General features: G+C 66.0%; 50 protein-coding genes and 1 pseudogene (2 of these 51 cut by a window edge). 24 read left to right on the forward strand and 27 right to left on the reverse strand.

Annotated elements, in window-relative coordinates:
• The 3 genes in view from SA190iCDA_RS10885 to SA190iCDA_RS10895 are tightly spaced (at most 8 nt apart) and all read right to left on the reverse strand, a layout consistent with a single transcriptional unit that may run on beyond the window.
• On the reverse strand, positions 1–206 hold the 5' portion of the coding sequence (locus SA190iCDA_RS10885; protein WP_070887052.1) for a hypothetical protein. Its footprint begins 43 nt before the window's first position; only the first 206 of its 249 coding nucleotides appear in the window; it begins with the start codon at positions 204–206; its stop codon lies beyond the left edge, outside the window.
• Positions 203–781, reverse strand: a complete 579-nt coding sequence (locus tag SA190iCDA_RS10890; RefSeq protein WP_070887051.1) for an NAD(P)H-binding protein — start codon at positions 779–781, stop codon at positions 203–205. Before SA190iCDA_RS10890 ends, SA190iCDA_RS10885 begins: the two co-directional genes overlap by 4 nt.
• Before the next feature lie 8 nt (positions 782–789).
• Positions 790–1008: a hypothetical protein gene (locus SA190iCDA_RS10895; RefSeq protein ID WP_070887050.1), complete on the reverse strand. Its 219-nt coding sequence runs from the start codon at positions 1006–1008 to the stop codon at positions 790–792.
• 210 nt (positions 1009–1218) lie between these two features.
• Here SA190iCDA_RS10895 and SA190iCDA_RS10900 point away from each other — a divergent pair, with 210 nt between their 5' ends.
• The 10 genes from SA190iCDA_RS10900 to SA190iCDA_RS10945 all read left to right on the forward strand — a co-directional run bounded on the left by SA190iCDA_RS10900 (position 1219) and on the right by SA190iCDA_RS10945 (position 16419).
• Positions 1219–1707, forward strand: a complete 489-nt coding sequence (locus SA190iCDA_RS10900; protein WP_419203859.1) for an MgtC/SapB family protein — start codon at positions 1219–1221, stop codon at positions 1705–1707.
• 66 nt (positions 1708–1773) lie between these two features.
• Positions 1774–2016: a hypothetical protein gene (locus tag SA190iCDA_RS10905; RefSeq protein ID WP_070887049.1), complete on the forward strand. Its 243-nt coding sequence runs from the start codon at positions 1774–1776 to the stop codon at positions 2014–2016.
• A 118-nt stretch (positions 2017–2134) separates the two neighbouring features.
• Positions 2135–2959 carry a Ku protein gene (locus SA190iCDA_RS10910; protein WP_070887048.1) on the forward strand — a complete coding sequence of 275 codons (825 nt, stop codon included), beginning with the start codon at positions 2135–2137 and terminating at the stop codon, positions 2957–2959.
• 11 nt (positions 2960–2970) lie between these two features.
• Entirely contained in the window at positions 2971–5550 is a 2580-nt protein-coding gene (gene ligD / locus SA190iCDA_RS10915; protein WP_070887047.1) for a DNA ligase D, read from the forward strand.
• Between the two features lie 267 nt (positions 5551–5817).
• A complete protein-coding gene (locus tag SA190iCDA_RS10920) occupies positions 5818–7827 on the forward strand; it encodes an alpha-1,4-glucan--maltose-1-phosphate maltosyltransferase (RefSeq protein WP_070887046.1) in 2010 nt (669 codons plus the stop codon).
• An 11-nt stretch (positions 7828–7838) separates the two neighbouring features.
• Positions 7839–11171 carry a maltose alpha-D-glucosyltransferase gene (gene treS, locus SA190iCDA_RS10925; RefSeq protein ID WP_070887045.1) on the forward strand — a complete coding sequence of 1111 codons (3333 nt, stop codon included), beginning with the start codon at positions 7839–7841 and terminating at the stop codon, positions 11169–11171.
• A complete protein-coding gene (gene glgB, locus SA190iCDA_RS10930) occupies positions 11168–13372 on the forward strand; it encodes a 1,4-alpha-glucan branching protein GlgB (protein WP_070887044.1) in 2205 nt (734 codons plus the stop codon). Before treS ends, glgB begins: the two co-directional genes overlap by 4 nt.
• Positions 13373–13757: 385 nt before the next feature.
• Complete coding sequence (locus SA190iCDA_RS10935) at positions 13758–14846, forward strand: DUF1615 domain-containing protein (protein ID WP_070887043.1); 1089 nt, start codon at positions 13758–13760, stop codon at positions 14844–14846.
• 80 nt (positions 14847–14926) lie between these two features.
• Positions 14927–15766: an AraC family transcriptional regulator gene (locus SA190iCDA_RS10940; RefSeq protein WP_070887042.1), complete on the forward strand. Its 840-nt coding sequence runs from the start codon at positions 14927–14929 to the stop codon at positions 15764–15766.
• Between the two features lie 47 nt (positions 15767–15813).
• Positions 15814–16419 (forward strand): LysE family translocator, encoded by a 606-nt coding sequence (locus SA190iCDA_RS10945; protein ID WP_070887041.1) that lies wholly within the window; start codon positions 15814–15816, stop codon positions 16417–16419.
• Positions 16420–16449: 30 nt separating this feature from the next.
• Here the strand turns inward: SA190iCDA_RS10945 and SA190iCDA_RS10950 are convergent, their stop codons facing one another.
• From SA190iCDA_RS10950 to SA190iCDA_RS10960, 3 genes are read right to left on the reverse strand one after another with little or no spacing between them, the layout of a single operon-like run.
• The gene (locus tag SA190iCDA_RS10950; protein ID WP_070887040.1) at positions 16450–17130 is read right to left on the reverse strand and encodes a GNAT family N-acetyltransferase; all 681 of its coding nucleotides are present in this window, start codon (positions 17128–17130) and stop codon (positions 16450–16452) included.
• A 13-nt stretch (positions 17131–17143) separates the two neighbouring features.
• A complete protein-coding gene (locus SA190iCDA_RS10955; RefSeq protein ID WP_070887039.1) occupies positions 17144–17581 on the reverse strand; it encodes a GNAT family N-acetyltransferase in 438 nt (145 codons plus the stop codon).
• A 14-nt stretch (positions 17582–17595) separates the two neighbouring features.
• Positions 17596–18225: an FMN-binding negative transcriptional regulator gene (locus SA190iCDA_RS10960; protein ID WP_070887038.1), complete on the reverse strand. Its 630-nt coding sequence runs from the start codon at positions 18223–18225 to the stop codon at positions 17596–17598.
• Between the two features lie 90 nt (positions 18226–18315).
• On the opposite strand from SA190iCDA_RS10960, the gene SA190iCDA_RS10965 reads away from it, so the two are divergent.
• On the forward strand, positions 18316–19788 hold the full coding sequence (locus SA190iCDA_RS10965) for a PLP-dependent aminotransferase family protein (RefSeq protein ID WP_070887037.1): 1473 nt from the start codon (positions 18316–18318) through the stop codon (positions 19786–19788).
• A 387-nt stretch (positions 19789–20175) separates the two neighbouring features.
• Here SA190iCDA_RS10965 and SA190iCDA_RS10970 read toward each other — a convergent pair whose 3' ends face one another.
• The 16 genes from SA190iCDA_RS10970 to SA190iCDA_RS11045 form a co-directional block, all read right to left on the reverse strand.
• Positions 20176–21165 (reverse strand): lysylphosphatidylglycerol synthase domain-containing protein, encoded by a 990-nt coding sequence (locus SA190iCDA_RS10970; protein ID WP_070887036.1) that lies wholly within the window; start codon positions 21163–21165, stop codon positions 20176–20178.
• The gene (gene clsB, locus SA190iCDA_RS10975) at positions 21162–22394 is read right to left on the reverse strand and encodes a cardiolipin synthase ClsB (RefSeq protein WP_070887035.1); all 1233 of its coding nucleotides are present in this window, start codon (positions 22392–22394) and stop codon (positions 21162–21164) included. The genes SA190iCDA_RS10970 and clsB overlap by 4 nt, the downstream gene beginning before the upstream one ends.
• Positions 22391–23170, reverse strand: a complete 780-nt coding sequence (locus tag SA190iCDA_RS10980; protein WP_070887034.1) for an endonuclease/exonuclease/phosphatase family protein — start codon at positions 23168–23170, stop codon at positions 22391–22393. The genes clsB and SA190iCDA_RS10980 overlap by 4 nt, the downstream gene beginning before the upstream one ends.
• Positions 23167–24078 carry a DUF72 domain-containing protein gene (locus tag SA190iCDA_RS10985; protein ID WP_070887033.1) on the reverse strand — a complete coding sequence of 304 codons (912 nt, stop codon included), beginning with the start codon at positions 24076–24078 and terminating at the stop codon, positions 23167–23169. Before SA190iCDA_RS10985 ends, SA190iCDA_RS10980 begins: the two co-directional genes overlap by 4 nt.
• Positions 24079–24140: 62 nt before the next feature.
• Complete coding sequence (locus SA190iCDA_RS10990; protein ID WP_070887110.1) at positions 24141–24554, reverse strand: CBS domain-containing protein; 414 nt, start codon at positions 24552–24554, stop codon at positions 24141–24143.
• Between the two features lie 230 nt (positions 24555–24784).
• A complete protein-coding gene (locus SA190iCDA_RS10995; RefSeq protein WP_205881607.1) occupies positions 24785–24922 on the reverse strand; it encodes a hypothetical protein in 138 nt (45 codons plus the stop codon).
• A gap of 75 nt (positions 24923–24997) precedes the next feature.
• Complete coding sequence (locus tag SA190iCDA_RS11000; RefSeq protein ID WP_070887032.1) at positions 24998–25624, reverse strand: class I SAM-dependent DNA methyltransferase; 627 nt, start codon at positions 25622–25624, stop codon at positions 24998–25000.
• On the reverse strand, positions 25621–26379 hold the full coding sequence (locus SA190iCDA_RS11005) for a PIG-L deacetylase family protein (RefSeq protein ID WP_070887031.1): 759 nt from the start codon (positions 26377–26379) through the stop codon (positions 25621–25623). The genes SA190iCDA_RS11000 and SA190iCDA_RS11005 overlap by 4 nt, the downstream gene beginning before the upstream one ends.
• Positions 26376–26600: a hypothetical protein gene (locus tag SA190iCDA_RS11010; protein ID WP_070887030.1), complete on the reverse strand. Its 225-nt coding sequence runs from the start codon at positions 26598–26600 to the stop codon at positions 26376–26378. The genes SA190iCDA_RS11005 and SA190iCDA_RS11010 overlap by 4 nt, the downstream gene beginning before the upstream one ends.
• Entirely contained in the window at positions 26597–28729 is a 2133-nt protein-coding gene (glgX, locus tag SA190iCDA_RS11015; RefSeq protein ID WP_070887029.1) for a glycogen debranching protein GlgX, read from the reverse strand. The genes SA190iCDA_RS11010 and glgX overlap by 4 nt, the downstream gene beginning before the upstream one ends.
• Positions 28730–28747: 18 nt before the next feature.
• Positions 28748–29080 carry a DUF2934 domain-containing protein gene (locus SA190iCDA_RS11020; protein WP_070887028.1) on the reverse strand — a complete coding sequence of 111 codons (333 nt, stop codon included), beginning with the start codon at positions 29078–29080 and terminating at the stop codon, positions 28748–28750.
• The gene (locus SA190iCDA_RS11025) at positions 29077–31881 is read right to left on the reverse strand and encodes a malto-oligosyltrehalose synthase (RefSeq protein ID WP_070887027.1); all 2805 of its coding nucleotides are present in this window, start codon (positions 31879–31881) and stop codon (positions 29077–29079) included. The genes SA190iCDA_RS11020 and SA190iCDA_RS11025 overlap by 4 nt, the downstream gene beginning before the upstream one ends.
• Entirely contained in the window at positions 31874–33952 is a 2079-nt protein-coding gene (gene malQ / locus SA190iCDA_RS11030; protein WP_070887026.1) for a 4-alpha-glucanotransferase, read from the reverse strand. Before malQ ends, SA190iCDA_RS11025 begins: the two co-directional genes overlap by 8 nt.
• Entirely contained in the window at positions 33949–35685 is a 1737-nt protein-coding gene (treZ, locus tag SA190iCDA_RS11035; RefSeq protein WP_070887025.1) for a malto-oligosyltrehalose trehalohydrolase, read from the reverse strand. Before treZ ends, malQ begins: the two co-directional genes overlap by 4 nt.
• Positions 35685–37223 carry a glycogen synthase GlgA gene (gene glgA / locus SA190iCDA_RS11040; protein WP_070887024.1) on the reverse strand — a complete coding sequence of 513 codons (1539 nt, stop codon included), beginning with the start codon at positions 37221–37223 and terminating at the stop codon, positions 35685–35687. Before glgA ends, treZ begins: the two co-directional genes overlap by 1 nt.
• Positions 37175–37615 (reverse strand): hypothetical protein, encoded by a 441-nt coding sequence (locus tag SA190iCDA_RS11045; protein ID WP_139159537.1) that lies wholly within the window; start codon positions 37613–37615, stop codon positions 37175–37177. The genes glgA and SA190iCDA_RS11045 overlap by 49 nt, the downstream gene beginning before the upstream one ends.
• A gap of 355 nt (positions 37616–37970) precedes the next feature.
• Here SA190iCDA_RS11045 and pcaQ point away from each other — a divergent pair, with 355 nt between their 5' ends.
• From pcaQ to SA190iCDA_RS11070, 5 genes are all read left to right on the forward strand, one after another.
• The gene (gene pcaQ, locus SA190iCDA_RS11050) at positions 37971–38909 is read left to right on the forward strand and encodes a pca operon transcription factor PcaQ (protein ID WP_070887109.1); all 939 of its coding nucleotides are present in this window, start codon (positions 37971–37973) and stop codon (positions 38907–38909) included.
• Between the two features lie 459 nt (positions 38910–39368).
• Positions 39369–40082 (forward strand): protocatechuate 3,4-dioxygenase subunit beta, encoded by a 714-nt coding sequence (gene pcaH / locus SA190iCDA_RS11055; protein ID WP_070887023.1) that lies wholly within the window; start codon positions 39369–39371, stop codon positions 40080–40082.
• A gap of 10 nt (positions 40083–40092) precedes the next feature.
• On the forward strand, positions 40093–40701 hold the full coding sequence (gene pcaG / locus SA190iCDA_RS11060; RefSeq protein ID WP_070887022.1) for a protocatechuate 3,4-dioxygenase subunit alpha: 609 nt from the start codon (positions 40093–40095) through the stop codon (positions 40699–40701).
• Complete coding sequence (gene zapE / locus SA190iCDA_RS11065; protein WP_070887021.1) at positions 40691–41776, forward strand: cell division protein ZapE; 1086 nt, start codon at positions 40691–40693, stop codon at positions 41774–41776. Before pcaG ends, zapE begins: the two co-directional genes overlap by 11 nt.
• 49 nt (positions 41777–41825) lie before the next feature.
• Complete coding sequence (locus SA190iCDA_RS11070; protein ID WP_070887020.1) at positions 41826–42767, forward strand: AEC family transporter; 942 nt, start codon at positions 41826–41828, stop codon at positions 42765–42767.
• Positions 42768–43010: 243 nt separating this feature from the next.
• Here SA190iCDA_RS11070 and SA190iCDA_RS11075 read toward each other — a convergent pair whose 3' ends face one another.
• Genes SA190iCDA_RS11075 through SA190iCDA_RS11085 form a run of 3 tightly spaced genes read right to left on the reverse strand, consistent with a single transcriptional unit; the run spans position 43011 to position 46089 of the window.
• Complete coding sequence (locus SA190iCDA_RS11075) at positions 43011–43631, reverse strand: NAD(P)H-dependent oxidoreductase (protein WP_070887019.1); 621 nt, start codon at positions 43629–43631, stop codon at positions 43011–43013.
• Positions 43624–45018: a class II fumarate hydratase gene (locus SA190iCDA_RS11080; RefSeq protein ID WP_070887018.1), complete on the reverse strand. Its 1395-nt coding sequence runs from the start codon at positions 45016–45018 to the stop codon at positions 43624–43626. The genes SA190iCDA_RS11075 and SA190iCDA_RS11080 overlap by 8 nt, the downstream gene beginning before the upstream one ends.
• A 60-nt stretch (positions 45019–45078) precedes the next feature.
• Positions 45079–46089: a DUF2804 domain-containing protein gene (locus SA190iCDA_RS11085; RefSeq protein ID WP_070887017.1), complete on the reverse strand. Its 1011-nt coding sequence runs from the start codon at positions 46087–46089 to the stop codon at positions 45079–45081.
• 248 nt (positions 46090–46337) lie between these two features.
• On the opposite strand from SA190iCDA_RS11085, the gene SA190iCDA_RS11090 reads away from it, so the two are divergent.
• Both SA190iCDA_RS11090 and SA190iCDA_RS11095 read left to right on the forward strand, forming a co-directional pair.
• Positions 46338–46838 (forward strand): DUF2059 domain-containing protein, encoded by a 501-nt coding sequence (locus SA190iCDA_RS11090; RefSeq protein ID WP_070887016.1) that lies wholly within the window; start codon positions 46338–46340, stop codon positions 46836–46838.
• A gap of 51 nt (positions 46839–46889) precedes the next feature.
• Positions 46890–47195, forward strand: coding sequence for a BolA family protein (locus SA190iCDA_RS11095; protein ID WP_070887015.1), 306 nt, complete (start codon positions 46890–46892; stop codon positions 47193–47195).
• 307 nt (positions 47196–47502) lie between these two features.
• On the opposite strand, the pseudogene SA190iCDA_RS11100 reads toward SA190iCDA_RS11095, so the two are convergent.
• Positions 47503–48518: pseudogene (locus tag SA190iCDA_RS11100) on the reverse strand (zinc-dependent alcohol dehydrogenase family protein).
• 269 nt (positions 48519–48787) lie between these two features.
• Here SA190iCDA_RS11100 and SA190iCDA_RS11105 point away from each other — a divergent pair.
• The 3 genes from SA190iCDA_RS11105 to SA190iCDA_RS11115 are packed head-to-tail and all read left to right on the forward strand — an operon-like array spanning position 48788 to position 52139.
• The gene (locus SA190iCDA_RS11105) at positions 48788–49732 is read left to right on the forward strand and encodes a rhodanese-related sulfurtransferase (RefSeq protein ID WP_070887014.1); all 945 of its coding nucleotides are present in this window, start codon (positions 48788–48790) and stop codon (positions 49730–49732) included.
• Between the two features lie 3 nt (positions 49733–49735).
• Entirely contained in the window at positions 49736–50368 is a 633-nt protein-coding gene (locus SA190iCDA_RS11110) for a DsbA family protein (RefSeq protein WP_070887013.1), read from the forward strand.
• Positions 50361–52139, forward strand: a complete 1779-nt coding sequence (locus SA190iCDA_RS11115; protein ID WP_070887012.1) for an ABC transporter ATP-binding protein — start codon at positions 50361–50363, stop codon at positions 52137–52139. The genes SA190iCDA_RS11110 and SA190iCDA_RS11115 overlap by 8 nt, the downstream gene beginning before the upstream one ends.
• A gap of 41 nt (positions 52140–52180) precedes the next feature.
• Here SA190iCDA_RS11115 and SA190iCDA_RS11120 read toward each other — a convergent pair whose 3' ends face one another.
• On the reverse strand, positions 52181–52789 hold the full coding sequence (locus SA190iCDA_RS11120; protein WP_070887011.1) for a hypothetical protein: 609 nt from the start codon (positions 52787–52789) through the stop codon (positions 52181–52183).
• Between the two features lie 296 nt (positions 52790–53085).
• On the opposite strand from SA190iCDA_RS11120, the gene hppD reads away from it, so the two are divergent.
• The 3 genes in view from hppD to SA190iCDA_RS11135 are tightly spaced (at most 4 nt apart) and all read left to right on the forward strand, a layout consistent with a single transcriptional unit that may run on beyond the window.
• Entirely contained in the window at positions 53086–54180 is a 1095-nt protein-coding gene (gene hppD / locus SA190iCDA_RS11125) for a 4-hydroxyphenylpyruvate dioxygenase (protein WP_070887010.1), read from the forward strand.
• Between the two features lie 4 nt (positions 54181–54184).
• Complete coding sequence (locus SA190iCDA_RS11130) at positions 54185–55324, forward strand: homogentisate 1,2-dioxygenase (protein ID WP_070887009.1); 1140 nt, start codon at positions 54185–54187, stop codon at positions 55322–55324.
• Positions 55324–56210 carry the 5' portion of a fumarylacetoacetate hydrolase family protein gene (locus SA190iCDA_RS11135; RefSeq protein ID WP_070887008.1) on the forward strand. It continues 100 nt past the right edge of the window, so only the first 887 of its 987 coding nucleotides appear in the window; its start codon is at positions 55324–55326; the stop codon falls past the right edge of the window. The genes SA190iCDA_RS11130 and SA190iCDA_RS11135 overlap by 1 nt, the downstream gene beginning before the upstream one ends.

Here is a 56210-nt window from a genome sequence, read left to right on the forward strand (position 1 = left end):
GCACGGGCGCGCAATTTCGCACGGCGCGGCGCATGCTGGCGGCGCCAGGCTGGATCCCGTGGCGAGGCGGGCAGGGGCGGGAACTCCTCGGCCAGCTGGGCCTCGAGCTGATAGCGGTTGAGCAGGCGCAACATGCCCCACAGCATGGCCGCCGATACCAGCAGCCAGCCGGAGATCATCAACAGAATGTAGCTTTCAGGATTCATGGTGCCTCCTCGGCCTGCGGGCGAGGGTCGACGTGCAGACGCTGCTTGACGCTCGTCCCCTGCAGGCATTGGTCCATCACGCTGCAGGCATACTGTTGCAGCGTGATGATTGCATTCGGCTCGGTGCCCGGCGCATCGACGAGCGTCCAGGCCAGTGGCGACTTGTGCAGGCTATGCTGAAGGTGTGCGAGCTTCTCGGCCGGCAGTCCGTCGTCGCAGTCCAGCCAACGGTGGTCGCCGATCAGCAGCAGACGCTCCACCCCTGCGGTGGGCAGGCCCTCGAGCAGGGCGATGATGGCGTCGTAGGTCCGCTCGAACCCCTCCACGCGCAGCTGGCGGCTGCTGAGCACGACGATCACCACATCCATGCCGGCGACGCTGCGCGCCACGCTGTCGGCCTGAAACGGCGTGCCGCTCTTGGCCGCCAGGCCTGGGCGCGCAGCGATGTCGGTCGGGTCATCGACGATCACCACCACTTGCAGGCCGCGCTCCAGCAGCGCGTCCTGCAGGGCGTCGGTGACGCGGTCCGGCGCACCGTACAGGGCGATTTTGTCGATGGGGCGTGGGTCGTTCATGATCTGGCTCAGGTCTGCCGTTGTTGACCGGGTTCCTGCTCGTTCGAATCACCCAGGGGCTTGACTTCGATATCGGTGATCTCACTGGGCAGTTCACTGCTGTGCAGGGATTCGATGTGGTAACGGGCCTGCTCGGGCGTCAGCACCGAGGCACCAGCCTGCACCTCGGTGGATTTCTTCTGCTTGCCAAGCCGGTAGCTGACGAGAAAGTAGTGATTTCTGGACATCCCAACCTCTTTTCGTCTGGCGCTTGTGGCGCGGGGCGGCGTGCTTGCCTGTCATCACAGCTGACCGGCTGGCGTTGCGCGACGTTCAGGTTTTTCGCCCAGCGGTACGCTGCTAAAAAAAGCCAAACCTCTGCCTGCCTACGGGGTCGATTGCAGCAGCGCGGCAAGCGCTGCGCTTACTTCCTGATCGAGCAGGCTGGAGCAATCGACTTGAGTTTCTGGGACGCTGTATTGGCCACCCTGGCCAACGAATTTTCCGATCTGAGTACCCCCGAGCAGTTCACCCAGGTCACCTTGCGCCTGCTGCTGGCGGCGCTGCTGGGCGGTCTGCTGGGGCTCGAGCGCGAGACCAGCGGCAAGGCTGCCGGCGTGCGCACCCATATGCTGGTGGCCATCGGCTCGGCGATGTTCGTGCTGGTGCCGGCGCAGATGGGCGCCGAGCACGACGCCATGAGCCGGGTCATCCAGGGCCTGGTGGCCGGTATCGGCTTCCTGTGCGCGGGCACCATCATCAAGGGCGATACCATGACCGAAGTGAAGGGCCTGACCACCGCCGCCGGTATCTGGTTGACCGCCGCCATCGGCATCACCATCGGCATGGGCCGCGAGGCCACCGCGGTGCTGGCCACGCTGATGGCGCTGTTCATCTTCAATACCGTGCCGCACCTGATCGCCTGGCTGGAGAAGCGTGCGCGCTGAATACGGGAACGTCTTCGCTCCAGTCACGCTCTCATGCAGTACCTGGTGAATGAAAGGGAGCCCCGTATGTTCCGCGACTTCAAGGGATGCATTGCCTGGACGGACGCCATGAAGGATGGCCAGCACTACGTTGGCCTGATCGAGTACCAGCCCAAATGCGCTGGCGCTGCCGTGCAGCTGCTCTGGGTGCCGGCCTTGGGCTCGGTGTGCGAGAGCGAGGCGGAAACCGCCGCCGACAATATGCTGCGCCAGATCCGTGACATCACCATCGACGGCGACGTGATCTACCGCGACGGCGTCGCCCTGTAGATCCCCCTTCCTTGTGGCGCGATCCTGCGCCGCCGCCGGGCCCTCCGGCGGATCACTGAAACTTTTGTTTTCGCCGTCCAGTCACCCGTAAAGATTCCACTGACGGGAGATTCGCCACATGGCGCGTGCAATCTGGAAAGGGGCGATCAGTTTCGGGCTGGTCCATATTCCCGTGTCGCTGGTCTCGGCGACCGAATCCAAGGGTATCGATTTCGACTGGCTGGATTCACGCAGCATGGAGCCGGTGGGCTACAAGCGCGTCAACAAGGCCACCGGCAAGGAGGTCGACAAGGAGCACATCGCCAAGGGCGTGCAGGTGGAGAAGGGCCGCTACGTGATCATCAGCGAGGACGAGATCCGCGCCGCCCATCCGGAGTCGACCCAGACCATCGATATCTTCGGCTTTCTCGATGCCAAGGACATTCCCCTGCAGAATATCGAGCGGCCGTACTACCTGGCGCCGGACAAGCGCGGCGAAAAGGTCTATGCACTGCTGCAGCAGACCCTCAAGGATTCCGGCAAGGTGGCGCTCGCCAACGTGGTGCTGCACGTCAAGCAGCACCTGGCGGCGGTGATGGTCGACGGCGACGCGCTGCTGCTGGTGATGCTGCGCTGGCCCGATGAGGTGCGCGGCCTGGAGACCCTGGAGCTGAGCTCCGCGGTGACCGGCGCCAAGCTCAGCAAGGGCGAGCGCGACATGGCCAAGCGCCTGGTGCGCGACATGACTGTCGAGTGGTCGCCCGAGGAGTACCAGGACACCTTCCGCGACGAGATCATGAAACTGGTCGAGAAGAAGGCCAAGGCCGGCAAGATCGAAGACGTGGAGGGCAGCGAGCGCAAGCCGGCGAGCAAGAGCGCCGACGTCATCGACCTCACCGACCTGCTCAAGCGCAGCCTGGAAGGCAATTCCAGCAAGCCTGCGCGCAAGCGCTCGTCCAAGTGAGGTGAGCAGTCATGGCCAAGGCAATCAGCGATTACAACCGCAAGCGCAATTTCGAGTCCACCAGCGAACCCCGCGAGTCCGGCCGGCGCAGCCGGGCCAAGGCCGGCGCGTTGAGTTTCGTGGTGCAGAAGCACGATGCCCGGCATCTGCATTACGATTTTCGCCTGGAGCTGGAAGGCACCCTGAAAAGCTGGGCCGTGCCCAAGGGGCCGAGCCTCGATCCGAGCCAGAAACGCCTGGCCGTGCACGTCGAGGATCACCCGCTGGCCTACGCCAGCTTCGAGGGCAGCATCGCCGAGGGCAACTACGGGGCGGGCGACGTGATCGTCTGGGATCAGGGCATCTGGCAGCCCGAAGGCGATCCCGTGGCGGCGTATGCAGCCGGCAAGCTCAAGTTCACCCTGATCGGCGAGAAGCTCAGCGGTGCCTGGACACTGGTGCGCACGCGCCTGAAGGGCAGTGGCGACAAGCAGCAATGGCTGCTGATCAAGGAGCAGGACGACGTGGCCAGGCCGGCCGATGAATACGACATCGTCAGCGCGTTGCCGGCCAGCGTGATCAGCGGCGAACTGGTTGGCGGCATGGCCAAGCCGGCTGCCAACCAGGCCAGCAAGGCCAGGACGCGCAGCAAGGCGCCGGCCAAGGCGAGCAAGGCCAAGGTTGGCGAAACCGCCCGGTCGGCCATGCCGGAGACCCTCTCGCCGCAGCTGGCGACCCTGGTCGAGTCGCCGCCAGCCGGCGACTGGATCTACGAGATCAAGTACGACGGCTACCGGATCATGGCGCGCGTCAAAGATGGCGAGGTGACCCTGTTCAGCCGCAACGGCCACGACTGGACGGCGCGCATGGCGCCCCAGGCCAAGGCCCTGGAAAAACTCAAGCTCGGCGACAGCTGGCTGGACGGCGAGGCGGTGGTGCTCGACGAGCAGGGCATGCCGGATTTCCAGGCCCTGCAGAACGCCTTCGACGAGTCGCGCAGTGGCGACATCCTGTATTTCCTGTTCGACGCACCCTGGCTGGACGGCCATGATCAACGCGAGTTGTCCGTCGAGCAGCGCCGCGAGAGGTTGCAGAAGAAGCTGCCCAAGCGCAAGGGCCCGCTGCGTTTTTCCGAAGCCTTTGAGGTCGATCACCAGAGCGTACTGGGCAGCGCCTGCGCGCTGGGCCTGGAAGGGGTGATCGGCAAGCGTGCCGGCAGCCCCTATCGCTCCTCGCGCAGCGCCGACTGGATCAAGCTCAAATGTCGGCAGCGTCAGGAGTTCGTGGTGGTCGGCTTCAGCAAGCCCCAGGGTAGTCGCTCAGGGTTCGGTGCGCTGCTGCTGGCGGTCAACGAGGCAGAGGGCCTGCGCTATGCCGGCCGAGTCGGCACCGGCTTCAACGAGGCCCTGCTCGGCAGCCTGCACAAACGCATGAAGGCGCTGGCCCGGGATGACTCGCCGCTGCACAAGCAACCCAGCGCGGCGCAGCGCCGGGGCGTGCAGTGGATCGAGCCGCGGTTGGTGGTCGAGGTGGCCTTCGCCGGCTGGACCGGGGAAGGGCTGGTGCGCCAGGGCGCCTTCGTCGGCGAGCGCAGCGACAAGCCGGCCGAGCAGATCGTCGAGGAGCAGGCGGCGCCGGCGCAGGCCGTGGAAGCGAGCGCTACTGGCGACAAAGCTTCCGGCAAGGCTTCCGGCAAGGCTTCCGTGCGCAAGGGGCGTGAGCAGATCGGCGAGGTGTCGGTCAGCCACCCCGAGCGGGTGATCGACGCGCAGAGCGGCTCCACCAAGGCGCAACTCGCGCGCTTCTACGCCGAGATTGCCGACTGGCTGTTGCCCGATGTGCGCAACCGGCCGGTGTCGCTGTTGCGCGCGCCGAGCGGTGTGGGCGGCGAGCAGTTCTTCCAGAAGCACGCCGAGCGCCTGGCGATTCCCAATATCCGCCACCTGGATGCCGATCTCGACCCCGGTCACGACCGGCTGATGGCCATCGACAGCGTGCCGGCCCTGGTCGGCGCCGTGCAGATGGGCACCATCGAGTTGCACACCTGGAATGCCGCCTACGCCAGCATCGAGCGGCCGGACCGGCTGATCCTCGACCTCGACCCGGATCCGGCGCTGCCCTGGCGCGCCGTACTGGAGGCCACGCGGCTGAGCCTGTCGGTACTCGACGAGCTGGGCCTGGAGACCTTCGTGAAAACCAGCGGCGGCGCCGGCATGCATTTGGTGGTGCCACTGGCGCGGCATGTCGACTGGGACGCCCTGAAGGCGTTTGGCAAGGCGATCTCGCAATTCATGGCCGACCAGTTGCCGGATCGTTTCAGTGCCCGCATGGGGCCGAAGAACCGCATCGGCAAGGTGTACCTGGATTACCTGCGCAACGGCCGTGGTGCCAGCACCGTGGCCGCCTATTCGGTGCGCGCGCGGCCGGGCCTGCCGGTGTCGGTGCCGATCCACCGCGAGGAGCTGGCGCAACTGCGCGATTCCAAGCAGTGGCATATCGGCAATCTGCAGCAGCGATTGGACAAGCTCGAGGGCGATCCCTGGGCCGGTTACGCCAACCGCCAGCGCATCACCCGGGCGATGTGGAAGAAGTTGGGTGCCGAGGCGCCTTGAGCCCAAGCAGGCGCGCCTGCCTCGCCTCGGAAACTATGAACTTTGGCAAATGCGCCAGGTTCGGAGTTAGACAGGTCGCGGTACCTCGCAGCCCCTGCCATGCAAGTCGCATTGCCGTTGTTCGGCCTGTCGACGTCGCAGCGCAGGATGCCGAGCAGGTGCCGTCGGCAAACCCGCATTCAGGTACGCATTTTCGCGTACGGCCGTATGGCATGTGCCATGGGGTGAACAGCTTATACGCCTGCCAGGCGTGAGGAGCCCGTTTCGATGCCATCTGCTTATCTGCAAGAGCCCGATCGTTTGAACCATGGTGAATTATCCCTGGAGCGCGCGCTGGAGTTGCCGCGTCTGGCCATCGAGGGGGTCGAGCCGCAGGTCGAGCAGGGGCGCTTCGCTGCTAAGGCGATAGCCGGGGATCGGGTCACGGTCAGCGCGCTGATCTTTGCCGATGGCCACGACAAGCTGGCGGGCGAGGTGCTGTGGCGTGACGTCGGCGCTACCGATTGGCACCGCGAGCCGCTGCATGAGCTGGGCCATGACCGCTGGCAGGCCGAGATCACCCCGCAACGGGTCGGCGAGGTGGAGTTTCTCATCGAAGCCTGGTGGGACATTTACGCCAGCTACTGCTACGAGCTGTCGAAGAAGTTCGGCGCCGGCGTGACCATCAACCTCGAACTGCAGGAAGGCCAGGCCCTGCTGCGCGAAGCCGCCGAACGTGCCGAGGGCGACCTGGCCATGACCCTGCAGGCCCTGTGCGACGAGCTGCAGGAGCTGCAGAGCCTGGACGAGCGCGTGGCGCTATTGCTGGCCCCCGACACCGTGGCGCTGGTGCGCCGTGCCGAGGGCCACCCGCATCGCACCCGCAGCGCCACCTATCTGCTCGACGTGGAGCGCCCCCTGGCGCGCTTCGCCAGCTGGTACGAGCTGTTTCCGCGTTCGGAAACCGATGACCCGGCGCGCCACGGCACCTTCCGTGATGTGATCAAGCGCCTGCCGGCGATCCAGGCCATGGGTTTCGACGTGTTGTATTTTCCGCCGATCCACCCCATCGGCACCACGCACCGCAAGGGCCGCAACAATTCCCTGACCGCGGGGCCGGATGATCCCGGCAGCCCCTATGCCATCGGCAGCCCCGAGGGTGGGCACGAGGCCATTCACCCGCAGCTCGGCAGCCGCGAGGATTTCGTAGCCCTGGTCGAAGCCGCCCGTGAGCACGACCTGGAGATCGCCCTGGATTTCGCCATCCAGTGCTCGCCGGATCACCCCTGGCTGCAGCAGCACCCCGGCTGGTTCAGCTGGCGCCCGGACGGCACCATCCGCCATGCCGAGAACCCACCGAAGAAGTACGAGGACATCGTCAACGTCGACTTCTACGCCAGGGACGCGGTGCCCGATCTGTGGCTGGCGCTGCGCAACGTGGTGCGCGGCTGGGTGGAGTTGGGCGTGTACCAGTTCCGGGTCGACAACCCGCACACCAAGCCGATGCCGTTCTGGGAATGGCTGATCGCCGATATTCGCAGGAGCCACCCGCAGGTGATGTTCCTCGCCGAGGCCTTCACCCGCCCGGCGATGATGGCGCGCCTGGGCAAGCTCGGCTTTACCCAGAGCTACACCTATTTCACCTGGCGCAACACCAAGGCCGAGCTGGAAACCTACCTGACCCAGCTCAACGAGGCGCCGTGGCGCGATTGTTACCGGCCGAACTTCTTCGTCAACACGCCGGACATCAACCCGTACTTCCTGCACCACAGTGGCCGTGCCGGCTTCCTGATCCGTGCCGCCCTGGCGACCATGGGCTCGGGGCTGTGGGGCATGTATTCGGGCTTCGAGATCTGCGAGTCCCTGCCGGTACCGGGCAAGGAGGAGTACCTGGACTCGGAGAAGTACGAGATTCGCGTGCGCGACTACCAGGCGCCGGGCAACATCGTCGCCGAGATCGCCCAGCTCAACCGCATTCGCCGCCAGAACCCGGCGTTGCAGACTCACCTCGGGTTCAAGGCCTATACCTGCTGGAACGACAACATCCTGTACTTCGGCAAGCGCACCGCCGACCGCGAGAACTTCATTCTGGTGGCGGTCAGCCTCGATCCGCACAACGCCCAGGAGGCGCACTTCGAGCTGCCACTCTGGGAGCTGGGCCTGGATGACCACGCCACCACCCACGGCGAAGACCTGATGACCGGCCATACCTGGCACTGGCACGGCAAGACCCAGTGGATGCGCATCGAGCCCTGGCACCAGCCGTTCGGCATCTGGCGCATTCGCGTGGCGAGCTGAGGAAACGGTCGATGGCACGCAGAGCCCGGCGCGGCACCTTTCTCAACGACCCGCAGTGGTACAAGGACGCGATCATCTATCAGGTGCACGTGAAGTCCTTCTTCGATGCCAACAACGATGGCATCGGCGACTTCCCGGGCCTGATCGACAAGCTCGACTACATCGCAGACCTGGGCGTGAACACCCTGTGGCTGCTGCCGTTCTACCCGTCGCCGCGCCGTGACGACGGTTACGACATCTCCGAATACCGCGGCGTGCATCCCGATTACGGCACCATGGCCGACGCCAAGCGCTTTATCACCGAAGCCCACAACCGCGGCCTGCGGGTGATCACCGAACTGGTCATCAATCACACCTCGGATCAGCACCCCTGGTTCAAGCGCGCCCGCGCCGCCAAGCGCGGCAGCAAGGCGCGCGATTACTACGTATGGTCCGACGATGACCAGAAATACGACGGCACGCGAATCATCTTTCTCGACACCGAGAAGTCCAACTGGAGCTGGGACGCCGAGGCCGGCCAGTACTACTGGCACCGCTTCTATTCGCACCAGCCGGACCTGAATTTCGACAACCCCCAGGTGCTCAAGGAAGTGTTGGGAGTGATGCGCTTCTGGCTCGACATGGGCGTCGATGGCCTGCGCCTGGATGCCATCCCGTACCTGATCGAGCGCGACGGCACCAACAACGAGAACCTGCCGGAAACCCACGGGGTGCTGAAAAGGATTCGCGCCGAACTGGACGCCAAGTACCCTGATCGCATGCTGCTCGCCGAGGCCAACCAGTGGCCCGAGGACACCCAGCTGTACTTTGGTGGTGACGCCAGCGGCCAGGGTGACGAATGCCACATGGCCTTTCATTTTCCGCTGATGCCGCGCATGTACATGGCCATCGCCCAGGAAGACCGCTTCCCGATCACCGACATCCTGCGCCAGACCCCGGAGATTCCCGATAACTGCCAGTGGGCGATCTTCCTGCGCAACCACGATGAACTGACCCTGGAAATGGTCACCGACCATGAGCGCGACTACCTGTGGAACTACTACGCCGCCGATCGCCGCGCGCGTATCAACCTGGGTATCCGCCGGCGCCTGGCGCCGCTGGTCGAGCGCGATCGTCGGCGCATCGAGCTGCTCAACAGCCTGCTGCTGTCCATGCCCGGTACGCCCACGCTGTATTACGGTGACGAGATCGGCATGGGCGACAACATCTTCCTGGGCGACCGCGATGGTGTGCGCACGCCCATGCAGTGGTCACCGGATCGCAACGGCGGCTTCTCCCGCGCCGACCCGGCCGGCCTGGTGCTGCCGCCGGTGATGGACCCGCTGTACGGCTACCAGAGCATCAACGTCGAAACCCAGTCGCGCGACCCCCATTCGCTGCTCAACTGGACGCGGCGCATGCTCAACATCCGCAAGCAGCACCGCGCCTTCGGCCGCGGTGCGCTGAAGATGCTCACGCCCAACAACCGCCGCGTGCTGGCCTACCTGCGCGAGGGCACCGATGCCCAGGGCAACCCGGAGTTGATTCTCTGCGTGGCCAACCTGTCCCGCGCGGCCCAGGCGGTGGAGCTGGAGTTGTCCGCCCACGACGGCAAGGTGCCGGTGGAGATGGTCGGCGGCTCGTCGTTTCCGCCCATCGGCCAGCTCAACTACCTGCTGACCCTGCCGCCTTATGGCTTCTACTGGTTTCTGCTCGCCGAGGAGGCGCAAATGCCCAGCTGGCACGTACCACCGGTCGACCGCATGCCGGAACTGACCACCCTGGTGATCAAGAACGAACTCGGCGAGCTGCTGCAGCTGCCGGCCCGCGCGACCCTGGAGCAGGAGTCACTGCCGGCCTACCTGCCCAAGCGCCGCTGGTTCTCCGGGCAGGGCGAGAATCCCGGGCAGATCAAGCTGCTCTACGCCATTCCCTTCGGAACGGCCGAAGAGCCCTATGTGCTCAGCGAGGTGCAGGTCACTCGCGCCTCCGGGGCCAGCGAGCACTACCAGGTGCCGCTGGGCTTCGTCGGCGAGCATGACGCAGGCAGCAGCGTGCCCCAGCAACTGGCCCTGGCCCGGTTGCGCCGCGGCCGCCAGGTGGGGCTGCTCACCGATGGCTACACGCTCCCCGGCTTCGTGCGCCATGTGATGCGTCAGCTGAGCGAGCGTCGCGTGCTGGGCTGGCAGGGTAGTGAAATCCAGTTCGTGCCCACCTCGCGCCTGCAGGAACTGGGTGATCTGAGCAACGCCGAGGTCAAGCTGATCTCCGCAGAGCAGTCCAACAGCTCGGCGATCATCAACGAACAGGCGGTGCTCAAGCTGGTGCGCCGCGTGTTGCCCGGCATCCACCCGGAGGCGGAGATCGGTGGCTACCTGACCGCCGCCGGCTTCGAACACATCGCGCCGCTGCTCGGCGAGGTGCGCCGGGTGGACGAGCAGGGCGTGCCCCATACGCTGATGATCCTGCAGGGTTACCTGAACAACCAGGGCGACGCCTGGCAATGGACCCAGAACAACCTGGAGCGCGCCATCCGCGATGAGCTGGCCGGCGGGCATTCCGAGCAGGAAAATCAGTTTACCGCCCTGGCGGAGCTGGAAACCTTCGCCGGGCTGTTGGGCAAACGCCTGGGCGAGATGCACGTGGCGCTCGGCCAGACCAGCGACAACCCGGATTTCGGCTACCACGAGACGGGCGAGGCCGAGGTGGCCGAGTGGTCGCGGAACATCGCCGCCCAGGTGCGCGAAGCCTTGAAGGTGATCGCCGAAGGCCGCGGGCACCTGCCGGGTGAAGCGGCCAATCAGGCCGACTGGCTGGCCGCGCGGCATGACCAGATCATCGAGCTGGTCGACGACTTGGCGCGGCGTTCGGCCGGCGGTATTCGCATGCGCGTGCATGGTGACCTGCACCTGGGCCAGGTGCTGGTGGTGCAGGGCGACGCCTACCTGATCGACTTCGAAGGCGAGCCGACCCGCACGCTGGAGGAACGCCGCGCCTTCTACAGCCCGCTCAAGGACGTCGCCGGCATGCTGCGCTCGTTCGACTACGCCGCCGCCATGGCGGTACGCAGCGCGCAGAGCGCCGATGTCACCGCCGAGGCCGAGCAGGCCCGCCAGCGTATCGCCGGGCTGTATCGCAGCCAGGCCAGAACCGCATTCAACGAAGCCTACCGGCTGGCGGCAGCGGATCTGCCCCATGCCTGGCACGACCGCGAAGGTGAAGTGGCAGCCCTGGCGCTGTTCTGCATCGAGAAGGCGGCGTACGAAATCCTGTATGAAGCGCGCTATCGTCCCGATTGGCTGGAAGTCCCGGTGCAAGGGTTGATAGAGCTGACCAAATATCTCTTGGGGAGCGGTAAACGATGAGCAATGGAGAAACCGAGCGCCAGGTGGCGGGACTGGAACGCGCCGCCGTCGAGGCCTTGATCAGGGGCGAGCATGGCGATCCGTTTTCGATTCTGGGCCCCCACGCATTCGCCCACGGGCTGACCATCCGCGCCTACCTGCCAGGCGCCCTCGGCGTCGAGCTGATCCACGCGGTGAGCGGCGAGGTACTCGGTGCCCTGGAGCAATCCAGCGTGCCGGGGCTGTTCAGCATTCGCATCGAGCAGCAGGTGCCGTATCGCTATCGCATCCAGTGGGGCACCGGTGTGCAGGAAACCGAGGACCCCTATGCCTTCGGCCAGCTGCTCGGCGAGATGGACCTGTATCTGTTCGCCGAGGGCAACCACCGGGAACTGGGCAAGAGCCTGGGCGCCCAGTTCACCACCCACGAAGGCGTACAGGGCGTTCGGTTCTCGGTGTGGGCGCCCAACGCCCGGCGGGTGTCGGTGGTCGGCAACTTCAACGGCTGGGATGGCCGCCGCCACCCGATGCGCCTGCGCCAGCCCAGCGGTGTATGGGAGCTGTTCATTCCGCGTCTGGCACCGGGGGAGGTGTACAAGTACGAGATTCTCGGCCGGGACGGCCTGCTGCCGCTGAAGGCCGACCCCATGGCCCTGGCTACCGAGTTGCCGCCGGCCACCGGTTCGGTGGTGTCCGCGCCGTTGCAGTTCGACTGGCACGACGATCATTGGCTGCAGCAGCGTCAGGCCCAGCAGGGCTACCAGGCGCCGATGTCGATCTATGAACTGCATGCCGGCTCCTGGCGCCGCGAGGGTGGCGAGGATGGCCGCCTGCTGAGCTGGCGGGAGCTGAGCGAGCAGCTGATTCCCTATGTGCAGCAACTGGGCTTTACCCATATCGAGCTGATGCCGATCATGGAGCACCCCTTCGGCGGCTCCTGGGGCTATCAGCTGCTTTCGCAGTTCGCGCCCACCGCGCGCCATGGCAGCCCGGCGGACTTCGCCGCCTTCGTCGACGCCTGTCATCAGGCCGGTATCGGCGTGATCCTCGACTGGGTACCGGCGCATTTCCCCACCGATGCCCATGGTCTCGGCCAGTTCGATGGCACCGCGCTGTACGAGTACGCCCACCCGTTCGAGGGCTTCCACCAGGACTGGGATACCTATATCTACAACCTGGGCCGCACCGAGGTGCACGGCTTCATGTTGGCCTCGGCCCTGCACTGGCTGCGCACCTACCATATCGACGGCCTGCGCGTGGACGCCGTGGCGTCGATGCTCTACCGCGACTATTCGCGCAAGGACGGCGAGTGGATTCCCAACCGTTTCGGCGGCCGCGAGAACCTGGAGAGCATCGACTTCCTGCGCCACCTCAACGACGTGGTCACCCAGGAAGTGCCCGGCGCCCTGGTAATCGCCGAGGAATCGACCGCCTGGCCAGGCGTCAGCCGGCCGACCCAGGAAGGTGGCCTGGGCTTTTCCTACAAGTGGAACATGGGCTGGATGCACGACAGCCTCAAGTACGCCGCCGAGGATCCGCTGCATCGCCGCCATCACCATCACCAGCTGACCTTCGGCCTGCTGTACGCCTTTTCCGAGCATTTCGTGCTGCCGATCTCCCACGACGAAGTGGTGCACGGCAAGCGCTCGCTGCTCGACAAGATGCCCGGCGACCGCTGGCAGAAATTCGCCAACCTGCGCCTGTACCTGAGCTTCATGTGGAGCCACCCGGGCAAGAAGCTGCTGTTCATGGGCTGCGAGTTCGGCCAGTGGCGCGAGTGGAACCACGACCACGAGCTGGACTGGTACCTGCTGCGCTACGGCGAGCACAAGGGCGTGCAGCAGTTGATCAGCGACCTCAACGGCCTGTACCGTCACGAGCCGGCCTTGCACCAGCTCGACGGCAGCGCCGAGGGCTTCGCCTGGCTGATCGGTGATGACGCCAACAACAGTGTGTTCGCCTGGCTGCGTCATGATCAGAGCGGTGCGCCGCTGCTGGTGGTGCACAACTTCACTCCCGAGCCGCGCAACGGCTACCGCATCGGCGTGCCGAAGGAGGGCGCCTGGCACGTGCTGCTCAACAGCGATGCCGAGCGCTACGCCGGTTCTAACGCCGGCAGCCAGGGCGGGCTGTTCAGCGAGGCGGTGGCCAGCCATGGTCAGCCGCAGTCGCTGAGCCTGGATCTGCCGCCGTTGGCCACCCTGGTGATCAAGCCGCAGTGAGGCGCACAGGGGTGGCCGCTGATATCGGTCCACCCCCTTCAGCATTGCAACGCCGGTTATCGATCTCGATCCTCGGGCCCCTTTTCCGCGCTCCTGGGCGCCATCACCACAGTTGACCCACGGGCCCCATGTCAGGCGATTGCCGCCTGGCAGCTCGGTCGGCCAGGTTTTGTCGGTCGCTGAACCCATCGCTACGCGGTTATCTTCGGAACTGCTCGCACACCGCCGAGTGGCGGTTGCGGCTCTGCAACCGGGTTCAGTTCGTCGCTATTGGCGGTTCCTCGCGACAGCGCCACAGCCGAACAGCCAAATGCGGCAAATATCGCGGATGGTGGCGCACCCCTGTTGTCAGAGGTTCAAGACTGTTCGTTGCGAGGAGCCCCTGGTGACATCCTTTTTCCTGCGTTCAACCGCTGCGCTGCTGGCCCTGTCCCTGGCCGGCTGCGCCACCCAGCCCCGGGAGCCGGCGCCCAAGCCGGCCGAGGTACGCGCGCAGATCGTGCGGTTGATGCCGATCAATACCCCCGATCGTGAAGGCTGGGCCGCCGATATCTACGCTGCCTTCGCGGCCCAGGAGATCGCGCCGACCACCGAGAACATCTGCGCGGTACTGGCGGTGACCGAGCAGGAGTCGACCTTCAATGCCGACCCGCAGGTCCCGGGGCTGGCCAGGATCGCCCGCGCGGAAATCGACCGCCGCGCCGCCAGCCTGCACATTCCGCGGCTGCTGGTGAACGCTGCGCTGCGCCTCGAGTCGCCGACCGGCAAGACCTACCAGCAGCGCCTGGACATCGTGCGCACCGAAAGGCAACTGAGCGCCATCTTCGATGACTTCACCGGCATGGTGCCCCTCGGCCGCCAGCTGTTCGGCACCCTCAACCCGGTGCGCACCGGCGGGCCGATGCAGGTCAGCATCGCCTTCGCCCAGGCCAACGCGCAGGGCTACCCCTATCCGCCGGACGGCTCCATTCGCCGCGAAGTGTTCAGCCGCCGCGGCGGCATGTACTTCGGCATCGCCCACCTGCTGGGCTATCCGGCCACTTACCCGGAACCGCTGTACCGCTTCGCCGATTTCAATGCCGGCTGGTACGCCAGCCGCAACGCCGCCTTCCAGAACGCCGTCACCAGCGCCTCGGGCATTCCCCTGGCCCTCGATGGCGACCTGATCATTCACGGCAGCAGCAAAGCGGGCTCCACGGAGCTTGCCGTGCGCTCCCTGGGCAAGCGCCTGAACCTGAGCGACCGGGCGATTCGCCGCGACCTGGAGCAGGGCGACAGCCTTGATTTCGAGGACAGCCGCCTCTACGAGCGGGTGTTCGCCCTGGCCGACGAGGCCGAAGGCAAACCCATGCCGCGCGAGCTTCTACCCGGCATCGTGCTGAAGAGCCCGAAGATCACCCGCCGCCTGACCACCGCCTGGTTCGCCCAGCGCGTGGACACCCGTCACCAGCGCTGCATGGCACGGGCCAGATGAACGGTTGCTCAAAACTTCCAGAATAAGCGCGGCAGGTCGGTTAGCATCATCCGTCCACACACCGTGGCGCGGGAGCAGGCATGAGCGCGCAGAGTTGGGTCGACCTGGCCCAGGACGCAGACACCGGTATCGAGACCATCCGCGCGCATTTTCGCGGGCACGCCTACGATCCCCACTGGCACGATGCCTATCTGGTCGGCTTCACCGAGCAGGGCGTGCAGCAGTTCCATTGCCGCAAGCAGTTGAACAGCAGCCTGGCGGGCCAGGTGTTCTTGCTCGAACCCGGTGAGCTGCACGATGGCCATGCGCCCGAGCCGGAAGGCTTCACCTACTCGATGCTGTACCTGGATACCCAGTGGCTGGAGCGTGAACTGCGCAGCCTGTTCGAGCAGGCGCCAGCCGACTGCCTGCCGGGCTTCGGCGCCACCCTGGCCAGCGATCCGCACCTGCTGGCCTCGGTGGTCGAGGCGTTCGCCGCCCTGCATCGCCAGGAACTGCGCATGGTCAGGCAGTCGGCGCTCGACGGGCTGCTGGCGCACCTCACCGAGCGCCTGCACTGGCGTCGTCGCCTCGCTGTCGACCCGCGTCTGCCGTTGGTAGCGCAGCGCGCGCGGGATTTCCTGCACGACCAGCACAGCCGCGATATCGGCCTGGATGACCTGGCTGCGGCCTGTGGCGTGGATCGCTTTCGGCTGAGCCGCGCCTTCAAGGCCGCCTTCGGCCTGGCGCCCCATGCCTACCTGGTGCAGCTGCGCCTGGCCCGGGCGCGGCATCTGCTGGCCCGCGGCGAGCCGCCGGTGCAGGTGGCGGCGATTCTGGGCTTTGCCGACCAGAGCCACCTGGGCCGCTGGTTCCGCCGCGCCTACGGTATCACCCCGGCGAACTACCAGCGGCGTTGCTCAAAGCTTCCAGACTGTTGAGCCGCAGGCGCCGATGATCAGGGCTCTGATCGTTGAGGAGCCCATTCATGAGTCAGTTGTTGCCCTTTATGCTGTTTGCCTTCGTCGCCTCCATCACCCCCGGCCCCACCAACGTGCTGGTGCTCGGCAGCAGTGCCCGCCATGGCGTGGCGGCGACCCTGCCGCTGGTGCTCGGCGCCTGCTTTGGCGCGGCGGCCATCGTGGTCGCGGTCGGCCTTGGGCTGGGTGAGCTGCTGCAGCAGCATCCACGGCTGCAATGGGCGATGGCCTGGTTCGGCGTGCTGTGGCTGAGCTACCTGGCCTGGCGGATCTTCAGCAGCCCGGCGGCGGCGCTGGATGGCTCGGCGGTGGCGGCGGACGAGAAGCGCCTCGGCCTGTTCGCCGGTGCGGCGCTGCAGCTGGTCAACCCCAAGACCTGGATGATGGCCCTGGCGGTGGTCAGCGTATTCGCCACGCCGGGGCCTGGGCAGGGGCTGCGGGTGGCGCTGCTGGCGGCGATCTTCCTGGCCATTTCCCTGCCGTGCCTGGGCTGCTGGGCATTGCTGGGGCGCGGCGCCGCGCGGCTGTTCACCTCGGCCCGGGCCATGGGCCGCTTCAACCAGGCCATGGCCGTGCTGTTGCTGGCCTCGGCCTGGCTTGGCGCACCGCTTTAGAAGTTGGCCTGGTTCACCTGTGGGAGCGCATCAATGCTCGCGAAACGCTTCCAGCCGCTGACGCTGCCGGCCCTGTTCATCGAAGTTTTCCGCCGCCAGCCAGCGTTGCAGAGCCTCGCGGCGCCGCGGCCATTCGCTGTCGATGATCGAGAACCAGGCGGTATCGCGGTTCTGGCCCTTGATCACCGCGTGCTGGCGGAACAGACCCTCCTGGGTGAAACCCAGCCGTTCGGCCGCGCGCCTCGACCGGGCGTTACGCGCATTGCACTTCCATTCCAGACGGCGATTGCCGAGGTCGTCCATGGCCAGGCTCATCAGCAGCCAGATCGCTTCGGTGGAGGCGGGAGAGCGCTGCATGGCGCGGCCAAAGGCGATATGGCCGATCTCGATGCAGCCATCGGCCGGGGCGATGCGCAGGAAGCTGAGCAGTCCTACGGCCCGCACGGTGGCCTTGTCGATCACCGTGAAGAACAGCGGGTCGCTGCTGCCTTGCTTGTCCTGCAGCCAGCTATCGAAGGCACTGCGCTCGGCGAAAGGGCCGTAGGGCAGGTAGTCCCACATAGCCGGGTCGCTGTCCGGTCCTTGCAGGGCATCCCATAGATCCTCGCCGTGGCGCTGGGCGTCCAGCGGCTCCAGGCGCACGAAGCGGCCGTCGATGGGCGCGCGGGGCGGCGGTGTGGCGGGTGTCCAGTCGAGCAGGGTGGTGGTCATGGTCGGCTCCTGATCACAGCTTCTTGCGGTATTGCACGAGGCCAGGGCGTTCGGCGATGCGGTCGTACAGCTGCATGGCGGTGGTATTGCTTTCGTGGGTCAGCCAGTGCACCCGCGAAGCGCCAGCAAGCCTGGCCTGAGCGTAGACGTGCTCGATCAGCCCGCGCCCGACGCCGCTGCCGCGAACGCTTTCCTCGACGAACAGGTCCTGCAGGTAGCAGTAGTCGCCGTCCGTCCAGCAGGAGCGATGGAAAATCCAGTGCACCATCCCAAGAGCATGGCCATCCTGCCAGGCAAGAGCCGCATGCATCGGCTCGTCGACGGCGAGAAAGCGCTGCCAGGTTTGTGCGCTGGTGGCCTCGGGGATTTCCGTGGCGTAGAAGCGTTGGTAGCCCTGCCAGAGTGGCCACCAGGCGGCGTGAACGTCAGCGGTTACGGCGCGTATTTCCATGAATCGGTCTCCTGTTATCGATCACTCATGCGCTGCGCCAGGGCGCCGTCGCGGGGATCAGCGCTGGCATCGAGGCCACTCTTTACACCGGCCTGATCGGCCGCGCTGCGGTTCTGGCCAAGTTTCCATTTGCCTTCCAGGCGCTCGATGGGCAGGGCGAAGCCGACGATGGCGCGCAGCATGCCGGCGATGTAGTCCCGCGGTGCGTCATCGATGGCCCAGGGCTGCGGGCGCGGTCGTTCGTGGCGGTCGGTCAGCGCGCCGAGCAGGGCCAGCAGGCGCTCGGCATCGTCGAACACTTCGGCGCGGCCATGGGCATGCACGGCGATATAGTTCCAGGTCGGCACCACCTTGCCGTGCTCGGCCTTGGCCGGGTACCAGGACGGGCTGACGTAGGCATCGGCACCGCTGAAGACGACCAGCGCCTCGCCACCCTCGGCCAGTATCTGCCAGTGCGGATTGGCCCGTGCCAGGTGCCCGTACAGCGTGCCGTACCGGCCTTCGTCGGCGCGCAGCAGCAAGGGCAGGTGGCTCGCTTGAAGGCCGCTCTCGCCACTGCTGATCAGGGTCGCCAGGCGGCAATCGATAATCTCCTTGTGCATGGCAGCAAGGTCGTTCTGGCGGAGGGCGGCAGGTACGTACATGGGGCGTTCCAAATAGTGGATGCACCTATGCTAGAAGTGATATTGGTCTGTTGTAAGATCCATTATCAGTGACTTTAATGGGGCCAATTCATGGCGTCTTCTGCACCGTTGCCGGTCGATCTTTCTGGGCTACGCCTGCAGCCAGGGGAGGGCTTGGCTCGCCAGCTCTATGGTGCGCTACGCGAACGCATCCTAGATGGTCGCTTGCCCGGCGGCACCCGCTTGCCCGCCAGCCGGCAATTGGCCGAGCGCCTGAACATCTCGCGCAATACCGTGAACCGTGCCCTGGACCAGCTCTACGCGGAAGGCTACGTGCAGGGGCGGGTCGGCGACGGTACCTATGTGGCCGACATCGCAGCGGTGGCGCAGCCGGCAGTCGTCGAAGCGCCAGGGGTGGTGGCGAATGCGCCGATGCAGCTATTGGAAGCGAATTGCCTGCCTGCGCCATTGCCGGGGCCGCCGCGGGCATTTCGGGTCGGCGTGCCGGCCTTCGATCTGTTTCCGTTCGAGACCTGGGCGCGTCTGTCGGCCAGGTTCTGGCGCAAGCCGTCGCCAGCGCGGCTGGGTTATGGCGACCCAGCGGGGGACCCTCAGCTGCGCGAACTGATCGCCGCCTACCTGCGCAGCAGCCGCGGCTTGCAGTGCGATCCCTCGCAGATCGTGGTCACCTGCGGCGCGCAGCAGGCAATCAGCCTGTGCGCGCAGTTGCTGATTGAGCCTGGTGATACCGTGGCCATCGAAGATCCGGGTTACCGAGCCGCCGCCCATGCCTTCAGAGTCGCCGGGGCGCGCTTGCGTGGTATCGCCATCGACGCCGATGGCATGGATGTCGCGGCGCTGGAGCGGGGTGAGGAGTGCCGGCTGGCCTACGTTACGCCGTCGCACCAGTACCCGACTGGGGTGACGCTTTCGTTGCCCAGGCGCCTGGCCCTGCTCGACTGGGCCGAGCGCAACGGTGCCTGGATCATCGAGGACGACTACGACGGCGAGTACCGCTACAGCGGCACGCCGCTGGCACCGCTTGCCGCGTTGGGCCGTTGCCAGCGCGTGCTGTACGTCGGCACCTTCGGCAAGATCGCCTTCCCGGCGCTGCGCCTTGGCTATCTGGTGCTGCCGCCACGGCTCGCGCAGAACTTCGCCCGACGCCGGGCGGTGGATATGCGCCATTCCGAAATCGGTACCCAGGTTGTGATGGCCGAATTTATCGCTGCCGGGCATTTTCAGCGGCATATCCGCCGTATGCGCAATGCCGCTCGCGCTCGCCGCGATGCGCTGTTGGCAGGCTGGCCAGCCGATGTACCCGGCTGTGCACCACTGCCCGAGGTGCATGCCGGCCTGCACCTGAGCGTGCGCTGCGAGAGCCTGGCCCGCGAGCGTGAACTGATCGCGGCGGCGGCAGCCGTTGGCGTCGAGATCAACCCGCTCAGCGTGCAATGGCTGCCGGAGGGCGACACACCGGCGGACCAGCGCGCCGGGCTGGTGATGGGCTTTGCGGCAGTGCCGGAACAGGCCATCTTTGAGGCGCTGCAGGCCCTGCGCAGGGCGTGGAAGTCGCCAGGTTGAATTCAGATCTGCCGCTGCTTGGGCTTCCGATCTTCATTGTAAGCCGACCTTCGGAGCAACGATGGAGCGCACGAACCACGGCGCAGCAGGGCGGGGGCGCCTAGCCCGGATGATGGGGTGCGCTTTCTTTTGCTTACTTTTCTTTGCGCACTTCAAAGAAAAGTGAGTCGCCCGAGGGGGCGAAACAGGAAGTTTCTGCACACGCCGCAGCGGCGTCCAAACACTAATTTGCCAGTGCGGCGGCAAGACTGACTTTTCCGAGATGCCGCGAAGAGCCAATTTCCTGGCCATCTCACGTACTCCGCCGGGCGTTGATCCCAGCCTAGCGCGCTGTGGCAAGTGACCCTTGGCCGGGATCAAGGTCGATCCCGGTCAAATGCCCGGTCGTCAGGCGGGGCGCGGCTCTTCGCTGTTTTCCTGGCCGGCGTTCTGGCGCAGCTTCTTGGCGCGTTTTTCCAACACCAGGTAGACCACGCAGGCCACCGCCAGCGGCAGCAGGAAGTAGATCGCCCGGTAGCCGATCAGCGCGGCGACGATGCTGCCCTTGGACATCTCGTGCTGCAGCATGGCGATGAATACCGCCTCGATCACCCCCAGGCCGGCCGGGATGTGGGTGATCACCCCGGCGATACTGCTGATCATCAGGATGCCGAGAATGGTCGGGTAGAAGGCGTCCTCGGGCAGCAGCAGGTAGATGATCAGCGCCATCAGCGACCAGTTCAGGGCGCCCAGGCCGGCCTGCAGCAAAGCCATGGGCAGCGACGGCAGGTTCAGTTCGTGGCCGCGGATCGTCCAGCTGCGACGCCTGGAGAACTGGCAGGCCAGCAGGTAGCCGATGCCGACGGCGAGCAGCGCCACGCCGATGATGCGCAGCCCCGTGGCGCCTATCGCCCAGCCCTCGGGCAGCTTCAGCAGGCCGAAGGTGAACAGCACGCCGGCCAGCAGGATATAGCCGAGCCAGTTGGTGATCAGGCTCATGCTCAGCACCCGGGTGATGGTCGAGACCTTCAGGCCCAGGCGCGAATACAGGCGATAGCGCAGCGCCACGCCGCCCACCCAGGAACTAAGGTTGAGGGTGAAGGCGTAGCACACGAAGGTCAGTGGCAGCACCTGCCGGGTGGGCAGGCCGTGCTGGGTATAGGCGCGGCCGATCAGGTCGAAACTCGAATACACGCCGTAGCTCAACGCTGCCACGCCGATCGCGGCGAGCAGGGTGCCGGTGCTGTAGCTGCGCAGCGCCTGGCTGACCTCCTGCCAGTCGAGGTTCTTGACCAGCATGAACAGCAGCACCGGTACTAGGATGAAGAAGCACAGGGTCAGCAGGCGCTTGGCCCAGCGCCAGGCCGGTTTGCCCTGTTTGTCGTCGGCTTTGCTCACGAGACTTTCTCCTGGTCGACCTGCAAGGTGCCGCACTGCGGCGCTTCAACATCGGGTTTGAGCAGCTTGAGCCGCGGTGAGTGGGCCGGGAACCAGCCGGCGATGGCCGGGAAGTGGCGCAGGAAGTGAAAGCACAGGAAGATCAGCGGCGCGCGCCACCAATAGCCGCGCATCACCCGCTTGAGCGGCACCGACTTGCAGCTCGATGCGGCCAGCTCGGACAGGTGCTCATATAGCCGGCGATTGAGCGCCGGGTCGCGGATGATCACGTTGGCTTCCAGGTTCAGGGACAGGCTCAGCGGGTCGAGGTTGCTCGAGCCCACGGTGCACCACTCGTGGTCGGCCAGGGCGACCTTGCCGTGCAGGGGCCGCTGGCAGTACTCGTAGATGGTCACGCCGTCGCGCAGCAGGTAGTTGTAGGTCAGCCGCGAGCACAGGCGCACCAGCGGCATGTCGGGCATGCCCTGGAGGATCAGCGTCACCTTGACGCCACGGCGAGCAGCGTTGCGCAGTTCGCGCAGCAGGCGATAGCCGGGGAAGAAGTAGGCGTTGGCGACGATCAGCCGGTGCTGGGCCTTGCGAATGGCATCCAGGTAGTGCTGTTCGATGGTGTTGGTGTCGTCGCCGTTGTCGCGGATGGTCATCAGCAGGCGGCTGTTGCCTGCATGCCGGTGCTGGCCCGGCTGGTTGACCCGGCGCTTGGCCACCTCGCGGTCGTCGCGGGCCTCGAGCAGGCGCTCGGCGGCGGTGTGCACATCGGCGACGATCGGGCCGCGCACGCGCACGGCGTAGTCCTGCTTGGCCATCGGGCCGTAGTCGCCGAGGTGGTCGGCGCCGAAGTTGATGCCGCCGATATAGGCGACCTCGCTGTCGATCACCACGATCTTGCGATGCAGGCGGCGGAACAGGTTGGTGCGCATGCCGAGCAGGCGCTTGCCGGGGTCGAACATGTGCACCCGTACACCGGCGGCGGTCAACGCGGCGATGTACTCGAGGGACAAATCCGCGGTGCCGTAGCCGTCCACGGTGATCTCCACGCTGGCGCCATTGCGGGCCGCGGCGATCAGCGCCTGCTGCAGCTCCATGCCGACCTTGTCTTCGAAGATGATGAAGGTTTCCAGCAGCACTTCCTGCCGCGCGTTGCGGATGGATTCGAACACCGCGGGGTAGAACTCCTCGCCGTTGATCAGCAAATCGACCTGGTTGCCATCACGCCAATCGTACTTCATAGCCGTATCTCCACAGCTAACGGTGCATGATCCGACAGGTGCGACCAGGGGCGGGTCGAGAGCACCTGGGGGTTGTGAGTGGTCGCGTTGCGTACATAGATGCGATCCAGGCACAGCAGCGGCCAGCGCGCCGGAAAGCTCCTGGCCGGCTTGCCGTGCTCGCTGACGAACGCCTCCTTCAGGCCGCTGGCAGCCAGCAGACCGTCGGCGCGCTGGCGCCAGTCGTTGAAATCCCCGGCGACGATCACCGGGGCATCGGGCGGCAGGCGGTCGATGACCTTGCAGAGCAGGCCGAGCTGCTGCTTGCGGTGCACCTCACGCAGGCCCAGGTGGACGCAGATGGCGTGTACCTCGGCGTGGCCCGGCACGTCGAGCACCGAGTGCAGCAGGCCGCGTTGCTCCTGGGTGCCGATCGACACGTCCAGGTTCTCGTGGCGCAGGATCGGGAACTTGGAGAGCAAGGCGTTGCCATGATCGCCATGGGGGTAAACGGCGTTGCGCCCGTAGGCGAACTGCGGCCACATGCTGTCGGCGAGAAATTCGTACTGCGGCGTCGGCGGCCAGTCCTCGTAGCGTTTGGCATGGTGCTCGTGGGTGCCGTGCACCTCTTGCAGGAACACCATGTCGGCCGACAGCGTACGCACCGCGTCGCGCAGCTCCGGAAGAATGAAGCGCCGGTTCAGGGCGGTGAAACCCTTATGGGTGTTGACGGTGAGAATCTTCAGCGTATGCACCGCGCTGGCCAGCTCCGTGGGTGCCGGTTGGTGGGTGGTCATGGGGTCACTCCTGGCGACCGGCCGGGGGCGTTGGGCAATTCCCTGGCCAGGTCGAACTTCTGTAAGAGCGCGTGAGCGTCGTAGGGCGCACGTACCTTGAGATCATTGTCGAAATAGCAATACACGTCGCGCGAGGCTCGGGCGCGTGGCTTGTGGCTGTCGATCAGCCTGGCATCACCGGGCTGCTGGCCGCGGCTCCAGGTGGCGATGCGCTGGTGCCAGTGGTCGATCGCCTCTTCGTCGTAGCCGCTTTCGTAGAGCTTCTTGTTGCCATGCAGGCGCAGGTACACGAAATCACTGGTCAGGTCTTCGGCATACGGCCACTTGTTGGCACTGTCGGCGAACACCAGGGCCACCTTGTGCTTGCGCAGCAGCTTGATGAAGGCCGGGTCGCGAAAGCTGTCGTGGCGAATTTCCACGGCATGGCGCAGTTTCTGGTGGTGGGGCGCCTCCAGGCTGCCGTCCTGGAGACGATCAGCGTGCTTGGCGCTGCGCAGGGCCTGTTCGGTGTCCTGTGGCAGCAGGGCGAGGAAGTCGGCGAAGCGCTGCTCGTCGAAGGCCATGCTCGGCGGAAATTGCCAGAGGATCGGCCCTAGCTTGGCACCCAGCTGCAGCGGGCCGGAGGCGAAGAAATTGGCAATGGGCGTGGCCACGTCGTCGAGGCGGCGGATATGGGTGATGTAGCGCGGCGCCTTGACTGCGAAACAGAAGCCCTCGGGCGTTTCGCCCGCCCAGCCGGCATAGCGCTCGGGCGTCTGCAGGGCGTAGAAGGAGCCATTGATCTCGATGCTGCTGACTGCTCGCGAGGCGAATGCCAACTCCTCGCGCTGCTTCAGCCCTTCGGGGTAGAAGTCGCCGCGCCAGGGCGCGTAGCGCCAGCCGGAAATACCGATATGAATACGCTTCACCGCAGCCTACCTGCAGCCGGCGGGCCAACGCGCAGATGCGGATGTGCTTGCCGGCTCATCGGTCAGTGCGCGCCGGTAACGCGGCGCAGCAGCTCGGCGCTGGCCCGCGGGTCGTCGCTCAGGGCCAGGTTGCCCAGCGACACCACGCCCACCAGGCGCTTGTCGCGGTTGAGCACCGGCAGGCGGCGCAGCTGGTTGTCGCCCATGTTGCGGGCCACCTCGCGCACGTCTTCATCCTCGAAGCAGTAGCGGATCTCGCCGCTCATCACCTCGGATATCGGCGTTTCGCCCGGCATGCCGGTGGCCACGGCGCGCACGGTAATGTCGCGGTCGGTGATCATGCCGACCAGGCGGTCGTCCTGATTGACGAGCAGGGCGCCGCAATCGATGCGCGCCATCATGGCGGCCGCTTCGTGGATGGTCTGGCTGGGCGTGATGGTCTGCACGCCCCGGGTCATGATATCGCTGACTTTCATGCTGTCCTCCTGGCGATGGTCGCGCTGGTTCAGCGAGCGGCCCGGGCGCGACAAGCGCGCGGGCGTCGTTAAATTTCCGACTGGATGGGCCAGGAGGCGGTTCAAGGTTTTTACCGCGGGCGGCGGGTCGAGGCCCTGTCGATCCTAGAGCAGGGGCGCAGGGAGTTGCCGAATTCAACGCGGGCGCGGCAATCCAGGTGTGCACTGGTGTACGCCCGAGACAGTGCGCTTCAGGCGATACGCTCGCCGGCGTGTCGGTAGGCCGCGGCGCTGAACCACAGATTGGCGCCGTGCACGTGCCGCTGCCCGCCACGATGCTGATAGGCGCTCAGGTAGCGGCTTTGCACACCGTCATCGAGCTCACCCACGCGGCGAGCTCCAGGGGCCCAGACCATGTCGGCCCGCGGTTCGCGCTGGTGTAGGGACGGGAATGACGGCTCCGATCAAACAGGCGGTTCCATACCGCCATCCGGTGCCAGGCCCTCGCGCTGCGCCACGGAGGTGGCCTCGGTGCCCCACACCTCGAGCAGCAGGTCGGCATCTTCATGGCGCAACAGGCGCGGTAGGCCCAGGCGTTCATGCAGACGCCGGTGAACCTGATCGCCGTTCAACGGGCAGTCGGCGATCGGCCAGCGCCAATGGCAGGCGAGCAGGTTGCCGCCGGTGTTGAGGGCGGCCCTGGCAGAGTCGATCAAACGATCCAGATCCTGCTCGTCGAGGTAGCAGCACAGCTCGCTGAGCACGATCAGGTCGAAGCGCCCGGCCGGCCATTGCGTCGGCAGGCGGGTCTGGATCAGGCGTACGTTGCTGCGGTGCGCCAGGCGATTGCGCGCCAACTCCAGGGCAATGGCCGAGGTGTCGCTGCACAGCAGACGAGTGCAGCGCTCGGCCAGACGGGCGCTGAGTTCGCCATTGGCGCAGCCTGGCTCGAAGATGCTGCCGTAGTGGCTGCGTGGCAGGGCGGCGAGGGTCAGGTTGCGCTTGCGCTGCTCGTACCAGCGCTCGCGAAACGTCCAGGGATCTTCGCTGCCCCTGTAGAGTTTCTCGAAATAATTGTCGGCGACGCTCATAGGAACACCACCTCGAACGGCTGCTGCAGGCGTTCCACTGCCGTGCTGGACAGCACCGGCGCGTGACCGCTGTCAGGGTCGTCATAAAGCTGGCTGGCAAAGGCCTGGATGGCATGACGCTTGCGCGCCTGCATCCATTTGTCGAGCTGCAGCTTGCGGGCCCGCTCCCAGGGAATACGCGGATCCTCCGGGCTCGCCCAGTGCCAGGTCCAGATGGGAATCTCGTGGGCACGGGCGCCGCATTCCAGGGCTGCGGTCAGGGCGGCGCGGCCAACCGCCTCGTTGTCTGCATGGCCATCTTCGCGCCAGGTGGCGAACACCACGTCGCTGGGCTGCAGGTAGGTCTTCAGAAAGTCACGCAGCTGCGCCTCGGCAGCGGCAACACCGGCATCAGGAAAGCCACCGTGTACCCATTGCACCTGGTTGGGACGTAGGCCAAGGCGCTTGAGGGCATCGGCGCTTTCCTGGGGGCGCACGATACTCAGGCGTTGCGGTGTCCAGTAGCACGAGCCTGGGTGGCTGGCGGCACCGTCTGTAACCGAGATCAGCAGGATCTGCCGCTGTGCCTGGGCCAGCAGCTGCAGCAGGCCGCCGCTGCCGAGGATCTCGTCGTCCGGGTGCGGGGCGATGATCACCGCACGGCAGCCTTCGGGCACCAGCTGCGTGCACTGGATATCGGCCACCTGGGCCAGGCGCCGCGAGGCTTTCCAGGCTTGCGGCGAGGTGCCCTGGCCCTGGATCGGGTTGGTGTTCATAGCACCCAACTTCCTTGTAGGTCCTGTGCGGCGACCGTGGCCAGCGCCTGCCAAGGTTGCAGGGGCTGGCCACCGCCGGGCGGGGGTAATGGGGCGAGGCCCTCGTTGCACAACCGTCGCAGGCTGCGCACCAGGGCCTCGGGGTGATGCAGGGTGGGGCGCGGCCACTCGTCGAGCAGGGCGCCAAGGCGCCCCAGCAGACGAGTACCGCTCCCGGTCATGCCACGTTTTCCTTCTGCAACTCGAACAGCACCAGCGAGCGGTGGGTGACGATGAACTCGTCACCGAACTGGAAGACTTCGTCGTCTTCCGGCTCATCGACACGGTTGGTATCGAGCATGCAAGTCCAGTGACTGCCCTGGGCCACTTCCGGCAGGCGGAAATTGACCACGTCATGGTGCGAGTTGACCACCAGCAGCAAGGTCGCATCGGCACCGCTGCGGCGGATGCCGGTGGGCTGGGCGCGGCCATCGAGCAGCATGCCCATGCAACGCGCATGGGGGTCGTGCCAGTTGTCCTCGCTCATCTCCTCGCCGTTGGGCGCCAGCCAGGTGACGTCCTTGACGCCCAGTTCCTCGTTGTAGGCACCGACGAAGAAACGGCCACGGCGCAGGATCGGATAGTTCATGCGCAGCTTGATCACCCGGGTGACGAACGCCTGCAACTGCTTGCCACGCTCGCCCAGATCCCAGTTGATCCAGCCGATTTCGCTGTCCTGGCAGTAGGCGTTGTTGTTGCCGTGCTGGGTACGCGCGAACTCGTCACCGGCCACCAGCATCGGCGTGCCCTGGGCGAGCACCAGGGTGGCCATGAAGTTGCGCATCTGGCGGAAGCGCAGGTCGTTGATGGCCTCGTCTTCGGTCGGGCCTTCGACGCCGTGGTTCCAGGACATGTTGTTGCTGCTGCCGTCCTGGTTGTTCTCGTCGTTGTCCTCGTTGTGCTTGTCGTTGTAGGAGACCAGGTCATTGAGGGTGAAACCGTCGTGGGCGGTGATGAAGTTCACCGACGAGAACGGCCGACGACCACGCTGGTTGTACAGATCCCCCGAGGCGGTCAGGCGGCTGGCCAGTTCGGCCAGCTGGCCTTCGTCGCCTTTCCAGAAGCTGCGCACGTTGTCGCGGAACTTGTCGTTCCACTCCGCCCAGCCCGGCGGGAAGCCGCCCACCTGGTAGCCGCCGGGGCCGCAGTCCCAGGGTTCGGCGATCAGCTTGACCTTGCTCAGCACCGGGTCCTGGCGGCAGGCGACCAGGAAGCTGTGGCGCTCGTCGTAGCCGTCGTGGTGGCGGGCGAGAATGGTCGCCAGGTCGAAGCGGAAGCCATCCACGCCCATCTCGGTGGCCCAGTAGCGCAGCGAGTCGGTGACCATCTGCAGCACGCAGGGGTGGCTCAGATCCAGGGTGTTGCCGGTGCCCGAGTCGTTGATGTAATAGCGTTTGTCATCGGGCATCAGCCGGTAGTAGCTGGCGTTATCGATGCCGCGCATCGACAGGGTCGGGCCCAGCTCGTTGCCTTCGGCGGTGTGGTTGTAGACCACGTCGAGAATCAGCTCGAGGCCGGCGTCGTGCAGGTGCGCGGCCATCTCCTTGAATTCGTTGATATGGCCGCTGGCCAGGTAGCGCGGGTGCGGGGCGAAGAAACCTATGCTGTTGTAGCCCCAGTAGTTGTTCATGCCCTTTTCCAGCAGGTGCTGGTCGTTGACGAAGGCATGGATGGGCAGCAATTCCACCGACGAGACGCCAAGCTTGCGGATGTGCTTGATCACGTCGGCGTTCATCAGCCCGGCGAAGGTGCCGCGCTTGTCCTCGGCCACCGACGGATGGCGCATGGTCAGGCCGCGCAGGTGGGCTTCGTAGAACACCGTCTTGTCCCAGTCGACGCGGTGGCTGCGGTGCTTGCCCCAGGTATAGGCCGGGTCGATGACCTTGCACTTGGGCACGAAGGGCGCGCTGTCACGCTCGTCGAAGCTGAGGTCGCCATCGGGATGGCCGATCTCGTAGCCGAACAGCGCTTCGGACCATTTCAGCTCGCCGACCAGTTGCTTGGCATAAGGGTCGATCAGCAGCTTGTTGGGGTTGAAGCGGTGACCGGCTTCCGGCTCGTAAGGGCCGTACACCCGGTAACCGTAGATCAGCCCCGGGTGTGCATCGGGCAGATAGCCATGCCAGATCTCGTCGGTGTACTCCGGCAATTCGATGCGCTCGATCTCTTCCAGACCATCGGGATCGAAAATGCACAGCTCGACCTTGGTGGCATGAGCCGAGAAGAGCGCGAAGTTGACGCCCAAACCATCCCAGGTCGACCCCAACGGAAAGGGTTGACCTTCGGTTATACGCGAGCGTGGTTGACTCATTCTGGGAGGCTCCTGATATCAGGCCTTGGGCTTCTTGGCGGCAGGCTTGGCGATGGTGCTGGATTTGGCCTTGGCGGGTGCCTTGGCAGGTTTGAGCAGGGCAGGTTTCTCGGCTTCGGCCTTGGGCGCTGACTTGCTGGTGCGGGATTTGATCGGTGCGGCAGTGGCTACCTCACCCGCGGCGGCCTTGGGCTTGCTCGCGCGCTTGGGCGCGGCCTTGCCGGGCGTCTGCTCGGCTTCGACCAGCTTGGTGGCCATTTCCCAGTGGCGTTTGGCCTGGCCATGGGGTTTCCCTTCGGATTCCCAGATCTGATAGGCGAACTCACGGATACGGTCTTCTTTTGCGCTCATGGGTATGACTCCTGAGAGTGGCTAGGGGCGATCAGCAAATTGACGGGGGTGTCGCGCAGCACATCGCGTAGTGCGAGGTGACCGCTGGGGGCGAGTGGGGCAGCGGAAGCGAAGGCGCTGTGCAAGGCCTTGTCGGCCAGCACGGCAGGCAGGGCGATACGGGTGTCGCCCCATTGGTCGGCGGCGATCAGCGGCGTCTGGCTGTCGCCCAGCAGCGCAGCGCTCAGGCGCGGCGCCACCACGAGGGCGTACTGGTCACCCAGGCTGCGCAGGAAGGCGACGACCCGGTCGGCGTGCTTGCCCTGCACCTCGAGCGGCTGGTAGTCGCCCTCGGCGAACAGTTGCGCGTGGTGGGCACGTGCCTGCAGGGTGGCGGCGATCAGCGCCTGCTTCACCTGGCCGTCATGCCAGTGCCCGAGGGCCTCGGCGAGAGATTGGCCATCAGCCAGGGCTTGCCGGCGAGTGGCGAAATCCACCGGGCGGCGGTTGTCCGGGTCGACCAGGGAGAAGTCCCAGAACTCGCAACCCTGATACAGATCCGGCACGCCCGGCACGCTCATGCGCAGCAGGCTCTGGGTCAGGCTGTTGAGCGCGCCAGCGGGGGCGATCTCGGCGGCGGCGTCACGTATCTGGGTGCGCAATTCGGCGCCCTGATCACTGCCGAGCAACGCCTGCAGGTAGTTTCTGCACGCCTCTTCGTAGCGCTGGTTTGGATTGCTCCATGTGCTGCGCAGCTTGGCTTCGCGCACGGCCTTCTCCTGCCAGGCGCTCAGGCGTTCGGTCAGCGTTTGCAGGCCTTCGGCATCGTCAGCCGACAGATCCAGCGGCCAGCAGGCGAGCAGGATCTGCAGCAGCATCAGCTCGTCACCCGGCGAGGGCGCCTGGCCGTCCTCCAGTTCGGCGCGCAGCGGCGCGGCCATCTCGCGCCAGCGCTGGCAGCGCTCTGCGAACCACTCGGCGCGCTCGCTGAGCACGGCCAGGCGCGCGCGAGTGTCTTCGCCGCGCTTGTGGTCGTGGGTGGCGGTGGTCAGCAGGTTGGCGGGGAAATGCCGTGCCCGCTCCAGGCAGCCCTCATGGAACGCCTGGAGCGGCGCGCTGAACTGCTGTGGGTCGAAGCCCACGTCGTTGCGCGACAGCAACACGGCACTGCGGTAGCAGGCGGTGTCTTCCACGGCCTTGGCAGCGGCCGGGGAGGTAAGCTGCTGGAAGCGTTCGATCATCTTCGCCCGGCGCTTGCGTTGCGGGCTGGGCGGCAATTCGGACAGCGCCTGGCCACCTAGCCAGCGGTCGAGGTGCTCGAGCAGCGGCCAGTCACCCTCGGCGAGCGTGCTGCGGGCGCCTTCCAGGGCCTGTTCGAACACCGCCTGGTCAGTGGCACTGCGCCCGGCAGCCGACACATAGGTGCGGTACACCGAGAAATGCACGATCAGCTCCAGCAGGGCGCGGCGAATGGCCCCCAGGGTCAGGTCGCGGGTGGCGATATCGTCGCGGGCGATCAGCAGCAGCCCCTGGGCCAGGGCTTCCAGGTCGCCGGCCAGGGCGGTGGTCAGCACCAGCTGACGTGCTTCGCGGACCTCGGCCATGAAGTCGGCGTCACGGCCACTGGTTTCGCTCCACAGCTGGGCCAGCACCGGCTCGCCCTTGGGCGCATGCTGCAGCAGCGACACCTGGTTCATGAACTCGTAGCCGGTGGTGCCATCGACGCCCCAGTCGCGGGGCAGCTGTTCGCCTTCGCCAAGGATCTTCTCGACGTAGATCGGAAAGCGGCCGCCCTGCAGGTTGGCCGGGCGCTTGGGCAGCAGCCGCTCGACGCGGCGGCGCAGTTTGCGGCAGTAGGCGCGCGGGTTGGCCAGGCCATCGACATGGTCGATACGCAGGCCATCGACCAGGCCGGTTTCGATCAGTTCGAAGATCTTGGCGTGGGTCGCTTCGAACACCTCGTGGCGCTCGACCTTGAGGCCGCCCAGTTCGTTGATGTCGAAGAAGCGCCGCCAGTTGATGTCATCCGCCGCGGTACGCCAGCTGGCCAGGCGGTAGTGCTGGCGTTCGAGCAGTTGATGCAGGGCCTCGAAGTTCTGCCCGTCGGCGGGGCGCAGGCTGGCCAGCGCACGCTCGACGCCGTCCCCGGCCTTGCTCGCCAGGGCCACCAGTTCGCGAAACAGCACGCGGGCCTGACGCTGTCCCTCGGCGCTGTCGTCCAGCGCCGCGAAGCGCTGGCCCAGGGCCTGCAGCTCGGGGTGGCCGCTGTGCCGCAGCACGTCGCCATAGGTCGGCGGGTTGAGCGGGAAGCGGTGGTCATAATGCTTGGCATACAGCAGGCCACGCTGGGCGTCGAAGTGCAGCTCGATCTCGCCAGCGGCCAGCACCTCGCCATAGTCGCTGCGCAGGAAGGGCACCAGCAGTTGACCGCGCAGCAGCGGATCATGGGATTGCCAGTGGATGTCGAAAAACTTCGCATGGGCGCTGCTGGCGCCCCATTCCAGCACGTCCAGCCACCAGGGGTTGGCGTCGCCGCCCACCGCCATGTGGTTGGAGACGATATCCAGAATCAGCCCCATGTCCTTGCCGCGCAGGGCGGTGACCAGGCGCTGCAGAGCCGCTTCGCCGCCGAGTTCCGGGTTGACGCGGGTCGGGTCGACCACGTCGTAGCCGTGCATGGACCCCGGCCGCGCGGTGAGCAGCGGCGAGGCGTAGATATGGCTGATGCCCAGGCGCGCGAAATAATCGACCAGGGGCACGGCATCGTCGAGGGTGAAGCCCTTGTGAAACTGCAGGCGGACGCTGGCGCGCAACTCAGTCATGGCCAAGGCCCTCGGCCAGGTTGCGGGCCCACTGCAGGCGTTGCAGGCGATGAGCGACCTGCGGTGCGTCGAGCATGCTGGCTGCCTCGATGGCCCAGCGGCGGCGCCAGTTCGGGTGTTCGTCGCCTGGGCCTGGCAGGTTGGGCTGCTCGCTGGCAGCCATGGCGTCTTCCAGGGGCAGCAGCACCAGCGGTGCCGGCGTGCTGCCGATGAAGGCGATGCTGGCGTCCAGCTGCTGGTCATCGTCCATCTGGTCGGCGGTGGCGTGGCCATGCTCGTGCAAGGCCTGATGCAATGCTCGGGTTTCTTGGGCGCGCAATTGGTGATCCTGATTGGTGTAGTCGTCGCTGCGGTGGCCCGCAGCCTGGCGCCAATGAATGTCGCGGGAGGCGAGCCAGCCGCGAATGCTCGGCAAATCATGGGTGGTGGTGGTGGCCAGGGCATCGCGTGGCCAGTCGGCCGGGGCGTGGAAGCGGCCATTGCTCTGCTCGAACAGCAGTACGCGCATGCCGAGAATGTTGCGCGCCGCCAGCTCTTCGCGCAGGCCGTCGGGTACCGTGCCCAGGTCTTCGCCGATGATCAGCGCACGGTGGCGCTCGGCTTCCAGGCACAGCAGGCGCAGCAGATCCTGGGACGGGTAGTTGAGGTAAGCCCCGGCGGACGAGTCCTGGCCCTCGGGTATCACCCACAGGCGGCGCATGGTCATCACGTGATCGATGCGCATGCCGCCGGCGTGGGCCAGGTTGGCGCGCAGCATTTCGATGTAGGCGCGAAAGCCGTTCTCCTGCAGGCCCCGGGGCGAGAACGCCGAGACGCCCCAGTTCTGCCCCGAGCGGTTGAGGATGTCCGGCGGCGCGCCGACGCTGACCGACTGCAGCAGTTCGGCCTGCCGGCCCCAGGCCTGGCTGCCGGACGCATCGGCGCCCACCGCCAGGTCGGCGATCAGGCCGACCGCCATACCGGCATCGCGGGCGGCGTTTTGGGCACCGTGCAGGCAGCGGGCGATCAGCCACTGGGCGAAGGCGTGGAATTCGATTTCGTGCCCATGACCTTCGCAGAACTGCTCGACCGCCTCGCTGGCCGGGTCGCGGTACTGCTCTGGCCAGGCGCGCCAGTCCACCGGCAGGCCGTTGAGATCCATGAAGCCGCGCAGGGCCTCGAAACGGCAGTGCTGGCGCAGGGCGTCGCCGCCGGCCTGGCGGAAGGCTTGGAAATCGGCCTGCAGCGGGTGAAGGCTGGCGGCGAAATCGGCATGCAGCTGACGCAGGATCTGCATCCGTGCACGGGCCACGCCCGGCCAGTCGATCAGCTCCAGGCTTTCCAGGCGCGCCAGCTCCTCGCCCAGGCCGCAGGTGCGGATCGCCTGCTGCACGGCTGCTTCACCGAGCACGCTGGCCGGGGCGGCATGCAGCACGTTGAAGAACAGGCGGCTGGACGGCGAGTAGGGACTGTAGGTGTGCAGGTTGGCGCTGAACATGGCGTGCATCGGGCTGATCGCCACGGCATCGGCGCCACGGGCAGCCGCGCTGCGCACCAGGGATTCCAGGGCCTGGGTATCGCCCAGGCCGCCATCGCCCGGGCGGCGCAACGAATACAGCTGGGCGCTGAGGCCCCAGATCTTGGCATCCGCACGGCCCGCCAGCTCGGCAACGCTCGGCCCGGCAGCGGGCGCCACGGCCAGGGTCACTTCGCCGCCGGCGATGCGCAGTTGGTGATAGCCGGTGGTGGCGATGACCGGCAGGCGGCCACTGTCGTCCAGCCGGCCCTCCAGGCGCTCACCACCTTCGAGCTGAATCTCGAACGGGGTGCCCGGCGGGAAGTAGCGGGTCAGATCCAGAGCCTGCTGCTGGTCGAGGGTGACCAGCGGGCCAAGGGCCAGGTTGTCATGGCGGTGCTGCAGCCGCGCCAGGCTGGCTTCGATCTGTTGGTCGTCCGCGGCCGGATAACCGAGGGCCTCGAGCAGGCGGCGCTGGTGCTCGGGTTTGACCGATTGCGCATTGCCGTCGGCGTCGACCCAGTCGATGCTCAGACCCGCGGCCTTGCTCAGTTCTGCCAGGCGTGCATCGCTCATGGCGCGCCCTCCAGCAGAACCCGCACGCTGTGCGCCGGCAGCTGATTGCCCTCGGCGCGATAGCTGAACAGGGGACGGGCGCCTTGCGGCACCTGGGCTTCGAGCGCCTCGCGCCCCAGGTTCAGGGCGATATGCAGCACCTGACCACCGCCAAGCTGCCAGCTGGCGGCGACCGCGGCTTCGCCCAGTACCCGGCTTTCCAGGGCCTGGCTACCGGGCAGACGCGGCACGATATGCTGGTGGCGCAGGCTCAGCAGCTCGCGATAGAAGGCTTGCCAGCTTTGCCCCTCTGCCGTGTCGCGACTGTGGTGATCGGGCTTCGAGGTGTCGAAGGTGCTGGCTTCGTTGGGCGCTGGAATGGCCTGGCCGGAAAACTTGGAGAAGTCCTTGAATTCGTTCTGACGGCCCTTGCGTACCGCCTCGCCGAGTTCATCGTTATGGGAGGTGAAGAACTGGAACGGCTGTTCGCTGCCCCATTCCTCGCCCATGAACAGCAGCGGAATCATCGGGCCGAGCAGCAGCAGGGCGGTGGCGCTCTTCAGCGCATCGTCATCGGCGAGGCTGCGCAGGCGTTCACCGACCGCGCGGTTGCCCACCTGGTCGTGGTTCTGCAGGAACAATACGAAGGCGCTGGGCGGCAGGTGGCCGCTGCTGCTGCCGCGAGCGGTTCCATGGCGGGTGGTTTCACCCTGGTAGATGAAGCCTTCGCGCAGGCAACGGGCCAGCTTGCCGGTGGCGTCCTCGGCGAAGTCGGCGTAATAGCCTTCGTGTTCACCGGTCAGCAGGTGGTGCAGCACATTGTGGCCGTCGTCGTTCCACTGGGCGACGAAGCCCTGTTGCAGCAGTTCGGCGTCGTTGTGCTCGTTTTCCAGCACTAAGTGCAGATGGCGCGCGGCGGGCATGGCGGCATGCAGCCGCTCGGCCAGTTCGAGCAGGAAGTCGCGTTCGCTGATGGCGTGCACGGCGTCGAAGCGCAGGCCGTCGACGCGGTAGTCCTGTACCCACATCAGGGCGTTGTCGAGGAAGTAGTCGCGTACCTGGCGGCGGCGGAAATCGATGGCCGGGCCCCAGGGCGTGTGCACGTCTTCGCGGAAGAAATCGCTGGCGTACCGGCCCAGGTAATTGCCGTCGGGGCCGAAGTGGTTGTACACCACGTCGATAAAGACCATCAGGCCCAGTTCGTGGGCGCGGTCGATGAGCCCACGCAGCTGGTCGGGGGTGCCGTAGGAGGAGTCCGGGGCGAAGGGCAATACGCCGTCGTAGCCCCAGTTGCGGCCGCCGGGGAATTCGCCCAGGGGCATCAGTTCGATGGCGGTGATGCCCAGGTCGGCAAGCTCCTGTAGCCGCGCTTCGACGCCCTGGTAGCCGCCGAGAGTACCGACATGCAGCTCGTAGAGCACCGTTTCCTGCCAGGGGCGACCCTGCCAGGCATTGCTGCGCCATTCATAGCGGTGCGGGTCGGCGACGCGGCTGGGGCCGTGCACGTCGTTCGCCTGCCAGCGCGAGGCAGGGTCGGGGACCCGCAGTTGCCCGTCGATCAGGTACTGGTAGTCGGTACCCGCCGCCACCGGCAGGCTGGCGGCAAACCAGCCATCCTCGTTGGCGGTCATTTCGTGCTGGGTGTCATCTTGCAACGTTACGGCGACGCGCTTGGCGTCTGGCGCCCACAATGAGAAGTGGGTGTGGCCGCTGTCATCCAGCCAGGCGCCGTGTCTCTGTTTTGTTTCAGGCATCAGACCAGTTTCCCACCCGATTTTTTTGCGGCCAGCAGCTTGCGATAGAGCGCGGCATAGGGCTCCACGGACTGCTTCCAGTACAGCGGTGCGGCCATCGCGTGGGCGCGCATGGCGTTGAGCAGCTCCGGGTTGCGGTGAATGGCCATGGCGCGACGCACTGCGGCCAGGTAGCTGGCAGTGCTCGGTTCGTCGAACAGGAAGCCGTTGACGCCGTCCTCGATGGTATCGGCCAGGCCACCGGTAGCACGGGCGATCGGCAGCGAGCCGAAACGTTGGGCGTACATCTGGCTGAGGCCGCAGGGCTCGAAGCGCGAGGGCATCAGCAGGAAATCGCTGCCGGCGAACATACAGCGCGCGTCCGCCTCGTTGAAGCCGACATTGGCGCCGACCTTGCCAGGGTGACGGCGGGCCAGTTCGCGAACGGCTTCCTCGAGGTGCTCCTCACCGCGGCCGATGATGGCGATGCGACCGCCCTCGGCGACGATGGTGTCGGCGATCTCCAGGGTCATGTCGATGCCTTTCTGCTGCACCAGGCGCGACACCACGACGAACAGCGGGCCGTCGCTCTGCTCCAGGCCGAACATCTGCTCGACGTGGCGGGTGTTTACACGCTTGCCTTCCCAGTCGTGGGCATCGAAGCCCTGCACCAGGTGCGGGTCGTTGACCGAATCCCAGCTGTCGTCGATGCCGTTGGGAATGCCGCTGAGCTGGTTGAGCCGCACCTTGAACTGCAGCATGCCTTCCAGGCCGCAGCCGAATTCGGGGGTGGTGATCTCGCGTGCGTAGTTGGCGCTCACCGTGGTGACGTGGTCGGAATACACCAGGCCGGCCTTGAGGAACGACAGGCGGCCATAGAACTCCATGCCCTGGTGGCCACAGGCCGAGGAGGGCAGGCCCAGCTCCGGGCTGCATTCGAGGCTGCACAGGCCCTGGTAGGCGAGGTTGTGGATGGTGAACACGGTGGGCGTCTGCAGGCCTCGCCAGCTCATGTAGGCCGGGGCCAGGGCGGCTGGCCAGTCGTTGGCGTGAACCACTTCCGGGCACCAGCTCAGGCAGGCGGTGCCGGCGGCGATTTCGGCGGCTGCCAGGCCCAGGCTGGCGAAGCGGATGTGATTGTCCTGCCAGTCGCGGCCATGGGCGTCGGCGTAGGGCGTGCCGTCACGGTCGAACAGCTCGGGGCAGATCAGCACGTAGACGATCAGCCCGTCCGGCAGAGTCATGCAACCGATGCGCGCGGGTGGCAGGGCGGCATGGCCCGGCACGCTGCCAACGTCACGAATCGCGTGACCGCTCTGCAGCACCTGGCGATAGCCTGGGATCAGCACCCGGACATCGTGATCAGCGTTCATCGCCCGCGGCAGCGACGCGGAGACGTCACCCAGGCCGCCTACCTTGATCAGGTCTGCCAGCTCGGGGCTGACGAAGAGAATCTTCTTCTTGACCGCGTGCAGATTGGCAATTGTGTTGTGTGGCTTGAGGGGTGTTTCTACTGAGACCGACTGGTCAAACCGTGTTGCTGCAACAGCGTTTCCCATACCATCCTCCGCTCGATTCTGTCCTTGACCCGTGATGTTTCGTTAGCTTGCGCGCCGACGGGAATATGCCGCCCTGTCTTTCCAGTTAATTGCCGTGCCGGGGCAGGAGGAAAAGCTGCTTGCTGGTGATTAATTCCCACGTAGTTGATGACCCAGCTCGCGAATAAGAAGTTTCGACTATTTTCGGTGCCACCACTGGCCAGTACGGAACTATTGGGAGGCAACAGGTTTTCGCTGCCATTGCGATTAAATAGCGGGGTTTCGACTGTGTTAGGCGGTTTGCGGGCCAGGTTCGCGCTGCCCTGGAAGGTCTCTGGGAGGGGCTTTTGGCTGTTCGTGTCGAAGCGAGGCGACGAGCGGTCATATTTGCCGCTGCTAACCCGGTTGTACAAAACCTGGACAACTCCTTTACGGCCAACAGCGCAAGTAAGCTGGCGCGAAGTTGCATTTATATTGATCGTTCGAACAACCTATCAAGTTCGGTGTTTTTATTGTTCTGCCTGCCGTTCGATATTTCATGACGACAGTAAAAATGCCACTACTGCCCAGGTACTTGCGGCAGCATTCGAAGGTAGCGGGAAGGCTTTCAGATAAGGGGTTTTGGTCCAGTTGGCCGGCTGCGGGGCAGGTCGTTTGCCCGCCGCTGAATCGAGCACGGTGTTGCAGATCGCGAACGGCCCGAGACTGACCGGCAGCGGCCGTGGGGTTCTGCTACTGTTGCCGCGCCTCAATCAAGCTGTTACGGCCATGAACCTCGACACCCGCATCAAGTTTCGCCACCTCACCTGCTTTCTCGAAATCGCCCGCCAGCGCAGCTTCGCCAAGGCCGCCGACGCCTTGGCCGTCAGCCAGCCGGCCATTTCCAAGACGCTCAAGGAGCTGGAAGCCATCCTTGACGCCTCGCTGTTCGAGCGCGGCAAGGCGGGCGTCAGCCTGACGTCGGCGGGGCTGGCCTTCATGCGCTACGCCGGCCCCTGCGTGCAGGCGCTGCGCGACGGCGTGAACAGCCTGCGCAGTGGCGAGCATGATGCCGGGCAGGTGCGCGTCGGCGTGCTGTCGACCGTGGAGAGCTTGTTGATTCCCGACGTGGTGCGGCGCCTGCACGAGCGCCATGGGGCCCTGGTGGTCAGCGTCGCCACCGGACCCAGCGCCTACCTGCTGGCGCAGCTGCGTGTCGGTGAGCTGGACCTGGTGGTCGGGCGCATGACCGACAGCCCCGACATCCAGGGTCTGACCTTCGAGCATCTGTACAACGAGTCGATGAGCCTGGTGGTGCGCCCGGAGCACCCGCTGCTGGCCCTGGGCGATGCCGGTCTCAGCCAGCTGGGCGACTACCCCGCGGTGCTGCCATTGGCCGGCACCACCATCCGCCGCTATGCCGACAGCTTGTTCGTGCAATGTGGCGTGCCCCAGCCGCGCCAGCGCCTGGAAACCCTGTCCCCGGCGCTCAGCCGCCGCTACGTGCAGCAGAGCGACGCCGTCTGGGTGGCACCGCTCGATGCCGTGCGCCTCGACCTGCAAAACGGCGATATGGCCGAGCTGGCCCTGGGTATCCGCGAGCCCGGCGGTTCCGTGGGCATCTGCAGCAACGCCACGCTGCCCCTGTCGCTGGCAGCGCAATGGTGCTGCGAGGCGTTACGGGAACTGGCCGGCGAGCGAGACGCCGCCCTGGGATCGTCTGCCTGAGTGCAAGTTCGGCGTTTGAACCGAACTCACGATGCCGCCTCGCTTTCCATTTCAATCCATGAGGCAGGTGTCGGTGCTCACACACAATCACCTGGCGATCAGGTTATCCGCCGCAGCTGGCAGGCGGCGCCGCTGACCGCCAGGTGCCGGATGCGGCGCGAGCAGCGCCGCACGTGCATTTCCCTGACGCCACGCTGCCCGGAGCAGGGCACCTGACGCCGCTGCAAGATGCCGGGTGATGAACTCGATCCTGAACCCGTTGAGCGAGTTATGCCTTGGCCAGGTCCTTGCCAGGAACGCATTTCTGCCATTTCTTCATAACCATCCGGTTATGACCAGATGGCTTATTTTCATTAGGCGGCTGGCGGCTGCTGGCCGATCATGGCCCGCAGAGCCTGCATCGGCGCAACCGCGCCAAATGACCGGTGACTCCACAATTTCAATAAACAGGAGCGTCCCATGTCCGAGGACAGCCGTTTCATCATCCGTGATCGCAATTGGCACCCCAAGGCCTTCACCCCCGATTACAAGACCTCCATCGGCCGTTCGCCGCGCCAGGCGCTGGTGAGCATTGCGCAATCGATTTCGGAAACCACCGGGCCGGATTTCACCCGCCTGAAGATGGGCCCGCACGACAACGATCTGCTGCTCAATTTCAACAACGGCGGCCTGCCCATCGGTGAGCGCATTCTGGTGTGCGGGCGGGTGATGGATCAGTACGGCAAGCCGATTCCGCACACCTTCGTGGAGATGTGGCAGGCCAACGCCGGCGGCCGCTACCGTCACAAGAACGACCGCTACCTGGCACCGCTGGACCCGAACTTCGGCGGCGTCGGCCGCACCCTGACCGACAGCGAGGGCAACTACAGCTTCCGCACCGTCAAACCGGGCCCGTACCCCTGGCGCAACGGCCCCAATGACTGGCGCCCGGCGCATATCCATTTCTCCATCAGTGGCCCGTCGATCGCCACCAAACTGATCACCCAGCTGTATTTCGAAGGGGATCCGCTGATCCCGCTGTGCCCGATCGTCCAGTCGATCGCCAACCCGGACGCGGTACAGACGCTGATCGCCAAGCTCGACATGAGCATGGCCAACCCCATGGACTGCCTGGCCTACCGCTTCGACATCGTGCTGCGCGGCCAGCGCAAGACCCACTTCGAGAATTGCTGAGGAGCCCGCCATGCCCGTCGAACTCTTGCCCGAAACCGCTTCGCAAACCGCCGGCCCCTACGTGCATATTGGCCTGGCCCTGGCCGCTGCCGGCAACCCGACCCGTGACCAGGAGATCTGGAACCAGATGGCCAAGCCCGGTGCGCCGGGCGAGCACATCACCCTGATCGGCCACGTCTACGACGGCAACGGCCATCTGGTGCGCGATGCCTTCCTGGAACTCTGGCAGGCCGACCACCAGGGCCGTTACGACACCGAGTACGACCTCGACAAAGCCTTCAATGGCTTCGGCCGTACCGCCACCACCTTCGATGCCGGCAGCGAGTGGACGGTGCAGACGGTCAAGCCCGGTGTGGTCAACAACGCCGCCGGGGCGCCGATGGCGCCGCACATCAACGTGGCGCTGTTCGCCCGTGGCATCAACATCCACCTGCATACGCGTTTGTATTTCGAGGACGAAGCCGAGGCCAACGGCAAGGACCCGGTGCTGAACCTGATCGAGCAGCCGTCGCGCCGCGAGACCCTGATCGCCAGGCGCTGCGAGGTTGACGGCAAGCCGGCCTACCGATTTGATATCCGCATTCAGGGGGACGGCGAAACGGTGTTTTTTGATTTCTGACAGTGCACTGGATGCGCCCGCCGAGCAGATCGACGCGCGCATCCACCAGGGTTTCACCGCGGCGCTCGAAGCCCGTGGCTTTCGCGCCGACAGCCAGCAACAGCAGGCAATCGATACCCTCGGGCAGTGGCTGCAGGGCTGGTGCAGGGGGCGCCGTGGCTGGCTGCGCAAGCCGGCGGCCGGCGTGTACCTGTGGGGTGGCGTGGGGCGCGGCAAGAGCTTCGTGATGGACGCCTTCTTCGCTGCGGCGCCGTTCGCCGCCAAGCGCCGCGTGCATTTCCACGCCTTTCTGCAGGAGCTGCAACAGCGCATGCAGGCGTTCGCCGGCCAGCCGGATCCGCTGGTGTTGACGATCCGTGCATTGGCCCAGGACATCCGCCTGCTGTGCTTCGACGAATTCCATGTGCATGACATCGGTGATGCCATGCTCTTGCGTCGCTTGCTCGACGTGCTGGTCGAGGAGGGCGTCGGCCTGGTGATGACCTCCAACTATCCGCCCGCCGGGCTGTGCCCCAATCCGCTATACCGCGAGCGCTTCACCCCGGCCATCGAGATGCTCGAGAAGCGTTTCACGGTGCTGGCCCTGGATGCCGGCACCGACTACCGCGAATTGCCCGGCAACGCCCAGCAGTGGGGCGAATACCTGTGGCCGCAGTCGGCGGGTGGCCAGGCTTATCTGCAGCGCTGGCTGGCGCTGGATGACCAGGCGCAGCGCGATCAGGTCCTGACCGTCAACCACCACCCGCTGCAGGTGCGGGCCCTGGCGCCCGGTCGCGCCTGGCTGGAGTTCGCCGAGCTGTGCGGCAACGCCCACTCCACGGCGGATTTTCTCTGGCTGCTGCAGCGCTATCCGCGCCTGGCGCTGACCGGGGTGCCGAGCCTGGATTCGCAACCCACCGATGCCTGCCAGCGCTTCATCAACCTGGTGGATATCGCCTACGATGCCGGCGCCACGCTGCTGCTGTGCAGCGAATTCGATCTCGAGCGCCTGTGCCGCGGCTCCGCCCATCAGGATTTCGTGCGAACCCGCAGCCGCCTCGGTCAATTGCACAGGCGCGAACTGGCCGCCATCTAAGGCGCTGGCCAAGAGGCCCGTGCCGTCTGCCACAAGGAATGCTGAACCCGTGCTGCAAATCCTCCAGATCACCGCGCCGATTTTCCTGCTGATTGGCCTGGGCTACCTCGCGGCCATGGGCGGCCTGCTCAACCGCGAGCAGGTGCGGGGTATCGGCGCCTTTGTGATCACCTTCGCCATGCCGGCCCTGCTGATCAGGACCCTGGGCACATCGCCGATCCAGCAGACCCTGGTGCCCGGCTACCTGATGGCCTATGCGTTCGGCTCCCTGGCGGCTTTCACCCTGGCCTTCGGCGTGTCGCGCTGGGTGCGCGGCGACAACCTGTCGGGCTCGGCCATCAATGCCATGGGCATGTCGGTTTCCAACAGCGGTTTCGTCGGTTACCCACTGGTGGCGGCCGCCATCGGCTCACCGGCGGTGCTGGGCATGGCCATGGGCATGCTGGTCGAGAACCTGCTGATGATTCCCCTGGCGCTGGTACTGGCCGAGGCGGGCAAGCAGCAGGGCGGCGGCGGCCTGAAGGTGCTGGGTATGACCTTCGGGCGGCTGCTGAAGAACCCGGTGATCGTCGGCATCATCATCGGCCTGGGCGTGTCGTTGCTGGGCATCGAGATTCCGCCGCTGCTGTTCAAACCCATCGACATGCTCGCCGGGGTGTCGGCGCCTTTGGCGCTGTTCGTGATCGGCGCCGGCCTGTTCGGCATGAAGGCACGTGGCGTATGGCTCGATGCGGCGTGGATTTCCGGTGGCAAGCTGATCCTTCATCCATTGGCGGTGCTGGGCGCCTTCACGCTGGTGCCGGGTATCGACCCGGTGATGAAGGCGGTGGGCGTGCTGTTCGCCTGCTCGCCGATGATGAGCATCTTCCCGATCCTCGGCCAGCGCTTCGGCCTTGAGGACCGCTGCAGCGCGACCCTGCTGGTGGCGACGGTGCTGTCGTTCTTCACCATCAGCGTGGCGCTGGTGTTTATTGGCGCGGGGACGTCCTAAGCGGGGTTGTGGGAGCGGGCCATGCCCACGAATGCGTGCGTACGAACCAGCTGTAGAAAGGGGCGGGCTGCAAGGTGGCGGAAGCAGCCGCAAGCTGCAAGCTCCAAGCTACAGGTTAAAAGCAGTCCGCAGTGCGCTCTCTTGTTCTTGCCGCTTGAGGCTTGCGGCTTGAAGCTCAATGTCCGCTTCTGCCTTGTAGGAGCCTCTTTGATGTCGCCTAAAAAGATCGCGAACAGATTCTAATCAAACCCGACTCCCGAGCAATTCGGCACGCCGTATCCAGTTCTGCCGCTGGCTTTCCGAGGACGGGCGCACTGGCGAGAACGTCTCCAGGCGGTGTGTTTTGATGCCGCAGAAGCCGAGGATGGTGCGCTTCATCTGACGATGGGCCGGCGCGCCGTAGATCCAGTGAAAGTACCAGCGCGGCGTGTCGAGGGTGACCAGCAGATCGGCGCTGCGACCGCCGAGCAGCTTGTCCCAGCGCTGCGAGTCGCTGCGGTACTTGAAGGCGAAGCCGGGCAGCAGCACCCGGTCGAAAAAGCCCTTGAGCTGGGCCGGCAGGCCGCCCCACCAGACCGGGTAGACGAACACCAGATGCTGGGCCCAGTGGATCTGGCGCTGCGCCTCGAGCAGGTCCGGCTCCAGGGCCTGGCTCTGGCTGTAGCCCTCGTGCAGCACCGGATCGAAGCTCATCTCGCTCAGGCGCATCTGCCGCACCACATGGCCCTCGGTGCGTGCGCCCAGGGCGTAGGCCTCGGCCAGGGAGTGGCAGAGGCTGTCGCTTTTCGGCGAGCCGATGATCATCAGGATCCGCTTGCCATCACCCTCCAGCGGGGTGGCGCCGCTCTTGGCGCCGTCAGTCATGTTGGCCGGCCTCCAGCATGGTTTCCGGGCGCACCCAGGCGTCGAACTGCTCTCCAGTCAGGTGGCCCAGCGCCAGCGCCGCCTCGCGCAGGGTGGTGCCCTCGTTGTAGGCCTTCTTGGCGATTTCCGCGGCGTTGTCGTAGCCGATATGCGGGTTCAGCGCGGTGACCAGCATCAGACCGCGTTCCAGGTGTTCGGCCATGCGCGGGGCGTCGGGCTCCAGGCCCAGCACGCAGTGCTCGCGGAAATTGCGGCAGCCATCGGCCAGCAGGCGGATCGATTGCAGCACGTTATGGATGATCACCGGCTTGTAGACGTTGAGCTGCAGATGGCCCTGGCTCGCCGCGAAACCGATGGTCACGTCATTGCCCATCACCTGGCAGGCGAGCATCGACAACGCCTCGCACTGGGTCGGGTTGACCTTGCCGGGCATGATCGAGCTGCCCGGCTCGTTGGCCGGCAAGCGCACTTCGGCCAGGCCGCCGCGTGGCCCGGAGCCGAGCAGGCGCAGGTCGTTGGCGATCTTCATCAGCGCCACGGCCAGGGTCTTCAGGGCGCCGGACAGCGCGGTCAGCGGCTCGTGGCCGGCGAGGGCGGCGAACTTGTTCGGGGCGCTCTTCAGCGGCAGGCCACTGAGGGCCGCCAGTTCCGCGGCAATCGCCTCGCCGAAGCCGGGCGGCGAATTCAGGCCGGTGCCCACCGCCGTGCCGCCCTGGGCCAGTTCGCAGACCGCCGGCAGGGTGGCGCGAATCGCCTGCTGGGCCATCTCCAGCTGGGCGACGAACGCCGACAGCTCCTGGCCGAAGGTGATCGGCGTGGCATCCATCATGTGGGTGCGGCCGGTCTTCACCAGGCGGTTGTGGCGCGCGGCCTGGTCGGCCAGGGCTTCGGACAGCTCGGCGATGGCCGGCAGCAGGTCGCGCTGCACGGCGCCGGCGGCGGCGATATGCATGGCGGTGGGGAAGCAGTCGTTGGAACTCTGCGCCCGGTTGACGTGATCGTTGGGGTGCACCGGGCGCTTGCCGCCCGGCGGGTTGCCGGCGAGCTCGTTGGCGCGCCCGGCGATCACCTCGTTGACGTTCATGTTGCTCTGGGTGCCGCTGCCGGTCTGCCAGACCACCAGGGGGAACTGCGCGTCGTGCTGGCCGGCGATCACCTCGTCGGCGGCCTGCTCGATCAGCCGGGCGATGTCCTGGGGCAGGTCGCCGATGCGGTCGTTGATACGCGCGGCGGCTTTCTTAATCAGCGCCAGGGCATGCACCACCGCCAGCGGCATGCGCTCCTCGCCAATCGCGAAATTGATCCGCGAACGCTGGGTCTGGGCGCCCCAGTAGGCATCTTCAGGGACTTCGATGGGGCCGATGCTGTCGGTTTCGGTGCGGCTCATTGCGGGACTCTCCGTCGCTGTTCAAGCTCGTTAGGCTGCGCCGGCGGCGACACGTTCCAACTACCAGCGCGTTCGGCTCGTGCCTATCCAACCCTGGGCGGCGCGTACCGGCACCCGCTCGCCCAGGGCATTGCGCAGCAGGCCGTCGTACTGGCCGAACCACTCATGGGTGTCGGCATACAGCAGGCCCAGGCCGAGGCGCGGTCTGGCGACATGGGCCTGGCGTGGGGTGAAGGTGAGCTCGACCTGGCCGTCCTCGGTGCACAGCTGCCAGGGCGCCAGGTGCGCCTGGCGCGTCTGGCTGATCTGCACGGCCTGCTCCAGATGCAGCAAGGCACCGCCGAACCACAGGGCGTTTTCCGTCAGCCCGCTGTGCTCGGTCCAGCCGCTGCCGAAGTTGCCGCCGATGCCGCCGGGCGCGGCGAACACCGCGCGCGTCCATTGGCTGTACAGCGGCCAGACGCCGCGGCCGAAGTCCATGGAGGCGAAGCTATGGCCACTGGCGCACTCATAGTCCCTGGCGCCCAGGTGCACGCTGCCGGTGACGGGCAGGCCCACCTGGCGGCAGGTGGCATGAAAGCCCTTGTTGCCGAACGGCACCACCAGGTTCACCGATTCCAGGTGAGCGGGGCGCTGGATGTCCAGGGCCAGGTGCAGGGGCTGGCCGCCGATATTCGGTGAGGTGGCGGTCAGCCGCACGCGGCCGGGGTACTCGTTGAAATGCAGCTGCAGGCGCGAGTGCTCGAAGGCGTGACCACCCTGAGGCGTGTCCGGCAGGTGGCAGCCGCGGGCGAGCAGGCTGAGCTGGTTGAGGGCTACATGGTGGCCGCTGCCCAGGTCGAGAAAGTAGGCGGCGCCATAGCCGACGTAGTCGAGATCGGCCTGGATCAGCGACAGCGTCCAGTCCGGGGTGCAGATGTTCCAGTGATTCCAGCGCTTGCGACGCCCCAGGTTGCCCGGCAGCGAGCAGTCGACCCGCGGCTGCGACGACCAGCCGACGGCCTCGGGGTTGAGTCGCCCGCGTGCGTCGCACAGCGGGATCGGCGGTGAGGGAGCCAAGGGGCTATTCATTGGGCACGTCCATGTGTGCATGAAGAGAGCCACCGAGCATGCAGCTGTCCGGCGTGGCGGGCAAGTACTGGCAGTTTGAACTGCGTGGCAAGGGTGCGCCAGTAGACATTTCGCGCCAGTTGATGACCGTCGATGGGCGCAGAATTGGCCCGCGGCCCTTGCGAAAAGGCTTGAGAGGCGCGGCGCCGGGGCACAAAATGCGCCGCTGTCGGTCAAAGCACCTCACCCTCGTGATCAGGAGTACCCCGATGTCCCGTATCCCCGCGCTCTGCATTGCCGCTCTGATGGCCGTCGGCAGCACCCAGGTGCTGGCCGATGCCCGCAGCCATGCCGCCGATGCCGAGCGCTTCCTGCAGCTCGCCAACGCCGACAAGCTGGCTGTTCCGGTTTACGCCCAGGTGCAGCAGATGTTCGCCCAGCGCTTCGCCGAAACCAAGGCGCCGGAGAGCAAGAAGGCCGTGCTGGAAAGCTACCAGGCCAAGGCCAACGCCGAGCTGGACAAGGCGGTCGGCTGGGACAAGCTCAAGCCGGACATGGTCAAGCTGTACACCAGCAACTTCAGCGAGCAGGAGCTCAAGGACCTGATCGCCTTCTACCAGTCGCCCCTGGGCCAGAAGGTGCTCAAGCAGATGCCGGCGCTCACCGCCCAGTCCGCACAGATCACCCAGGCCAAGCTGGAAAGCGCCGTACCGGCGGTCAACAAGCTGCTCAGCGACATGGGCAACGAACTGGGCGCCAAGAAGCCCTGATACCCGACGTGGCCGGCCTGGTGCCGGCCACAGCCTTCCCCGGAGCCCGCAATGCCCAAGATCGACCAGCTGCGTAACGCCTTTGTCGGCCTGCAGCCCGAGCACCTCGAGGTGCTGGACGAAAGCCACATGCACAGCCGTGGCCTGGAAACCCATTACAAGGCGGTGATCGTCAGCCCGCAGTTCGACGGCCTGAATGCCGTCAAGCGCCATCAGAAGGTCTATGGCGTGCTGGGCGAGCTGATGGGCCAGGTGCATGCGTTGGCCTTGCATACCTACACTCCCCAGGAGTGGGCCCTGCAGGGCGCTGCGCCGGATTCGCCGACCTGCCGGGGCGGCAGCAAGCACGACCAGTGAGCCTCACGATTTCTGCGGGGTAGGGCGCCCGCGCCTTAATCGCCGCTGGCGAAATCGGTTCAAGCGCAGTCCTGGGTATCGCTTCGCTCGACCCAGGCTACGTTGCGGCTTATCGTCATCGCCGTGGAAGCGGGCCGCGCCCGCGATTCGCGCGCATGGACCGGGCGTCCCCGCACGTTCCCACACTCCTGCCGGCCGCGCTCCAGTAAGGTGGGTCACGTTTCACGACCCACCAAAGCATCCAACAGCCAGTGCCGGCTGGCTGTTTTCTGCTTGTAGCTCATGAATTACGGTGCTGCAGCGCCGCTTACCACTCGACCACGATCTTGCCGAAATGGCGGCCGCTTTCCTGCAGGCGGAAGGCGTCTGCCAGCTTTTCCAGTGGGAAGCTCTGATCGAGGATCGGCCGCACGCCGGACTGCTCCAGCGCGCGGACATAGTCCTGCTGGTGGCGACGGCTGCCGACGATCAGCCCCTGCAGGCGTACCTGCTTGGCCATCAGCAGGGCAGTCGGCACCTCGCCCTGACGCCCGGTCAGTACGCCGATCAGGGCGATATGACCGCCCACGCGTACCGCCGTGATCGATTGCGCCAGGGTGCCCGGGCCGCCCACTTCGACCACCTGGTCCACGCCGCGGCCATCGGTCAGCTCCAGCACGCGCTTGCCCCAGTCCGGCGTCTGCCGGTAATTGATGGTGTGATCGGCGCCCAGTTGGCGCAGGCGCTCGAGCTTTTCGTCGGACGAGGAGGTGGCGATCACCGAGGCGCCCATCATCCTGGCTATCTGCAGGGCGGCGATGGACACGCCGCCGCTGCCCAGCACCAGCACGCTGTCACCGGCCTTCAGCCCGCCATCGACGACCAGCGCCCGCCAGGCGGTCAGGCCCGCCGTGGTGATGGTCGCCGCCTCGGCATGGCTTCCAGCCACGCGGGGCATGGGTGAAAGCGCTGGCCGCGCGCACCGCATACTGGGCCGCGAAGCCGTCGATGCCATCGCCCGGGGTGCCGGCGAAATGGCTGACCGGCGCGCCCGGGTCGCCGTCCGGCCACTGCGGAAAGAAGCCCGACACCACATGATCGCCCACCTGGAACTCGCCGACCCCTTCGCCCACGGCCTCGACCATCCCGGCGCCGTCGGCCATCAGCACCCGGCCATCAGCGGTGGGGGCTACCGCCATTGGCCACCAGCAGGTCATGGAAATTCAGCGAACTGGCGTGCAGGGCAACGCGAATCTGGCCGGGGCCGGGCTGGCCGGGGTCGGCGATATCGACCACGTCGATGTTGTTCAGGCCTGCGGGTGTACGCACGACGACGGCTTTCATGGGCAGTTCCTCCTGTAGCAGCCAATAGGCGTGATCGATGGCCGCGCGTGAGGCCGCCATTCCTTCTCGACAGTACCCATCACAGGGCGTTCCGGCGGCGCGCACTACACCTGGGCGGCCAAGACCAGTAAACTGCACGGCCCATTTCTCCACTGCACCTCACCCCATGCCCAGGCGACGCCACCGGGCAGTGCGCTGCGTTGCCGAAACGGCCTGGATTTCGTACCCAGTCCGCCCTTTGCGAGGGCGACTACTGAAGGACATCTGCAATGACCGACACCACCACCATCGTCGTCGCCGCGCTCTACAAGTTCGTGTCCCTGCCGGACTACGAGGCGCTGCGCCAACCCCTGCTCGACACCCTGCTGGCCAACGGCATCAAGGGCACCCTGCTGCTCGCCGAAGAGGGCATCAACGGCACCGTGTCCGGCAGCCGCCAAGGCATCGACGGGCTGTTCGCCTGGTTCGCCCGCGACCCGCGCCTGGCCGACGTCGACCACAAGGAATCGTACTGCGCCGAGCAGCCGTTCTACCGCACCAAGGTCAAGCTGAAGAAGGAGATCGTCACCCTCGGCGTGCCGGGCGTCGACCCCAACCAGCGGGTTGGCACCTACGTGGAGCCCAAGGACTGGAACGCGCTGATCAGTGACCCCGAGGTGCTGCTGATCGACACGCGCAACGACTACGAGGTGTCGATCGGCACCTTTCAGGGCGCCATCGACCCCAGGACCAAGTCCTTCCGCGAATTCCCGGACTACATCCGCGAGCACTTCGATCCCGCCAGGCACAAGAAGGTGGCGATGTTCTGCACCGGCGGCATCCGCTGCGAGAAGGCCTCCAGCTACATGCTCAGCGAGGGCTTCGAGGAGGTCTATCACCTCAAGGGCGGCATCCTCAAATACCTCGAGGAAGTGTCCCAGGAAGAGACCAAGTGGCAGGGCGACTGCTTCGTTTTCGACAATCGGGTGACCGTGCGCCACGACCTCAGCGAGGGCGATTACGACCAGTGCCACGCCTGCCGCACACCGGTGTCGGTCGAGGACCGCGCCTCGGAATTCTTCACCCCCGGGGTCAGCTGCCCGCACTGCTGGGACTCGCTGCCGGAGAAGACCCGCGAGGGCGCCCGTGAACGTCAGCGGCAGATCGAACTGGCGAAAGCGCGTAATCAGCCCCATCCTCTGGGCAACAATCCCCGTCAGAAAAACGAGGCCTGAGCCATGGACGCGCGCCTGCTCTACGTGATGGACCCGATGTGTTCCTGGTGCTGGGGCTTCGCGCCGGTGGTCGAGGCGCTGGCCGCCCAGGCCGCCGAGCGCGGCGTGCCCATGCAACTGGTGCTCGGCGGCTTGCGCCGTGATCAGGTGGCCATCGACGCGGCGGCGCGGGTGCGTTACCTGGGCTATTGGCAGGCGGTCAACGCCAGCACCGGCCAACTGTTCAACTTCGACGCCGGCTTGCCCCTGGGCATGCGCTACGACACCGAGGCAGCCTGCCGTGCGGTGGTCACCGTGCGCAACCTCGATGCGCCGAGCGCCTGGCCCATGGCGCAACGCATCCAGCAGGCCTTCTACCAGCAGGGCGCCGACGTGACCCTGGCCTCGACCCTGGTGACGCTGGCCGAAGACGTCGGCATTCCGCGGATCGAATTCGCCGAGGCCTTCGACAGCGAGGCCCAGCACCGCGCCACCGCGGCCGATTTCACCTGGGTGCAGGATCTGGGCATCGCCGGCTTCCCGACGCTGCTGGCCGAGAAGGGCGGGCGCCTGGCACTGCTCACCAATGGCTACCAGCCGCTCGATGCCCTGGCGCCACTGCTCGGCCGCTGGCTTGAGCACGCCGTCGATGGTTGATCGCCTGAGCTGGGCGGAAATCCGTCGCCTGGCCCTGCGCCACAAGCGTGCGTTGATCCTCGCCAACCTGGTCGCCGTGCTGGCCACCCTGTGCAGCGTGCCGATTCCCCTGTTGCTGCCGCTGCTGGTCGACGAGGTGCTGCTCGGCGACGGCAATACCGCGCTGCAGGTGATGGACAACTTCCTGCCCGCGGCCTGGCAGGGCGCTGTGGGCTATATCCTGCTGATGCTGGGGCTGACCTTCCTGCTACGCGGCGCCGCGCTGCTGTTCAACGTGGTGCAGGCGCGGCTGTTCGCGCGGCTCGCCAAGGACATCGTCTACCGCATTCGTATCCGCCTGATCGAGCGACTCAAGCGCATTTCCCTGGCCGAGTACGAAAGCCTCGGCGGCGGCACCGTGACCACCCACCTGGTCACCGATCTCGACACCCTGGACAAATTCATCGGCGAAACCCTGAGCCGTTTTCTGGTCGGCGTGCTGACCCTGGCCGGCACTTCGGCGATCCTGCTGTGGATGCACTGGAAGCTGGCGCTGTTGATCCTGCTGTTCAACCCGCTGGTGATCTACGCCACGGTGCAGTTGGGCAAGCGCGTCAAGCACCTGAAGAAGCTCGAGAACGACAGCACCTCGCGCTTCACCCAGGCGCTGACCGAGACCCTCGATTCGATCCAGGAAGTGCGTGCCGGCAACCGCCAGGGCTACTTTCTTGGTCGCCTCGGCGGGCGGGCCCGTGAGGTGCGCGACTACGCCGTGGCCTCGCAGTGGAAGACCGACGCCTCGAATCGCGCCAGCGGCCTGCTGTTCCAGTTCGGCATCGACGTATTCCGGGCTGCGGCGATGCTTACCGTGCTGTTCTCCGACCTGTCCATCGGCCAGATGCTCGCGGTGTTCAGCTACCTGTGGTTCATGATCGGCCCGGTCGAGCAACTGCTCAATCTGCAGTACGCCTTCTATGCCGCCGGCGGTGCGCTGACCCGCATCAACGAGTTGCTGGCGCGGCGTGACGAGCCGGATTACATCGGTGGCGCCGATCCCTTCAAGGATCGTGATACCGTTGGCATCGAAATCCGCGACCTGACCTTTTCCTACGGCGAGGAGCCGGTGCTGACCGGCCTCAACCTGTCCATCGCGCCAGGCGAGAAGGTTGCCATCGTCGGCGCCAGCGGCGGCGGCAAGAGTACCCTGGTGCAGCTGCTGCTGGGGCTGTATACGCCCCAGGCCGGGGTGATCCGCTATGGCGACAGCAGCCAGGAGCAGATCGGCCTGCCGGCCATTCGCGAGCACGTGGCGGTGGTGCTGCAGCACCCGGCGCTGTTCAACGACACGGTGCGCGCCAACCTGTGCATGGGTCGCGAGCGCAGCGACGAAGCCTGCTGGCAGGCGCTGACCATCGCCCAGCTGGCAGAGACGGTTCGCCAACTGCCGCAAGGCCTGGATACCCTGGTCGGGCGCTCCGGCGTGCGGCTGTCCGGCGGTCAGCGGCAACGCCTGGCCATTGCCCGCATGGTGCTGGCCGACCCCAGGGTGGTGATTCTCGACGAGGCCACCTCGGCCCTGGACGCCGCCACCGAATACGCCCTGCACCAGGCGCTGGGGCAGTTCCTCGATGGCCGCACCACGCTGATCATCGCCCACCGCCTGAGCGCCGTGAAACAGGCCGATCGGGTGCTGGTGTTCGATGGCGGCAGCGTCGCCGAAGACGGTGACCACCGCCAGCTGATCGCCGAGGGCGGGCTGTACGCCAAGCTCTACGGCAACCTGCAGCACTGAGCAAGCGCGGCCTGCGTGCAACCCAGGCGCGCAGGCTATTGCTACTCGTGGGGCAGCTTGCTGCCCCACAGCTGGATCGCCTTGGTGCGTTGCACGCTGGCGCTGACCGCCTTGTCGATTTCCTGGTTGTAGTCGTCCAGCCAACTGCGCGAGCCGGGGATCATGTCCGCCAGGTCGCGCATGCCATTCTTCAGCGCCTGCAGGCTTTGCTGGTAGCTCTGTTCCTGGCCGAGCAGAGTGCGGCCCATCAGCTTCAGGGCGGCTATGTCCTGGGCGGGCGGCGCCGCCGGTGCCACCGCGGCCGCAGGAGGCGGCGGCGGTGGCGTGGCGGCCAGTTTCAGCAGGGCGTCCTGGCGCTTCTGATCTTCCTTCAGGGCGGTTACCTGCTTTTCCAGTTCCTCGGCATGGTGCTGCAGCGCCGCAAAGGCCTCCGGGTCGAAGGGCGGTGGCTCGTCGGCAAGCATCTTCACCACCGCCGAGGTGGCCAGGCTGGAGAGGATGATGAACAGCAGCAGGGCCAGGGCGAAGATCAGGATGCGGTTGAGGCGGTTGGCCTTTTCCAGCCTGGCCAGGCGCTCCTCGTCACTGGTGGGCGCCAGGTCGAATGCGGCGGGTGCGCTCTCGGCTTCGGTAGGCGTTTCACTGCTCATGGCGGCCTCATTGTCATGGCGCTGATGGATGCTGTCATTCTGGCAGTGTTTTCATCGATCTGCCCGCGCATCGCCATCATCCTGTCGGCAGGCTAATCGACCAGGTTGTAAAGAAAGGTTTACGCATCTGGCCAATCGACAGGTGCGCGCGCAGCGCTTGGCCGCCCGCTGCGCCGCCATGTATCGAAGCCTTGCCATTGGCAGGCGCAGCGCCTGCCTTGGACGAGCCAGGCGGCCTTGCTCGGGGGCGGTGTCTCAATTGTCATGGCGGCATAACGACAACGAGGACGACCCCCATGAACGCCGTGTCCAGAATCGAACAGCACAACCCCATCGGTACCAACGGTTTCGAGTTCGTCGAATTCACCGCGCCGACGCCCGAAGGCATCGAGCAGCTGCGCCAGCTGTTCACCGCCATGGGCTTTACCGAGACCGCCAGGCACCGCAGCAAGCAGGTGTGGCTGTTCCAGCAGCACGACGTCAACTTCGTGCTCAATGGCAGCCCGACCGGGCACGTGCATGCCTTCGCCGAAAAACACGGGCCCAGTGCCTGCGCCATGGCGTTTCGGGTCAGGAATGCCGCCCAGGCCGCGGCCTACGTGAAGGAGCAGGGCGCCACCCTGGTGGGCAGCCACGCCAACTTCGGCGAGTTGAACATTCCCTGCGTCGAGGGCATCGGCGGCTCGTTGTTGTACCTGGTCGACCGTTATCCCAACGAGAGCGGCGAGCAGAGCATCTACGACGTCGACTTCGAGTTCATCGAGGGCCGCGCGGCCAATGACAACGCCGTGGGCCTGCAATGCATCGATCACTTGACCCACAACGTCAAGCGCGGGCAGATGGACGTCTGGTCCGGCTTCTACGAGCGCATCGCCGGCTTTCGCGAGATCCGCTATTTCGATATCGAGGGCAAACTCACCGGCCTGCTGTCCCGGGCCATGACCGCGCCGTGCGGCAAGATCCGCATCCCGATCAACGAGTCGGCAGACGACAAGTCGCAGATCGAGGAATTCATCCGCGAGTACCACGGCGAGGGCATCCAGCACATCGCCCTGGCCACCGACGACATCTATGCCACGGTGCGCCAGCTGCAGGCCAACGGCGTGTCGTTCATGAGCACCCCGGACACCTACTACGAGAAGGTCGATCAGCGCGTGGCCGGCCATGGCGAGCCGCTGGGCGTGCTGCGCGAACTGAACCTGCTGATCGACGGTGCCCCCGGCGATGACGGCATCCTGCTGCAGATCTTCACCAACACGGTGATCGGCCCGATCTTCTTCGAGATCATCCAGCGCAAGGGCAACCAGGGTTTTGGCGAGGGCAATTTCAAGGCGCTGTTCGAGTCCATCGAAGAAGACCAGCTGCGTCGCGGTGTGATCAGCGAGGAGTGAGGCCATGAGCCGCAAATGGATCAGCTTTCCCCTGCGTGAAGGCGAGCACTCGCGCCAGGCCCACTGCGATTTTCCCGCCGACACCTACGAGCGGGAAATGGGCCGCGAGGGCTTCTTCGGCCCGGTGACGCACCTGCACCACAAGCATCCGCCCACCGGCTGGGTCGACTGGCAGGGGCCGCTGCGGCCCCACGCCTTCAACTTCAACCGGATTCCCAGCGAGCACGACTGCCCGTTCGAGGCGCCGTTGACCCTGCACAATGCCGACATTCGCCTGCGCGTGTGGAAGACCGCCAGCGCCATGCCCCACCTGGTGCGCAACAGCGACGGCGACGAGTTGCTGTTCGTGCACGATGGTGCCGGGCATTTCTACTGCGACTTCGGCCACCTGGAATACCGCGATGGCGATTATCTGGTGATTCCCCGCGGCACCGCCTGGCGCCTAGAACCCACGGTACCCAGCCATTTCCTGCTGGTCGAGAACACCGATGGTGCCTATCAGCTGCCAGACAAGGGCCTGCTCGGCGGCCAGGCGATCTTCGACCCGGCGGTGCTCGACCACCCCCATATCGATGACGCCTTCAAGGCCCAGCAGGACGAAAACACCTGGCAGATCCGCATCAAGCGGCAGGGCCGGATCAGCACCGTCACCTATCCCTACAACCCCCTGGATGCAGTGGGCTGGCACGGCGACAACACCGTGGTAAGGGTGAACTGGCGCGACATCCGCCCGCTGATGAGCCACCGTTACCACCTGCCGCCCTCGGTGCACACCACCTTCGTGGCCAAGGGCTTCGTGGTCTGCACCTTCACGCCGCGGCCGGTGGAGTCCGACCCCGGCGCGCTCAAGGTGCCGTTCTTCCACAACAACGACGACTACGACGAAGTGCTGTTCTACCACCGCGGCAACTTCTTCAGCCGCGACAATATCGAGGCCGGCATGGTCACCCTGCACCCCTGCGGCTTCCCCCATGGTCCGCACCCCAAGGCGCTGAAAAAGGCGCAGACCGACCCGGCCACCTTCGCCGAGGAAGTGGCGGTGATGATCGACACCCGCCGCGCCCTGGAGGTCACCGAGGCCGCTGCCGCGGTGGATGTCGCCGAATACGTGAATTCCTGGCGCGCGCCAGGCAAGGAGTCCTGATGAAACTGGCATCGCTGAACCATGGCCGCGATGGCGCCCTGCTGGTGGTCTCCCGTGACCTGTCCCGCGCGGTGCGCGTGGCGCAGATCGCCCCGACGCTGCAGGCCGCCCTGGACGACTGGGCGAGCAGGCGCCCGCAACTGGAAGCGGTGTACCAGCGCCTCAACGACGGCCTTGAGGCCGAGGCCTTCGATTTCGACCAGGGCGTCTGCCACAGCCCGCTGCCACGGGCTTACCACTGGGCCGATGGCAGTGCCTACGTCAACCATGTCGAGCTGGTGCGCAAGGCCCGCGGCGCGGAAATGCCGGAGTCCTTCTGGCATGAGCCGCTGATGTACCAGGGCGGCTCGGACTCCTTTATCGCGCCCCAGGCGCCGATTCGCCTGGGTGACGAAGCCTGGGGCATCGACCTGGAGGCCGAGTTGGCGGTGATCACCGACGACGTGCCCATGGGCGCCACGCCGGCCCAGGCCGCCGGGCATATCCAGTTGCTGATGCTGGTCAACGACGTGTCGCTACGCAACCTGGTGCCCGGCGAATTGGCCAAGGGCTTCGGTTTCTACCAGAGCAAGCCGTCGTCGAGCTTCTCACCGGTGGCGGTCACCCCGGACGAGCTGGGGGACAGCTGGCGCGACGGGCGGGTGCACCGGCCGCTGGTGTCGCATATCAACGGCGCGCTCTTCGGCCAGCCCGATGCCGGCACCGACATGACCTTCGACTTCCCGACTCTGGTCGCCCACGCCGCCCGCACCCGGCCCCTGGGCAGCGGCACCATCATCGGTTCGGGCACCGTCTCCAATTACGACCGCAGCGCCGGCTCCAGCTGCCTGGCCGAAAGGCGCATGCTCGAAGTGATCGAATGCGGTGAGGCGAAGACGCCATTTCT

The sequence above is a fragment of the Pseudomonas argentinensis genome, assembly GCF_001839655.2.
GTDB classification, from domain to species: domain Bacteria; phylum Pseudomonadota; class Gammaproteobacteria; order Pseudomonadales; family Pseudomonadaceae; genus Aquipseudomonas; species Aquipseudomonas argentinensis_B.

Excerpts from the sequence above, each read along its gene's own strand:
- SA190iCDA_RS10890 (WP_070887051.1), bottom strand. The coding sequence starts at position 781 with ATGAACGACCCACGCCCCATCGACAAAATCGCCCTGTACGGTGCGCCG.
- SA190iCDA_RS10895 (WP_070887050.1), bottom strand. The coding sequence starts at position 1,008 with ATGTCCAGAAATCACTACTTTCTCGTCAGCTACCGGCTTGGCAAGCAG.
- SA190iCDA_RS10905 (WP_070887049.1), top strand. The coding sequence starts at position 1,774 with ATGTTCCGCGACTTCAAGGGATGCATTGCCTGGACGGACGCCATGAAG.
- SA190iCDA_RS10910 (WP_070887048.1), top strand. The coding sequence starts at position 2,135 with ATGGCGCGTGCAATCTGGAAAGGGGCGATCAGTTTCGGGCTGGTCCAT.
- ligD (WP_070887047.1), top strand. The coding sequence starts at position 2,971 with ATGGCCAAGGCAATCAGCGATTACAACCGCAAGCGCAATTTCGAGTCC.
- SA190iCDA_RS10920 (WP_070887046.1), top strand. The coding sequence starts at position 5,818 with ATGCCATCTGCTTATCTGCAAGAGCCCGATCGTTTGAACCATGGTGAA.
- treS (WP_070887045.1), top strand. The coding sequence starts at position 7,839 with ATGGCACGCAGAGCCCGGCGCGGCACCTTTCTCAACGACCCGCAGTGG.
- glgB (WP_070887044.1), top strand. The coding sequence starts at position 11,168 with ATGAGCAATGGAGAAACCGAGCGCCAGGTGGCGGGACTGGAACGCGCC.
- SA190iCDA_RS10940 (WP_070887042.1), top strand. The coding sequence starts at position 14,927 with ATGAGCGCGCAGAGTTGGGTCGACCTGGCCCAGGACGCAGACACCGGT.
- SA190iCDA_RS10945 (WP_070887041.1), top strand. The coding sequence starts at position 15,814 with ATGAGTCAGTTGTTGCCCTTTATGCTGTTTGCCTTCGTCGCCTCCATC.
- SA190iCDA_RS10950 (WP_070887040.1), bottom strand. The coding sequence starts at position 17,130 with ATGACCACCACCCTGCTCGACTGGACACCCGCCACACCGCCGCCCCGC.
- SA190iCDA_RS10955 (WP_070887039.1), bottom strand. The coding sequence starts at position 17,581 with ATGGAAATACGCGCCGTAACCGCTGACGTTCACGCCGCCTGGTGGCCA.
- SA190iCDA_RS10960 (WP_070887038.1), bottom strand. The coding sequence starts at position 18,225 with ATGTACGTACCTGCCGCCCTCCGCCAGAACGACCTTGCTGCCATGCAC.
- SA190iCDA_RS10965 (WP_070887037.1), top strand. The coding sequence starts at position 18,316 with ATGGCGTCTTCTGCACCGTTGCCGGTCGATCTTTCTGGGCTACGCCTG.
- clsB (WP_070887035.1), bottom strand. The coding sequence starts at position 22,394 with ATGAAGTACGATTGGCGTGATGGCAACCAGGTCGATTTGCTGATCAAC.
- SA190iCDA_RS10980 (WP_070887034.1), bottom strand. The coding sequence starts at position 23,170 with ATGACCACCCACCAACCGGCACCCACGGAGCTGGCCAGCGCGGTGCAT.
- SA190iCDA_RS10990 (WP_070887110.1), bottom strand. The coding sequence starts at position 24,554 with ATGAAAGTCAGCGATATCATGACCCGGGGCGTGCAGACCATCACGCCC.
- SA190iCDA_RS11000 (WP_070887032.1), bottom strand. The coding sequence starts at position 25,624 with ATGAGCGTCGCCGACAATTATTTCGAGAAACTCTACAGGGGCAGCGAA.
- SA190iCDA_RS11005 (WP_070887031.1), bottom strand. The coding sequence starts at position 26,379 with ATGAACACCAACCCGATCCAGGGCCAGGGCACCTCGCCGCAAGCCTGG.
- SA190iCDA_RS11010 (WP_070887030.1), bottom strand. The coding sequence starts at position 26,600 with ATGACCGGGAGCGGTACTCGTCTGCTGGGGCGCCTTGGCGCCCTGCTC.
- glgX (WP_070887029.1), bottom strand. The coding sequence starts at position 28,729 with ATGAGTCAACCACGCTCGCGTATAACCGAAGGTCAACCCTTTCCGTTG.
- SA190iCDA_RS11020 (WP_070887028.1), bottom strand. The coding sequence starts at position 29,080 with ATGAGCGCAAAAGAAGACCGTATCCGTGAGTTCGCCTATCAGATCTGG.
- SA190iCDA_RS11025 (WP_070887027.1), bottom strand. The coding sequence starts at position 31,881 with ATGACTGAGTTGCGCGCCAGCGTCCGCCTGCAGTTTCACAAGGGCTTC.
- malQ (WP_070887026.1), bottom strand. The coding sequence starts at position 33,952 with ATGAGCGATGCACGCCTGGCAGAACTGAGCAAGGCCGCGGGTCTGAGC.
- treZ (WP_070887025.1), bottom strand. The coding sequence starts at position 35,685 with ATGCCTGAAACAAAACAGAGACACGGCGCCTGGCTGGATGACAGCGGC.
- glgA (WP_070887024.1), bottom strand. The coding sequence starts at position 37,223 with ATGGGAAACGCTGTTGCAGCAACACGGTTTGACCAGTCGGTCTCAGTA.
- pcaQ (WP_070887109.1), top strand. The coding sequence starts at position 37,971 with ATGAACCTCGACACCCGCATCAAGTTTCGCCACCTCACCTGCTTTCTC.
- pcaH (WP_070887023.1), top strand. The coding sequence starts at position 39,369 with ATGTCCGAGGACAGCCGTTTCATCATCCGTGATCGCAATTGGCACCCC.
- pcaG (WP_070887022.1), top strand. The coding sequence starts at position 40,093 with ATGCCCGTCGAACTCTTGCCCGAAACCGCTTCGCAAACCGCCGGCCCC.
- SA190iCDA_RS11075 (WP_070887019.1), bottom strand. The coding sequence starts at position 43,631 with ATGACTGACGGCGCCAAGAGCGGCGCCACCCCGCTGGAGGGTGATGGC.
- SA190iCDA_RS11080 (WP_070887018.1), bottom strand. The coding sequence starts at position 45,018 with ATGAGCCGCACCGAAACCGACAGCATCGGCCCCATCGAAGTCCCTGAA.
- SA190iCDA_RS11085 (WP_070887017.1), bottom strand. The coding sequence starts at position 46,089 with ATGAATAGCCCCTTGGCTCCCTCACCGCCGATCCCGCTGTGCGACGCA.
- SA190iCDA_RS11090 (WP_070887016.1), top strand. The coding sequence starts at position 46,338 with ATGTCCCGTATCCCCGCGCTCTGCATTGCCGCTCTGATGGCCGTCGGC.
- SA190iCDA_RS11095 (WP_070887015.1), top strand. The coding sequence starts at position 46,890 with ATGCCCAAGATCGACCAGCTGCGTAACGCCTTTGTCGGCCTGCAGCCC.
- SA190iCDA_RS11105 (WP_070887014.1), top strand. The coding sequence starts at position 48,788 with ATGACCGACACCACCACCATCGTCGTCGCCGCGCTCTACAAGTTCGTG.
- SA190iCDA_RS11110 (WP_070887013.1), top strand. The coding sequence starts at position 49,736 with ATGGACGCGCGCCTGCTCTACGTGATGGACCCGATGTGTTCCTGGTGC.
- SA190iCDA_RS11115 (WP_070887012.1), top strand. The coding sequence starts at position 50,361 with ATGGTTGATCGCCTGAGCTGGGCGGAAATCCGTCGCCTGGCCCTGCGC.
- SA190iCDA_RS11120 (WP_070887011.1), bottom strand. The coding sequence starts at position 52,789 with ATGAGCAGTGAAACGCCTACCGAAGCCGAGAGCGCACCCGCCGCATTC.
- hppD (WP_070887010.1), top strand. The coding sequence starts at position 53,086 with ATGAACGCCGTGTCCAGAATCGAACAGCACAACCCCATCGGTACCAAC.
- SA190iCDA_RS11130 (WP_070887009.1), top strand. The coding sequence starts at position 54,185 with ATGAGCCGCAAATGGATCAGCTTTCCCCTGCGTGAAGGCGAGCACTCG.